The organism is Streptomyces crystallinus (assembly GCF_039521265.1).
Classification (GTDB): Bacteria; Actinomycetota; Actinomycetes; order Streptomycetales; family Streptomycetaceae; genus Streptomyces; species Streptomyces crystallinus.
The window spans coordinates 1-56,316 of sequence record NZ_BAAACA010000002.1 but is presented as its reverse complement, the minus strand read 5'-3'; the positions used below and the strand labels follow the sequence as shown (position 1 = coordinate 56,316).

Genomic DNA, 56,316 nt, shown 5'->3' with positions numbered 1-56,316 from the left:
CATCGAGGACCTCGGCGTCGAGCCCTCGCCGCAGCTCCAGCGGCTGCACCAGGCGATCCTCGCCGTCGACCCCCAGCTCGACGTCGTCGCGGGTCCGCGCCGCACCTCCACCTTCGATCTGTACGCGGCCTGATCCGAGCCGTGTGCAACCCCGGCGGCTCGCCGTGCCGCCGCCGTACGGCCATGCTCGAACAGCCCGTGCTCGTATCCATGCGAAGGGGGAGCAGATGTACGAGAACAGGGAAGACCGGGAAGATCACGAGCTTCGGCCGGGTGACCTCGTCGCCGTCGCTCCTCCGCTCCGGCTCGCCGGAGCGGAGGAGGACGACGTCGAGCTGAACATCATCCGGGGGATCGACTGATCCGCGCACCGGTCACTCGGCCCCGGCGAGCGGCTTCGCGCCCGTCGCGGCGCCCTGGCGCCGGGGCCTGGACCAGCCACGGGTGATCGGCCGCTCCACCAGTGCGTACAGCGCCCAGGCCGCGAGCACACTGACGGCGAACATCGCGCTCAGCAGTCCGACGGTCTCCGCGGTCGAGTAGAAGTCGTGGCCCAGCCACTTGCGGCCGTAGGTGAGCACGATGAAGTGGACGAGGTAGAAGGCGAACGATATCTCGCCGAGCCAGACCATCGTGCGGTTGCGGAAGGGACTGACCGTGCCCTTCACGTCCGCGGTCGCCGCCGCCGCGATCAGGAAGACGATCGGGACGATGGTCGTCGAGCGCTGCGAGTAGAGGAACGGCACGTGCGAGGCGAGCACATAGCCGCCCACGAGCAGCCCGGTCGACCAGAGCATGCCGATGTTCCACCAGCGGCCCTTGATCACCGCGAGCGCCACCAGCATGCCGAGCGCGAAGTCCACCATGCGCACCGGCGGCAGGAAGTACGCGAACCAGTACTGCGTCACGGTGGCGTGGGCGCCCAGCTGCTCGCCGCCGGGGAAGTACGGCTTGTCGGGGAAGACGGCGTACGTGATCGTGGGAGTGGCGATCACCAGCGCGACCAGGGCGCCGATCCAGTACTTGAGCCGCTCGACGGGAATGCGCCGGAACAGGGTGAGCAGCAGCGGGAAGCACGCGTAGAAGACGAGCTCGCACCCCAGCGACCAGCTCGGGGTGTTCACGCTGGAGAAGACGTCGAACTTCGGCACCCAGACCTGGACCATGAACAGGTTGGCGACGGCCGTGCGGGTGGGCGTGTAGGCGGAGGCGAACAGCACCATCGCCAGCACCCAGGTGATCACGTAGTTCGGGTAGATCTTCACGAACCGGCGGCGCCAGAACGCCCGGGTGGTGTCCGTCTCGCGCGCCGACCAGGTCAGCACGAAGCCGCTGAGGACGAAGAAGAACGTGACGCCGAGGGATCCCGCGTTCCTGGTGAGCTCGAACCAGTCGTGGGTCGTCTCGTTGTCCTTGAGCAGCCGCAGACCCGGGAACGGCAGTCCGCTGTGGTTGAGGAAGACCAGGAGCGCGGCCGGGAAGCGCAGTCCGGTCAGCGACGGCAGCCGACTGGTGGCGGGCCTCAACAGGCCGTCGCGGACGGGCACTTCCGGTGTGACGGCGGCGCCCGGCGCCGGACCGCCGATCGTGTTGCCGTGGGTCATGGCACACCTTCCTGGGACATGGGTGGTGGTCTGGGTTCGGTTCGTTCGACTGCTGTGCCGCCGACGGCCCGGCCACCCGCTCGCGGGGTGACCGGGCCGCCCGCCCGTACGGCTTGCGTGTGCCGGTCCTAGCGGTCCCACTCCCGGCTGCCGGCCAGCTGCTTGGTGGTGACGTTGAGGCGGCTGAACATGTTCGTCACACCGATCGTGAGGATCAGCGAGGCGACCTGCTCGGTGTCGAAGTGCTTGGTGACCTCGTTCCACACGTCGTCCGGCACCGGGTCCGCCTGGTCGGCCATCCGGGTGGCCGCCTCGGCGAGCGCCAGCGCGGCGCGCTCGGCCTCGGTGAAGAACGGGGCGTCCCGCCAGGCGGCCACGGCGAAGAGCTTCTCGTCGCTCTGGCCGGCCTCACGGGCCCGCTGGGCGTCACCGGAGACACAGAAGCTGTCGCCGTTGATCTGGCTCGCCCGCAGGTGCACCAGCCCGAGGATCAGCTCCGGCACTCCGCCCTTGCGGGAGGCGAAGTACAGCTCCTGGATCAGCCGGGCGGCCTCCGGGTTGAAAACGGCCGGGTTTTCCATGCGCGGCTCGTGCATCGCTGACTCCTTATAGTCCGGTCGGCTCGGTGGGAGGTTCGTCACTACAGTGAAGGAGGGCCCTTGAGATCAACTCGGGTCACGCTCGCTTTCCGGCCACATTTACGCCAACAAACATGGCCGGTACGCCTGTTGAGGGGCGCACCGGCCATGGGGTGGCTGGTTTCGGATCGTCGACACCACTGCAAATCGGACGATTGTGTTCGGGTGGCGACAGAGGGCCGTCAGGTCGCGGGGGCCGCCGCGGTCTTGGCCCGCCGGGGGCTGGACCAGCGCCTGGTGATCGGCCGCTCGGCCAGGGCGTACAGCGCCCACGAGGCCAGCACGCTCGCCGCCAGCATCAGCAGCACCAGACCCGCCGTCTCGGTCTTCGAGTACAGGTCGTGGCCGAGCAGCTTGCGGCCGTACGCGAGCACGATGAAGTGCAGCAGATAGAAGGCGAACGATATCTCGCCGAGCCAGACCATCGCGCGGTTGCGGAAGAGGGTGAACCGGCCCTCCGCGTCCGCGGTGGCCGCGGCCGCGATCAGCAGCACGACCGGGATGATCGTCATCGAGCGCTGGGCGTAGAGCAGGTCCACGTGCAGCGAGAGCCAGTAGGCGACCGCGAGGAGCAGACTCGACCACACCATGCCGATGTTCTTCCAGCGACCGCGCATCACCGCGTGGGCCAGCAGCATGCCGAGCGCGAAGTCGAGGAGCCGCACCGGCGGCAGGAAGTAGGAGAACCAGTGCTGCGTCACCGAGGCGCTGGAGGCCGACGCGGTGAGCTGGATGTGCGGGGTGTCCGGCAGCAGCTGGTAGCTGATCAGCGGCGTCAGGATGATCCCGGTGATCAGCGCGCCGATCCAGTACTTCAGCCGCTGCGGCTCGATGCGCAGGAACAGCCGGTGCAGCAGCGGGAACGACGCGTAGAAGATCAGCTCGCAGCCGAGCGACCAGCTGGGCGGGTCCACACTGAAGAGGTACTGGAAGTCGGGCACCCAGACCTGGACCATGAAGAGGTTGGCGAGGGCCACCCGGGTCGGCGTGAACGCGGAGGCGAACGTCAGCAGGGCCAGGCCCCAGGTGATCGCGTAGTTCGGGTAGATCTTCATGAACCGGCGGCGCCAGAACGCCCGGGCGGTGTCCTTGTCCCGTGCCGACCAGGTCAGCACGAAGCCGCTGAGCACGAAGAAGAACGCCACACCGAGCGAGCCGGCGTTCTCGGTCTTCTTGGAGAGGTCGATGGCCGCCTGGTCGTCCTCGAGGAGGCGCAGCGTGGGGATCGGCAGACCGACATGGCTGATGAAGACCAGGAGGGCGGCGGGAAAGCGCAGCCCGGTCAGCGAGGGGAGCCGGCTGAGGGCGGGGCGGGGCAGACCGTCCCGTGTCGATGCGTCACGTGACGTTCTGGTCGCGCCGTGCGTCATGGCAAACCTTCCTGGGGCATGGGGGTGTGTCCTCTCGCGGGGAGAGGAGGTGCTGGGGGCTGGGGAGCGGGCCGCCCGCCGTGCACGAGGGCAGGGCGGGCGAGGTGCGCCGGGCTCCCGGGCGGGCCGCCGGGACCGGGGTCCCGGCGGCCCCCGCGGTCACTCCGTCACGCCTGCCCCGAGGCCGCGCCGAACCAGCGCTCCAGGGCGCCTCGGAGCTCACCGCCGTCCGGCGACACCCAGGCGACGTGGCCGTCGGGCCGCAGGAGCAGCGCCTCGGGGTCGGCGTCCGCGGCGTGGTCGCCCGGCACCCACTGGCCCGTGACCACGTCGACCCGGTCCGACCAGCCCGCGGCGAGCCGGGCGGCCTCGGGGGACTCGCCGGTGGTGACGAGCACCCCCCGCGCGGCGTGCAGCAGTTCGGCGACCCGGACACGGCCGCCGTCGGCGAGCTTCAGCTCGCGGTCGGGCGAGAAGCGCAGCCCCAGCAGCGGGTGGCCGCTCGCGCCCATGTCGTACCGCACGTCGAGACCGCTGACCTGGCCGGCCAGATGGCGGGCGACGGCCGGGGACTCGACGAGCTCGCGCATCACCGCGCGCAGCGGCTCCATCTCGTCGCCGGTGAGGTAGAGGCGGGTCTGCGCGCGGGTGTTGCGCATCAGCTGCTCGCCGACCGGGTGCCGCTCGGACTCGAAGGTGTCGAGCAGTCCCTCCGGGGCGTGGCCCCGGACAGCGGCGGCGAGCTTCCAGCCGAGGTTGACGGCGTCCTGGACGCCGACGCTCATGCCCTGGGCACCGGCCGGCATATGGATGTGGGTGGCGTCGCCGGCGAGGAAGACGCGGCCCTTGCGGTACTGGGAGGCTTGGCGGGTGGTGTCGGTGAAGGCGCTGATCCAGCGGACCTCGGCGTGGTGCAGGGACTCCCCCGTCATCCGCTGCCAGGCGTCGGCGACGACCTCGAAGGTGAGCTGGCTCTTGTCCTCGTGCGGGCGCAGCTTCTCGTCGTGGATGACGATCCGGTCGACGCCGTTCTCCAGGTTGAAGGCCATCACCATGCCGCCGGGCACCTGCTCCCCGATGGGCCGCTGACGTACTCCGGCGCCGACCAGGTCGGCCATGTACATCCCGCGGGTGGCGTCCCAGCCGGGGAAGTCGATGCCCGCGGTCTTGCGGACGACCGAGCGCGCCCCGTCACAGCCCACCAGGTAGGCGGCCTCCTCCTCACCAGGGCCGTCGGGGCCCTCGAAGGTGACGACGACGCCGTCCCCGGTCTCCCGGAAACCCGTCACCTCGTGGTTGCGGTGGACGGTGACGCCGAGCTCACCGAGCCAGGTCTCCAGGATCTCCTCGGTACGGAACTGGGGGACGCCCCGGACGCTGAAGTGGTTGTCGTCCAGCTTGGAGAAGTCGATGCGCACCCCGCCGAAGTGGCCCTGGGCCCATTCGACGTCGCCGAACCGGGCGAGCAGTCCGCGCTGGTCGAAGACCTCGGCGGCGCGCCGGGTGAACCCCACGCCGCGCGACTCGCCGCTGGGCGCGGGCAGCCGGTCGTAGACCGCCACCTCCGCGCCGCCCAGGGCGAGTTCACCGGCGAGCATGAGCCCGACCGGGCCCGCGCCGACTATGATCACTCCTTTTGCCATGTTCGTCCTCCTCCGTTGTCAGGTCTTTTCAGGCGAAGAACTCCAGGAACGCCCGCAGGACGCGGTCGGGCGCCTCTTCCTGGAGGTAGTGCACGGTGTGGTCGAGCTTCACCACGCGTACGTCGGTCCCGAGCGCCGGCAGCGTGGCGCAGAACTGCGGGTAGCTGACCTCCGAGGCGAGGCCGAGAAGCGGCGCGGTGATCTTGGCGTATGTCTTGATGTCCGCGATGTCCTGGTGGAAGGCCTGGTACCAGCCGTTGGCCGCGCGGATGCCGTCCGGGGTGTCGTAGGTGCGCGCGTACACGTTCCGGTCGAATTCGCTGACCAGCGACTGGTCGGCCAGGGCGTGGGCGAAGAGATAGTCGATGAGGTCCCGGGACCGGCCGCGGAGCAGTTCCTCGGGCAGCCCGCGCACCTGGTTGAAGGCGTACCACCAGGTATTGAAGCCGGCGCCGGGGCGGGTGAGGAGCGGGAGCCGGTAGAAGCTCTCGTCCGGGTGCAGGGCGTCCAGCATCGCGACCCTGCGGGTGCTCTCGCCGTGGTTGGCGGCGAAGCTGAACGCCACCTTCGAGCCGATGTCGTGCCCCGCGACATCCACCTTGCGGTACCCCAGCGCGCGCACCAGCTCGTGGATGTCCCGGGCCATCGTCTTCTTGTCGTAGCCGCCCTGCGGCTTCTGAGAGGAACCCTGGCCGCGCAGATCGACGGCGATCACCCGGAAGTGGCGCGCGAGCGCCGGCATGATCTTGCGGTACGACCACCAGGTCTGCGGCCAGCCGGCGATGAGGACCAGCGGCGTTCCCGACCCGCCGGCCACATAGTGCAGCCGTACGCCGTTGACGTGCGCGTGGTGGCTGCGGAAACCGCCGGGCAGCGACCGGGCGAGCTCCGCGTCGCCCGGCACGCGGGGCTTGGGTGCCGCCGCGGCGGGCTCTGCCACGGCGACACCGCCTGCCATCGCGAGGGCGGCCGAACCGGCACCCAGGCCGATCATCTTTCTGCGGTCCAGCGACATGCTTCGTCCTACCTGTCCTACGTGTGCCTGCATGGGGGGAGGGATTGCGCCCGTGGGGGGATGGGGGTGTGGGGGCCGGGCGAGGGCCGTCAGCCGCGGAACGGACCCGCGTACTCCTCGGCCCACTCGGTGAAGGGCCGGGCCGGGTGGCCGGTCAGCTTCTCGACGTCACCGGTGAGCGGGACCGGGGAGGAGCTGGCGGCCCAGAGGTCGAGCAGCGCGTCCGCGATGTCGCCCGGCATGAAGTCGGGCTTGTTGGCGCGCCACACGGCCGGCGGGACCTCGGTGACCGGGATGGACCGGCCCGCGGCCGCCTCGATGGCGGCGATGTGCTGGGTGAAGGTGAGCGCCTCGGGGCCGGTGAGGTGGTACGAACGGCCGCGCAGCGCCGGGTCGGTGAGCACCGCGAGCGCGGCCTCGGCGACATCGCGCTCGTTGACCGGGTCGGCGTAGCTGTTCGGGTAGGGCAGGCCGACCGTGCCGCGCGCCTTGAGCTGCCAGGCCCACGGCAGGGCGTTGCTGGCGAGGGCGCCGCAGTTCAGCGGGGTGGAGGTGATCGAGGAGGCGGCCAGCGCCTGCTCGACCGCGAGGTGCGGGGCGGCGATCGGGTTGACGGCGGCGTCGGGGCGCAGCACCGCGTCGGCGGACATCACGACGACGTGCTCGACCCCGGCCTCCTCGGCCCGCTCGACGAACTCCCCGATCGCGGAGGCCTCGCAGTACAGGAAGACCGAGGTCACCCCGGCGAGCGCGGCCGGGAAGTCGGCCGGCTCGTCGAGCGCCAGCTTCACGGACTCGACGCCCTCGGGCAGCGCCAGCTTCTCGGGGCTGCGCGAGCCGGCGCGTACGGAGACGCCCCTGGCGGCCAGCAGCCGGACGAGGTGCGAGCCGACTTTGCCACTGCTGCCGGTGACGAGGACGGTCATGGTGTTTCCCTTTCGGACGGAACGTGGTGGGCGTACGGCCAGTTCGGACGGAACTCGGGGGCGTACGGCCAGGGCCTGTCCGGCGGGTAGGCGCCGGACAGGCCCTCGGCAGGGTGGCGGCTGGTGCTGCGCGGACAGCTTCTAACCGGCCACTTGAGCCGCGCCGAACCACCGCTCAAGCGCGTCACGGAGCTTGCCGCCGTCGGGCGAGGCCCATACGACATGGCCGTCGGGGCGCACGAGCACGGCCTCCGGGTCCTGGTCGGAGGCGGTGTCCGAGGGGACCCAGGCGCCGGCGACGACGTCGACGCGGTCCGCCCAGCCCTCGGCGAGCTCGGTGGCCTCGCCCGAGTCACCGGTCGTGATCAGGACACCGCGGCCGGCGTGCAGCAGCTCGGCGACCCGGACCTTTCCGCCGTCGGCGCGCTCGACCTCGCGGCCGGGGGCGAGACGCAGCCCGAGCAGCGGGTGACCGGTGCCGTCGGTGTCGACGTCGTACCGTACGTCCAGGCCGCTGACCAGGCCCGCGAGGTGGCGGGCGGCGTCCGGGATCTCCACCAGCTCGCGCAGCACGGCGCGCAGCGGCTCCATCTCCTCGCCGCTGAGGTAGATCAGCGACTGGGCGAGGGTGTTGCGCAGCAACTGCTGCCCGACCGGGTGCCGTTCGGTGTGGTAGGTGTCGAGCAGCCCCTCGGGGGCCTGGCCCTTGATGGCGGCGGCGAGCTTCCAGCCGAGGTTGACGGCGTCCTGGATGCCGACGCTGACGCCCTGGGCGCCGAGCGGCGCGTGGTCGTGGGCGGCGTCGCCGGCGAGGAAGACGCGGCCCTTGCGGTAGTCGGTGGCCTGGCCGGTGTAGTTGGTCAGGGCGCACATCCAGCGGGCGCTGGCGCCGTGGATGTCCTCGCCGGTCATGCGCTCCCAGGCGTCGGCGAGCTCGGAGAACTTCAGCTCGCCCTCGCCGTGGTGCGGGCGCACGCCCGGCTCGTGGATGACGATGCGGTCGACACCCGGCTCCAGGGTGACCGAGAGGATCATGCCGCCGCCCTCGATGCGCTGGCCGATCGGGCGCATCGGCAGTCCGGCGCCGACCACGTCGGCCAGGTACATCCCGCGGGTGGCGGGCTCGCCGGGGAAGTCGATGCCGGCCAGCCGGCGGATGGTGGAGCGGGCGCCGTCGGTGCCGACGAGGTACTGGGCCTCCTCCTCGCCCGGCCCGTCGGGGCCCTGGTACTCGACGACGACGCCGTCCTCGGTCTCCCGGTAGCCGGTGACCTCGAAGCCGCGGCGGACCGTGACGCCGAGCTCCTCGACCCAGGCGCCGAGGGTCGCCTCGGTGCGGGACTGGGCCAGGCCCATGATGCCGTAGTGGCTCTCGTCCAGCTGGTCGAAGTTGATACGGACCCCGCCGAAGTGGCCCTGCTTGCCCCAGCGGATGTCGCCGAGCTTGGTCAGCAGGCCCCGCTGGTCGAGGACTTCGGCCGTACGGCCGGTGAATCCGAGGCCGCGCGACTCACCGCTGGGAGCCGGAAGCTTGTCGTAGAGGGCGACCTCCACACCGGCGAGGCGGAGTTCTCCGGCGAGCATGAGTCCTACCGGACCGGCCCCGACAACAATTGCGCCCTGGGTCATGTGCGCACTCCTCGTGCAGATGGATGACATGGATCAGCCGATATGGCCGATGCTGGCAGCGCAGACCTGAGTACGACTCAAGTCATCCATTTGCGGCACGAGTTGGGGTGTACGACGGCACGGAATGCGAAAAGCGCGGCACCGCCGGATTCATGGTCCGGCGGTGCCGCGCTTCGGAGAGCGTGTGGTGAATTGCCCGGCGCGAATCAGGTATTGAGGTTCATCACCCGGTCGACGGCGAGGCCCCATTACCGGCCAATGGCGCCCCTCCGCCAGGTGTCGGAGGAGCGCCACGGCCTGCCCAGCCCTATGCGGCGAGCGGGCGGTTCACAGAGGTCACTTCACAGGGGTCGGTCCAGCGGTCACTTCTCGACGCCGGCGGCCTCGGGCGTGCCCGCGGTCTCCGGGTCGCCGGTGCCGTGGGCGTGCGCCGAGCTCATCGACTGGGCGCCCTTCGGCATGAAGAACAGCGCGACCAGCAGGGCGGAGAAGCAGAGGATCGCGGCGGCCAGGAAGGCGTGGTGGTTGGCCGTCGCCTGGACGTCGTGGATCTTGGCGGGGTTGCCACCGGTCTTGGCGAGCTTGTCCTCCAGGCCGTTGTACGCGATGGTCGCGATCACGGCGAGACCGAGGGCGCCACCGGCCTCCTGGCTGGTGTTGATGAGACCGGCGCCGACGCCCGCCTCCTCGTCCGGGATGCCGACGAAGGCGGCGATCTGCAGGGTCACGAAGACCATGCCGCAGCCGAGGCCGAGCAGGATGAACGCGGGGAGCAGGTCGACCAGGTACGAACCGTCGGCCGGGGCGCGCCACAGCAGGAGCAGACCGCTGGTGGTGAGGGTCAGACCGACGGCGAGCACCGGGCGGGCCGCCACCTTGGAGATGATGCCGGAGGCGGCACCGGCGCCGAAGGCCACCGAGACGGCGAGCGGCACATAGGCGAAGCCGGCCTTCATCGGGGAGTAGCCGAACGCCTGCTGCATGAAGAGGCTGGCGAAGAAGAACAGGGCGCCGAAGGTACCGAAGACGAGGATCGCGGAGAAGTTGGCGACCCGCATCGTCTTGAGGCGGAAGATGCGCAGCGGCATCATCGGGGCCTCGACCTTGGTCTCGATGACGAGGAAGGTGGTGAGCAGGACGGCGACGCCGATCAGGCTGCCGATGGTGCGGGCGGTGCCCCAGCCGACGTTGATGGCCTCACCGAGGGTGAAGATGAGGAGCAGCAGACCGGCGGTGAGGGTCGCGGCGCCCGCGAAGTCGAAGCGCTGACGCGGGGCGTCGGACTTGGACTCGGGGACCACGCGCGGGGCGAGCAGCGCCAGCACGATGCCGATCGGCACGTTGATCCAGAAGATCCACTCCCAGCCCGGGCCGTCGGCGAGGACGCCACCGAGGATGACACCGAGGATGGAGGCGATACCGGCGAGCGAACCCCAGACACCGAGGGCCTTGTTGCGCTCCGGGCCTTCGGGGAAGGTGTTGGTCAGGATCGAGAGCGCCGCGGGGGCGATCATCGCGGCGCCCAGGCCCTGGAAGCCGCGGGAGGTGATCAGCATGGCGGCGTTCTGCGCCAGACCCGAGGTGAGCGAGGCCAGGGCGAAGATGAGGAAGCCGCCCATGAGGAACTTGCGCCGGCCGAAGGTGTCGGCGAGCCGTCCGCCGAGCAGCAGGAAGCCGCCGAGCACGGTCGAGTAGGCGGTGACGATGTAGTTCAGACTGACATCGGACATGTCGAGGCCGTCCTGGATGGACGGCAGGGCGAGGTTCACGATCGACACGTCGATGAAGACCATGAACTGGCCCAGGCACACAAACGCCAGGATCGCACCGGGCTTGAAACCAGCCCCGGGTCCCGACCGCGCGAGTGAGTCGGCGGCAGCCATTACGAGACTCCTAAACTATGCAGAATCGAGTAGGTGAGAGCGCCCCCGGCGATGCCGGGTGGCTGCCGGACACAACCGCGGTCGGGTACGGAACGCCGCCCGAGAGTTCTGTTCCGGACGCGGGACGAACGTGTCAAAGGCTGCTCTCCATCGGGGGCTTGTGGTACGGGCGCGCCCCCCAACGAGGGCGACGGACGCTCCACCGGCGCTGCCCCCCTCGGCTCACCGGCCCGGACTCGTCCGTCACTGATATGACGGATCCCGCGCGAGGAATGTGACCGCCGGACGAAAAATAGTTTTAGAACGGCATCTGACCTGCGGCGATGCCATGTGAGACGTACGAAGGCCCGGGCCGCCGAAGCGGTCCCGGGCCGTCTGCCGCCCTCGTACACGCCCGCTCGGGCGCCGGTTCAGACCTCCAGCAGCACCAGATCGAGCGCGCCGAGGCGCGCCGGGTCGCCGATGACCTCGATCTCGGTGATCGCCGAGTCGGAGAAGCCGAAGCTCATCACGCGGAAGGTCGCCTTGCCGCGGTCGGCCACCACCCCCGGCGAGCCGTCCACCAGGGCGGGCTCGGCGGACTTGGCGAACTGGGCGAAGGTGAGCGCCTGCCGCGCCACGGTCGCCGCCCCGCGCAGCACGCTGGGGGCCTCGGCCGCGTCCGAGCGGGCCACCACGTCGGGGTCGAGCACGGCGACCAGGGCGTCGAAGTCACCGCCGCGGGCCGCGCTGAGGAACGCCTCGACGACCTGGCGCTGGCGGGTGAGGTCGGGTGTGGGCGGGGTGTTCACGCCCTGGACGCGGCGGCGGGCCCGGCTGGCCAGCTGCCGGGCGGCCGCGGGGCTGCGGTCCACGATGGGCGCGATCTCCTCGAAGGGCACCGCGAACATGTCGTGCAGCACGAACGCGAGGCGCTCGGCGGGGTCCAGCGTCTCCAGGACCACCAGCAGGGCCAGTCCCACCGAGTCGGCTAGCAGCGCCTGGTGCTCGGGGTCGGCGCCGTCCTCCGGGTCCAGGGCGGGCTCGGTGACCTGGGCCTCCAGCGGGTCCTCCCGGCGGGCCCGGCGCGAGCGCAGCATGTCCAGACAGACCCGGCCCACGATCGTGGTCAGCCAGCCGACGAGGTTCTCGATCTCGTCGGTGTCGGCGCGGCTGAGTCGCAGCCAGGCCTCCTGAACGGCGTCGTCGGCCTCGGTCAGCGAGCCGAGCATCCGGTAGGCCACCGCTCTCAGATGGCTCCGGTTCTCCTCGAATCGCTGCGCCAGCCACTCGCGCTCGTCCATCGGTCACATCCTTTTGGTTCGCGTTCCGTCAATCCCATGACGAACCGACCCCGGCAAATGTGACAGCCTCCGCCGCCGGTGGGCTCGTTCGCCGGTCCCTGCGGCCGGCCAACCGCCGCACACCGCCGGGGGCTTGGGGCCCCGGCGGTGTGCGACGCGTCACCAGGCCTGGCCGGCCTGCTGACGGGTGGAGGCGTTGAGGCGGTTGAACAGGTTGACCACGCCGATCTGGAGGACCAGGGCGGCCAGCTGCTGCTCGTCGTAGTACGTGGCGGCCTCGTTCCACACGGCGTCCGGCACCGCGTCCTCGCGGTCGGCGAGCCGGGTGACGTGCTCGGCGAGCGCCAGCGCCGCGCGCTCGGCGTCGCTGTAGAACGGCGTCTCGCGCCAGGCGCCGACCGAGAAGATGCGCTCCTCGGAGACGCCCGCCTTCTGCGCGGCCCTGGCCGAGGAGTCCAGACACGGGCCGCAGCCGTTGATCTGGCTGATGCGCAGGTGGACCAGTTCGAGGACGGCGTCCTCGACACCCGCCTTGCGGATCGACTTGATGAGGCCGCCGATGGCCGCCATCGAGTCGGGCAGCACCTGCGCGGGGTTCTTCATGCGGGGAGTGGACATCGTTATCTTCCTTGAGCGATGCGGGTGTGAGGAAACAACGGCGGTGTCACCAGGGCAGGGTGCCCTGGTCCTGAACGAAGGTGGCGGTGGGGCCGTCCGCGTCCAGGGTGGCGAGCTTCACGGCGATCGCCGCGCCCTGCTCGGCCGACTTGTAGCCCTCGCCCCCGGTGATGTCGGTGCGGCACCAGCCCGGGTCGACCGCGTTGACCTTGATCGGGGTGTCCCACAGCTCCTTGGCGTAGGACACGGTGATCATGTTGAGCGCGGTCTTCGAGGAGTTGTAGGGCAAGTTGTTCACGTGCCAGATCGGGTGGTCCTGGTCGAGCACGTTGGTGAGCGAGCCCATCTCGCTGGACTGGTTGACGATCCGCCCGGCCGGCGACTTGCGCAACAGGGGCAGGAACGCGTTGGTCACCGCGACCACGCCGAAGACATTGGTCTCGTAGATCGAGCGCATGGTCTCCAGCGAGGTGGCGCTGGGCTTGCCGTCCTCGTGCGAGACGGTGATACCGGCGTTGTTCACCAGGATGTCGAGCTTGCCGTAGGCCAAGTCGATATAGGTGGCGGCCTTCTTGATGCTCTCCGGGTCCGTCACATCGATCTGTACGAAGGGCTGACCGAGCTTCTCGGCGGCGGCTTTGCCGAGTTCCTCGTCGCGCGCGCCCACGATCGCGGTGATTCCCAGCTCACCGAGCTGACGCGCGATCTCGAAACCGATTCCTTTGTTGGCACCTGTGATGAGGGCGATGGTCTTCATGGGGGGAATCCTTACAGTCGAATCTTGAACTCCACTTGAATGCAAGTGGTTCGGATCAGGTCAGCCGGCCACGGCCTTGGGGTGCCGGAGCCGCGATCACGAATTCCCCCAGGACACTGCCGGTGATCTCGGGGGCCGAGTACATGGCCGGTCCAACCACTTGCGCACATATGCGAATACGACGAAATAGACGCGGCACAAGAGCAATTCACCGACCGGGTCAGCAAACCCTCCTGAGGGCATGGGAAGGCGGCCTCCCGCCGGAACAGGAGGCCTCTTCAAGGATCTTGACGATCACGCTCCGCTTCAAGGCACGGCCAGGCCGGGGCGGCGCGGTTTTCGGCCATGAACTACAGGAACAGCCCCTCCCAGGACAGGAACTGGCTGTTTCACGTCAGAGAAACGTCACAGACGTGTTAAATCCAGCCGCACGTGGCCTTGCTCACACTCGCCGTCCGCCGGTCCCCACGCACGTCCTCACACCGGCATCGGCTCGAAGTCCCAGTAGGGCCGCGCCCCGCTCCTCATGTACGCGCTCTGGCGGTGGTTCTCCCCGAGGGCGGACGTCAGCGTCGTCACCGCGTCCCGGAGCAGCTCGGCGGCCTGGGCCCGGCGGCCCAGCGCCCGCAGGTCCTGGGCCAGGCCCGCCTGGAGGTTGACCGCGAGGACGTGGGTCTGGCCGACCGAGGTGACCGCCCGCACCAGCGCGGAGCGGCCCAGCTCCGCCGCGCCCGGCAGATCGCCGTCGGCCGCCCGTGCCGAGGCGGTGTTCAGGGCGCAGCCCAGCGTCCAGGGGTGGACGTGGCCCAGCACCCGGGTGAAAGCCCGCAGATTGCGCTCGGCGAGCTCACGGGCGGCGCCGTGCTCCCCGCTCTCGCGCAGCACCAGGGCCACGTTGTCGTACGCGCCGATCGTGTACGGGTGGTCCGCGCCGAGCAGCTCCGCGTATCCCGCCGCCGCCGACGAGGCCAGCTCGTGTGCCTCGCCGTGCCGGCCCAGCTCTCTCAGCAGCATGGCGTAGTCGCAGGTGAACGCGGTCGCGTCGGCACGCCGCAGCATCGCCTCGCGGGCCTCGCACAGCAGTCCCCTGGCCCGCTCGGGCTCGCCGTCGCGGCGCAGGCACAGGGCGAGGTTGTGCTGGGCGGTGAGCGTCTGGGGGTGGTCGGCGCCCAGGATCTGGTGGTGCAGCCGGTGGTTGTACTCCTGGATGGTCAGCGCCTCCCCGTACCGGCCCATCAGCCGCAGCATCTGGGCCTTGTAGAGCCCGGCCTGGAGGGTGAGGTGGTCCTTGCCGCCCAGGACCGAGATGCACTCCTCCAGGACCTCCTCGTGGCGCGAGAGGGACTTGGCGTAGTGGCCCTGGAGGGCGAGGGTGACCGCCAGGTTGTGGCGGATCGCGAGCAGCCGGGGCACCTTCCAGTCGCCGAGCAGGGCCGCGGTCTCCCCCGCCGCCTCCTCGAACAGGGCGCGCGCCTCGGCGTACTTGCCCAGCACCATCAGCGTGCCGCCCAGGCCGTTCTTGGCGCGGACCACCTCGATGCCGCCGCGGCCCTCGGCCATCAGCCGCCGCAGGGTGCCGCGCCCCAGCTCCTCGGCGCGCCCGTACTCGCCCAACTGGCGCAGCATGTGCGCGAGTTGGTGGGTGGCGACCAGGACGAGGCCGTCGGTGGGGCCGGACAGCGGCCGCCAGGACTCCACGGCGAGGCCGCTGAGCCGGCGCCCCTCGCGGAACTCGCCGCGCACCCGCAGGTACTCGATGCAGTTCAGGACCAGGCGGCGCACGTCCGGGTCGGTGGAGGTGAGCGCGCCGGACGGCTCCAGGTGCGGGATGAGCTCGGCGTAGCGCGGCCAGTTGTGGGAGCCCGCCGGGTCGCGCGGGTCGGCGGCGACCAGCACCCGGCAGGCGGTGGCGGTGGCCCGCTCGTGCTCCTGCTCGGGCAGGCTGCCGCGGACGAAGCGGTGCAGCAGCCGGTGGATGCGCAGCGAGCCGACGGTACGGGTGCCCAGCCGACCGGGGTCGTCGTACTCCAGCGGCGTCGAGGTCACCCGGGAGAGCGTGCGCAGCGCCGAGTTCCAGCTGCTGGGGTCGGTGACCAGGGCGGCGAGGTGCTGGGGGAGGTCGCTGACGCGGGCGTTCTGGAGCAGCTTCAGCGGTACGGCGTCCGGCGAGAAGTGGGCGAGCAGCTTGAGCAGCTCCCAGGCCTCGGCGGAGGTCTCGTTGAGGCTGTTGAGGGTCCGGGACCAGGCGGCCTGGAAGCTCGCCGGGTACTCGCGGGACGGGCTGGTGGAGACGGTGTGCGGGTCGCCCTGGCTGATCCCGCGCACATAGTCGGCGATCGAGGCGGCCGGGTTGTTGGCGATCCAGGTGGCGGTCTGGTCGAGCAGCAGCGGGAGGTCCTGGACGGCCTCGGCGAGCCGGTCGGCCTCCTGCTCGCCCAGGCGCTCGGCGCGGCGCCGCGCGAAGGCGACGCTCTCCTCGCGGTCGAACGGCGGCAGCTGCACCAGCTGGGCGCTCAGGCCCGGCCAGTCCGGCGAGTTCGCGGTGACCAGGACGTGCCCGGGGCCCTCCGGGACCAGCTCGCCGATCGCCTCCGGGCTCTCCGCGCCGTCGAAGACCACCAGCCAGCGGCGGCCGGTCGCCTCCAGGGCGCCGCGCACGGCCGTGATGACCTCGCCGAGCCGGCTGCCCTGGGGCAGGCCGAGGGCCGGAGCGAGCGCCGCGAAGCCCTCGCGGGCGCTGGCCTTGGCGGCGGCGCCGACCCACCAGACGATGTCGTACTCCCCCGCGAACCGGTGGACGTACTCCATCGCGGCCTGGGTCTTGCCGACACCGCTCAGCCCGTGCACCACCACCCGGCCGCCCTCCTCGCCGGAGGCGGCGAGGATGTCGTGGACGCGCTCGAAGGTGTCCTCGCGGCCGGTGAACTGGCGGTTGCGGCGCGGCGCGTTCCAGATCCCGGGCCGGTCGTCGGGGAAGCGGATGGGCCGCTCCAGGACGACCGCGCCGGGGCGCCCGGCGGGCCCGGCGCACTCCAGGACCCGGCGGCGCGCCTCCTCGGGGCCGACCCCGCGCAGCCCGATGGGGCGCAGGGTGGCCGCGGCGGGCGGCAGCGGTTTGGCGGTGACGCTGACGGCGGCCACCCGGTCGCGGTGCTGCGGCAGGGTGTCGCGCAGCAGCCGGGCCCAGCCCTGGTACTTCTCCGAGTCGAAGCGCAGATACCAGTCGTCCAGGACCACCAGGATGTGGCCGGGTGGCTCCAGCAGGTCGGCGAGGGCCGAGTCGGCGGGCTTGAGGTGCAGCGGGTCCCACCTTATGAGCACGGCGGGGTGGCCCGCCCGCTCCAGCTGCTGCCCGATCCAGTCGGCCCAGGCCTGGCTCTGCCCGGCGAAGAGCACGGTGACACGGGGCGACTCCTCGGCCGGCTCGGGCAGCGTGGGCTCCACGGCGCCCTCGTGGTCGGACATGCGGCGGACTCCCTCGGCTCGGGCCGGAATCTGCTGGATGTGCGCGCACTTTCAATTGTGCGTCACCCAGGTGTACTTGAGCAGAAGTTGACGGTCACGGGCCTCCTCGCCCGAGCCGGTCGGCACTCTCCATGCGGGCCGCGACATGCCGGATGAGGCGCTCCAGGTCGGCGCAGTACACACTGGGGTGGAGGAATCCGCTGTACGGGGCGTACCGGTGGGCGTAGTTGCCGCCTCCGCACACCTCGCGCACCGGGCAGACCGCGCAGTCCGGCGCGAGCCCGGCCGCGCCCAACTGCCGGGCGGCGAGGCCCGGATGGCGCAGCGCCCGGTCGAAGGAGTGCCGGAAGACGTCGAGCCCGGTGGCGGAGGCGCCCTCGTACGCCGAGCGCAGCGCACCCGTCTGCTCGATGGCGCCGTCCGTCTCCACCACCACGGCCACCATCGGGGAGAGCCCCACCGACTCGACCGAGCCCGGGACGCCCAGGAGCAGCGCGACGATCTCCTGGAAGAGCCGCACCCCGGTCCGCATCCGGTCGTCGTCCCACCACAGGTCGAAGACCCGCACCAGCCAGTCCCCGTACGGAGTGGGGCGGGCGCGTCGGCCCGGCACCGGCGCGGAGGCGATCCCGGGCGGCGGCGCGGCCCAGTTGGCGTGCGGAAGCAGCAGGTCGATGCCGGGCGGGCCGAGGGCGAGCAGCGAGCGGTAGACGTCCTCGGGGTCGGCGGCCAGGTCGACCGTGCACAGGATGCCCGCGTACGCGGCGGGGCGCCGGGCGAGCAGCCGGGCGGCCGCGGCGACGGCGGGCCAGGAGGAGCGGCCCCGGCGGTCGGTGCGGCGGGTGTTGAGCCGGGCCGCGCCGCCGTCCAGGCTCAGCCCGACCCGGACCCGGGCGGCGGCGAGCCGGTCGAGGGTGCGCGGGGTGAGCAGGGTGCCGTTGGTCTGCACGGTCGCGGTGACCTCGCAGCCGCCGGGCACCACGCCCCGCACGGCCTCGCGCACGGCCCGGCGCACCTCCGCCGCGTACGCGAGGACCGGGCCGGGTCCGCCCAGCAGCGGCTCGCCGCCGTGCAGGTCGACGCGGAGCGAGGTCAGCCGGTGGGCGGCGGCGTGCTCGGCGATGCGCCGGGCGGTGCGGCGCACGGTCGCCTCGGGGACCCGGGACGGGCGCTCGCGCCAGCTCGCGTCCTGGCCGCGGTAGATGTAGCAGTAGTCGCAGGCGAGGTTGCACCGGCTGTGCACCTTCAGGACGAACTGCCGCAGCGGTACCGGGCGCACGGCGTCCGGGTCGAGTTCGCGGTGCGGCCAGCGGGGCTCCTCGGCGGTGGTCATGGCGGGTCCCCGGGCCCGGCGCCGCCGGGGCGGGCCGAGGGCGTGTCCGCGAAGTACGCGCCCACCGCGGGCGCGTCGCTGAAGTACGCCCCGGCGCGCTGCTCGCCGCCGGGGCGCCCGCGCAGGTCGGCGAGGACCGCGGCCAGCACGGGGTGGCCGCACTCGTGCGGGGCGCGGGCCGCCAGGGGGCGCAGCACCGGCAGCGCCGCGGGGTCCGGCAGCGCCCTTCCCCCCTCGGTCGCGGTCGCCGTCACGACGCTCCCAGCTCGCCGTCGAGCCGGGCGGTCTCCGCCCGGCTCAGGGCCTCCGCCTCGTCGCGGGCCGCTCCCGCCGGGGCGGCCGAAAGGACGCGCAGTACCTCAAGGTGCTCCTCCCGTGCTCGGGCCGGGCCCGCCGTCCGCTCCAGCAGCAGCGCCCGGGCCTGGCGCGCCCTGGCCTCGGTCAGCGGCTCCCCGGCCGCCCTGCTCTCCTCGGCGGCCCGCAGCGCGTGGTCGGCCGCCTCGCCGAGCCGGGCCGGCGAGCCGGTCCGCTCGGACAGCAGCCGCAGCACCTCGGCGCGCAGCAGCCAGATCCGGGCGAGGACCGTACTGCGGTCGGTGGCCCGGGCGGCGGCGCCCAGGATCCAGTGGGCCTCGTGCAGATCGGCGAGGACCTCCTCGGCGTGGAAGCGCCGGACGTGCGCGGCGCCCAGGAGATAGCGCCTGCGGGCGAGTTCGGGGTCGGACTCGGAGGTCTCGTCCAGCGCCCGGCGCAGCGCGCGCACCGCGCCACGGGCGTCCTCCAGGGAGCCCTTGGCCCGGGCGCGGGCGGTGAGCGCGTCGCCGAGCTCGGTGAAGGCGGCGGCGCGGCGCGCGTCGTCCTGGTCCATCAGCTCCAGCGCCTCCGACCAGGCCACCACCGCCGAGTCGAGGTGGGTGCGGCTGCGGGTCGACTCGTACCGCTCGCGCAGCACCCGGGCCATCCGCAGCAGACAGACGGCCTGCGCCTCGCGGTCGGGGCCCGCGTAGCGGCGGGCCTGGTCCAGGGCCTGCAGGACGGTGAGCCGGGTGGCGTCGTCGGACTCGGCCTGGGAGAGCTCCACGGCGTCGGCGACGTCCAGCCAGGCCCGGCTGACCTCGGCGTCGGTCACCGAGCCCGGCGCCAGCGTCTCGAACCCGGCGTAGAGGTCCTTGGCCGCGCGGTCGGCGTAGGCGCGGGCGGTGAGCCGGTCCTCCTCGCCGGGCCCGGCGGCCGCGTGGCGGCCGAGGGCGAGCAGCAGCGCGCCGCGCAGCAGCAGTACGTCGGCGGTGCGGGCCTCCCTGAGGAGCGCGTCGGTCACCTGGACCGCGCTGTCCAGGCACCCGGCCGCCCACTTCGGCTCCAGCTCCGCCAGCCGCCGCAGCACCCGCACCCGGGCCAGCGAGGCGGCCCGCCAGTCGGCGCGCTGGGCGGCGGAGGCCGGGGGGATCCCGCCGACCAGGGCGAGGCTGCTGTGGGCGCGGTTGAGCAGGTACAGGGCGACCTCGTGGGGTGAGCGCGGCTCCGGGCGGCGCGCTTCGGTCTCGGCGTCCGGTACGGCGCTGGGTGCCTCCGGGGCCGCGGGCAGCCGCCAGGCCTCGCCCGGCCGTCCCGGCGGCCCCTGCGGCTCGGTCAGCGCCCGCAGCCACCACGCCTCGTCCGCGCCCGCCCGGCCCGACTCGGCCTCGTCCGCCATCGCCTCCAGGATCCGGGCCAGGGTCAGATGGGCGCGCCGCTCGTGCGGCAGCGCGCTCTCCACGGCGGACAGCGCCTCGCCCAGGTCCTCGCCGAGCCGGCGCAGCTCCCAGCGCAGCAGCAGCGCCTGCGCCAACTCACCGTACAGATAAGCCCGTTCGGCGGCGCGCTCCTCGCCGCGCACGGCGGCGGACAGCAGCTGGACGCCCATGTCGAGGTCGCGGACCGTGCCGTACGAGCGGAACCGGTCGAGGCAGTCGTGGGCCCGCTCGGACAGCTCGCGCGGGCCCGCGCCGTCGGCGCCGCCCGGCCGGACGAACTGGTCGGGGCGGCCGAAGCGCCGCAGCACCTGCGCCGAGACCCGGGCGAAGACCCGCAGCCGGGAGTCGTCCGAGGGGCCCGCGGCCGTGCTGCCCCCGGGGTCGACCGACCCGGCGAGGACGGCGGCGGCGAGCGCGGGGAAGTTGCGCACGGTCCGCCCGTAGCGCCGCTCCACGTACTCCGAGCAGTGCTTGAGGACGAGCAGCGCGTTCCCGGCGCCGAGGTGTTCGAGCAGCTCCTCGCGCACCCCGTCCAGGAAGACATAGCCGGGCAGGCCCTCCCCGCCGCCGCTCTCCGCCCCGCCGGCCCGCAGCAGCCCGCTGAGCAGCACCTCGGCCAGCACCTCGGGCCCGCTGTCGACCAGCATCGCCCGCTGCACCAGCTGCATCACGGGCAGCACCAGCGGCGCCGCCGACAGACAGGCGGCGAGCTGGGCCGCGTCGGGCGAGGCGGTGTCGCGGAACGCGGCGACCCGCTCGGCGGGCGGCAGCGCCTGCTCGGCGCGGGCGCTGCCGGTGGCCGGGGCGTGGTCGGCGCGGACCCGGCCGACCGCCGCCTCCATGGTCTGCTCGGTGGAGCCGCTCACCAGCCGCGCCCAGGCGCCGAACGAGGACTGGCGCAGCGCGAGCACCGGCACCGGGATGCCCCGGGCCTCCCGCCCCCGCTCGGGCCTGCGCGGCTGGAACTCCAGGCGTCCGGCCGGGCCCTCGCGGCGCCGCAGCACCCCCTGTCGGGTGGGCAGATGGGTGGAGCGCCACATCCGCTGGGGCAGCGGCTGGACCACGGCCAGCGGCGCGGTGCGCGCCCAGCCGTACAGCAGCCGTTGCAGCTGCCCGCTGCGCCACATGGGGCCCGCGCAGTCGCTGAGCAGCAGGGTCAGCTGCCGCCCGGCCGGGTCCCAGAACTGGGACGGGTCGACGAGGTGCCCGCCGGGGGCGGCCCTGGTGCCCACCCGCGGCCCGCCGTCCTCGCCCTCGTGCAGATAGTGCAGCTGCACCTCGCGGAAGGCCCCGGCCCGCTCGCAGACCTGGCGCAGCTCGTCGAGGGTCTGCTCCCACACCACGGTCGAGGAGGAGACGTCCATCAGCAGGGCGAGCCGGGCCTGGCGGCGGCGGTCGGGCCGCAGCACCGGCAGGATCAGCCCGGTGTCCGCCGCCCGGTCGGCGGTGGCCTGCTCGTCGAGGCGGCGGCCGGTGCTGCGGGCGGGCGGGCGGTAGTGCTGGAGGGGGCGTAACGCCCGTTGCAGGGCGAGCGGTTCGGGCAGGGTGGCGGCGACCGGGGCCGCCACCCGGACCCCGTCCGGGGCGCCCGGCGCGCCCGTCCCGTCGCCGCCCGGGCCGTGCCCGGCGCCGGGTCCCGGGGTGAAGAGATCGGCCCGGCCCTCGTACGTACGGACCGGATGGCCGCCGTGGCCGGGCCGGCCGGGGTCGGGCTCGGCCGGGAGCGGGGGCACGCCCTCCACCGGGTCCGGCGGTTTGACGCCGGGGCCGCCGGCCACGGGCGGCACCGCCTCGGGGACCTGCGGCCGGGGCCGGGCGAGCGGACCCGCGAAGTCCGCCAGCCACAGCGCGTCCGCCAGCTCCTGGGCGGTCGGCTGGATCTCCGCCTCCCGAAGGCGCGCCACCAGGGCCGTGAGCGTGGAGCTCACGGCGCTGTCGGCGGGGCGCGGGCCCCGGGCTGCGGTCATCGGGGTCACCGCTGCCTGGTGTCCAGCGGCCGCAGCAGGAGCTCGGCTATCTCCTCGCGCCGCTCCGGCCCCTCCTCGCTCATCTGCTGGGTGAGGAAGATGGCGTTCAGGAGCTGGTCGGTGGGGCGCAGTTCGCCGTCGCCGTCGTCGCGGGTGAAGCGGGCGAGGAGATCGACGTTGCGCTCGTCGGCGCCGGGCCCGAAGTGGGCTTGGACGAACGCCGCGAGGCGCTCCTCGCGCGGCGGCTCCAGGTGCAGATGGATACAGCGGCGCAGCAGCGGCGCCGGGAAGTCGCGTTCCCCGTTGCTGGTCAGGACGGTGACCGGGAAGGCCTGGCAGCGGATCCGGCCGTTCGGCACCGCGACCCGCCGGCCGTCGTCGGTGAGCACCTCCACCACGTCGCGCCCCGGCCGGTCGGCGATGCGCTCCAGCTCGGGGAGCGGGAACTCGCCCTCTTCCAGCACGTTCAGCAGGTCGTTGGGCAGGTCGATGTCGCTCTTGTCGAGCTCGTCGATGAGCAGCACCCGCGGTCGCGCGGCGGGCAGCAGCGCGGTGCCGAGGGGGCCGAGGCGGATATAGCGGCCGATGTCGTCGGCCTGGCCGTCGGCGAGCTGTGCGTCGTGCAGCCGCCCGATGGCGTCGTAGGTGTAGAGCCCGTCCTTGAGCTCGGTGCGGCTGATGATGGGCCACTGCAGGACCCGGCCGAGGCCCAGTTCGTACGCGATCGAGTGCGCCAGCGTCGACTTGCCGGAGCCGGGCTCGCCGGTGATCAGCAGCGGGCGGCGCAGATACAGCGCGGCGTTGATCAGCTGGAGGGTCTCGGCGTCGTGCGCGGAGAGCTCGGAGACGCGGTCGCCGAGCCGGCGCCTGGAGGCGATGTCGATGTCCGGGACGGTGTACGGGCGCGGCTCGCCGCCGAAGGTGCGCCAGCGCGGCGGCGGGGGCAGCGCACGGATCCGCTCCGGATCCGGTGCCCCGAAGCCTCGGTAGATCAGCCAGTCGTCCATCGCTCGCTCCTCGTCGACGGTCGGCGGGGCACTGTTCGGCCACGTCGCGAGACGCGGTTCGGTCGGATCGCTGCGAGTCGAGGTCCAGTCGGAAGGTACCCACTTGGCGGCCGTCGAAATGCCTTTTCGGGACCGGACCCGGGCGAGTCGACGCACGGGCGGTCACAGCGGCGCTTGTCCGGGCGCACGGCGGCGCACGGCGTGCCCGCGCGGGGCGGCCGCGTCACGGCGCGTCCAGCCGCTGGAGGTCCGGCAGCGGCCGTCCCGGGTCGTCGTAGAGCATCGCCACACCCTCCGCCCAGTGCTGGGCATCCTTGGAATCGCTGATCTCCTCCCTGATACGGCGCAGCCGGTCCGGGAGTTCAGTGGGGTCCTTGGCCTGGCCGAGCAGATCGGCGGCCCCGGCGCGCAGCGCGGCGCAGAAGTCGTGGCAGCCCTGCTCGGGGTGGCCGTCGGTGTGCCACAGCGCCACGCCGTGCCCGGCGTCCAGGGCCATCCGCATGGCCGCGCCGCCCACCCCGCGCCCGGCGGGCCGGCACAGCACCGGCACCTCGCCCGGCGCCAGTTCGGTGAAGTGCCGCAGCCGGGGCGCCTTCCCCGGCAGCGGCACCGGCACCGCGGCCAGCTCCTCGGCGGCCAGCAGCCCCTCCCAGCGCTCGCGCCAGTCGGGGTCGGGCTCGCCGCGCCGGTCGAGGTCGCGCAGCACCACCCGGCGCTGCACCCCGAGGTAGGGCGGCCGGTAGAGCCGGCCCATCTCGGTGAGCTGCCAGCGGTGCACGGCGGTGTCGAAGTGGTCGGCGGGCAGGGCGACTTCGAGGGGCGCGGGGCACTCGTCGGTGTCGACGCTCTGGAACGCGGTGACCAGCGGCCGGCGCAGCCGCCGGATCAGCTCTCCGGCGGCCACCCCGTCGCCGCGGCACTCCTCGGCCACGGGCCGCGAGCCCTCCCGGTCGCCGTCGTGCACCCGGATGCGCCAGTAGAACCGGTCGGGCGCGTCGGAGAGCGGCTCCAGCTCGACGGTGACGACCGGCCCGACGCGCTCGGCCGTCGGATACGGCAGTACGGTCAGGACCTCCTCGGGCGCGCCGGGCCCCAGCACCGGCAGCAGCCCGTCCGGCAGCCGCGCCTCGGTGACCACGGTGTGCACCACCGGCGGGATCCCGCGCAGCCGCTCGCCCACCCAGGCGGCCAGCTGCGCCGGGTCGCCGCCGCGCCCGCGCTCGTACTCCACGACGAGCTTGAGGTAGTGCAGGAAGGCGATGGCGGGCATCGGGCGGTGGGCCTCGTAGAGCAGTCCATGGCCGTCGCGCCAGGTGCGCGGGTCGGGCAGGCTGGCGGGCGGGGCGATCCCGCCGCGCGCCTTGCGGGCCAGCTTGGCGACCGGCGGCACCCCGCCCGGCCCGGGCACGGCGGCGAGCAGGTTGAGGGCGGCGCGCCGGTCGTACGGGCTCCACTGCTCGGGCGTGTGGTGCAGTCCGGCGGCGGGCAGCTGCTGCTGGCGGTCGACCCAGGTGTTGTAGCCGCTGAGCCGGGGCTCGCCGCCGTGCCACCGGTCGTGCTCGGCGAGCACCGTGCGGTAGAGGTCGCCGAAGCGGCGCAGCACCGGCAGCGCGATGGCCCGGCCGCCGCCGCGCTCGATCTGGCGCGACTTCATCACGGCGACCACGGCGCCGGTCCGCGGGTCGACGACCGGCCCGCCGGAGACGCCCTTGGGGATCTCGGTGATGTCGAACCGGAGCCCGTGGCTGCCGTCGTACGTACGGATGTCGACGGTGCTGTGCCAGCTCAGCGGGCCCGCATCGGGCCGGAAGCCGTAGACGACGGCGCCGCCGACGCCCACCGGCTCGGCGCAGTCGGTGAGCCAGACGCACTCGTGCTCCACGTCGTCGTCGAGCAGGCGCACCAGCGCCAGGTCCTGTTCGACCGGGATCTCGCCGCGCGGGTCCTCGTCGACCAGCCAGCCGGCGAGCCGGGCGGGCAGCGGGTCGCCGCCGAGGCGTTCGCTGCCGACGTGGAAGATCCGCTCGCGGTCCCGGGCCAGATGCGGGCGCAGCACATGCGCGCAGGTCAGCACCCAGCCGGGGGCGACGAAGAAGCCGCTGCCCCACATCTCGCCGCCGCCGTCCGGGAGCAGGTGGACGGTGGCCGCGCGCGCCAGATCGTCGATGAAGAGGTCATGGACGGGCTCAGGCATCGGGCGCGCCACCGGGGGCCGGGGGCACCAGCGGCGGGGCGGGCGGCGGCGGGGGCACCGGCGGGGCGGGCTGGTCCTCCAGCCGCCAGACCAGGGTGACCTGGATGGACGTCTTGGCCTCGCCGTCGGCGAGGATGGCGACGGCCGCCCCGGCCTTGACGGCCAGCTCGACGCCGAAGCTGATGGTCGCCTCGTCGGGCCGGACCGCGGCGGCCGCGTCGAGGACGGACCGCCCGACCCCGACGATCAGCTCGCCGAGCCGCTCCACCTTGGCGACGGCGTTCTCGATCACACCGACGTCGTCGTCGTCCGCCGCGTACCCCCCTGCGGTGGACACCCGGGCGAGCACGACCGCCCCGCCCGGCAGCTCGATCTCCCGTACCTGCGCCATGGCCGCCCCCTCAACCAGTCGCACGTTCCCCTGACTTGAGATGACGAGGGTAATCGGCCGGACGGTTGCAGGGGACCCCTTCAGAGCGCCGGATACCCTGGAGGGGAACATCCCCGCACGTTCAGGAGCACGTTGTGTACTTCACCGACCGCGGCATCGAGGAGCTGGCGAAGCGGCGCGGCGAGGAGGAGGTCACCTTCGAGTGGCTCGCCGACCAGCTGCGTACGTTCGTCGACCTCAACCCGGACTTCGAGGTCCCGGTCGAGCGCCTCGCCACGTGGCTGGCCCGCCTCGACGACGAGGACGAGGACGAGTAGGGATCCGGGCCGGAACCCCGGTATCCCCTGGGGGCCCCGCTCTCCTTGACTTACGCGACCCGCGATATATCGTGTCTAGCAGTAGACGCGATATGTTGCGTGTGACCGCCCAGGGAGGGCAGAGCCATGGCCGAGTCGACGTGGACCGTTCCGGAGCCGCGCACCCTCACCTTCGACACCCCGCCGACCGCGCTCAACGTGCGGATCGTCAACGGAACGGTGAACGTCGTGGGAGCCGAGGAAGGCTCCGCGCGCCTGGAGGTGTCCGCCCTCGACGGGCCGCCGCTGATCGTCACCCAGGACGGTCCGACGCTCACCGTCGCCTATGAGGACCTGCCCTGGAAGGGCTTCCTGAAGTGGTTCGACCGCAAGGGCTGGCGGCGCAGCGCGGTCGTCTCGCTCACGGTGCCGTCCGGCTGCGCGGTCGAGGTCGGCGTGGTGGGCGCGGCCGCCGTGGTCTCCGGGATCCACGGGCGCACCGACGTCCGCGGCGTCACCGGCGACACCACGCTGGTGGGCCTGTCCGGCTCCGTCCGCGCCGAGACCGTCTCCGGGAACGTGGAGGCCCAGGCCGTCACCGGCGACCTCCGCTTCCAGTCGGTCTCCGGCGATCTGACGGTGATCGAGGGCGCGGCCGCCTCCGTGAAGGCCGAGTCGGTCAGCGGCGACATGGTGCTGGACCTCGACCCCTCGGGCAAACCCGCCGACGTCCGGCTGACCACGGTGTCCGGCGAGATCGCCATCCGTCTGGAGCACCCGGCCGCGGACGCCACGGTCGAGGCGAACACCACCAGCGGCGCGGTCTCCAACGCCTTCGACGACCTGCGGGTCAGCGGGCAGTGGGGCGCGAAGAGGATCACCGGGACGCTCGGCGCGGGCACCGGCACGCTGCGCGCCACCACCGTCTCGGGTGCGATCGCGCTGCTGCCGCGCCCCGCGCCGCACGACGCGGCGGGCCCGGCCGCCGCTCCGACCGGGAAGGTGCTCTGAGATGCCTCCCGTCTTCGCCCACGGCCGTCTGCGCCTCTACCTCCTCAAGCTGCTCGACGAGGCCCCGCGCCACGGGTACGAGGTGATCCGCCTCCTGGAGGAGCGCTTCCAGGGGCTGTACGCGCCGAGCGCCGGGACGGTCTACCCGCGGCTGGCCAAGCTGGAGGCGGAGGGCCTGGTCACCCACACCAGCGAGGGCGGCCGCAAGGTGTACTCGATCACCGACGCGGGCCGCGCCGAACTGGCGGGCCGCAGCGGCGAGTTGGCCGACCTGGAGCTGGAGATCCGCGAGTCGGTCTCCGAGCTCGCCGCCGAGATCCGGGCGGACGTCCGGGGCGCGGCGGGCGACCTGCGCGACGACGTGCGCCGCCAGGCGCGTGAGGCGCGTGAGGCCCGGACCTCCGGCCCGGCCGAGGGCGAGTCCTGGCTCCAGGCCAAGGAGGAGTTCAAGCGGGCCAAGCAGGAGTGGAAGGAGCAGGCGCGCCGCGCGAAGGACGAGTCGCGCCGCGCCCGCGAGGACGCCCAGCAGGCGCGCCGCCAGGCCAAGGAGGCCCAGGAGAAGGCGCGCGAGCAGGTGCAGCGGGTGGCGGAGCAGGTGCAGGACCACTTCGCGCGGGGCGACTGGCCCACGGGCGTACGGGAGGGTCTGGCGGAGATCACCAGGGAGCTCGGCCGCTTCGGCCGCCCGCCGGCCCGGGAGCCGGCCCCGGCCGCCGCCCCGGCCCGGCCCGCGCCCCCGGTCTGGGCCGACGACCCGGCGACGGGCAACCCGGCCCGCGACCTGGACCGGCTCCTGGACCGCTTCCGCGACGACATCCGCGACGCGGCCCGCGACCACGGCGTGACGGAGTCCCAACTCCGCGACACCCGCCTCCACTTGTCCACGGCGGCAGCCCACATCGGAGCGATCCTCCGGGGCACGGCGTAACGGGCCCGGCCTTCGTCTGCGGCTGAGTGGCCGGTTGCTCGCGCAGTTCCCCGCGCCCCTAGGCACTTAGGGGCGCGGGGAACTGCGCGAGAAGAGGCCACCGGCCCGCAGACGAACACCGGGCCGAAGAGGGGCGCGGGGAACTGCGCGACCAGCCACCCACGGTCCGCAGACGACCGGGGGCCCGGGGGCGCAGCCCCGGGAGGGGGCACACTGGGGTGCGTGATCGATTTTCTCGCCGCACCGGAACCCGCACCCCTCCCCACCCACTGGCACGCCGGCTGGCCCTCCCCCAAGCACGACCCCGCCCCCGAGATCCAGATCCACCCGTACACCGAACACACCCTGCTCCTGCGGCAGAACATGTCCGTGCACTTCGAGGCGCCCTTCCTCTTCCTCCTCTTCGGCAACGAGCGCGCCCTGCTCCTGGACACCGGGGCCAGCCCCGACCCGGCCCACCTCCCGCTGCGCGCCACCGTCGACGCCCTGGTCGACGACTGGCTGAGCCGCCACCCCCGTACCGGGTACGAGCTGGTCGTCGCCCACACCCACGGCCACGGCGACCACATCGCCGCCGACGCGCAGTTCGCGGACCGGCCGCACACCACCGTCGTCCCGCCCGGACTCGACGACGTCATCGGCCACTTCGGCTTCACCGACTGGCCGCGCCGCAACGCCGAGCTCGACCTCGGCGGCCGGGTGCTCGACCTGGTGCCGGGCCCCGGCCACCACCCGGCGGCCGTGGTCTTCTACGACCGGCACACCGGTCTCCTGCTGACCGGCGACTCGCTGTACCCGGGCAGGCTGTACGTGGACGACGCCGCCGCGTACGCCGAGACCGCCGACCGGCTGATCGACTTCTGCGCCGACCGGCCCGTCAGCCACGTCCTCGGCTGCCACATCGAGATGACCACCACCCCGGACGAGGACTACCCGCGCGGCACCACCCACCAGCCCGACGAACCGCCGCTCCAACTCACCGCCGAGCATCTGCACACCCTGCGCCGCGCGCTCGCGGAGACGAACGGCCGCCCGGGCGCGCACCCGTACGGCGACTTCATCCTCGTACACCGGGGCTAGGGCGTGCGCGGCGCGACCGTCACGGTCACCGTCGCGCCCGCCCCCGCCCGGACGTCGACGCCCCGCACCCGGCCGCCCGTCACCTCGATCCGCCACCGCCGCGCCTCGCCCGGCAGCGAGAGCCGGGTGCTGCCGCCGTCGGCGACGTACCCGAGACGGTACGTACGCGTCACCGGGTCGTACGCCTGTGTGCGCACCCGGCCCGCGACCGCGCGCGCGTACGGCGTGGCCATCAGCGCCTTGTTGCCGCGCAGCTCCCCGCCCGCGTCGGCCGCGCAGTAGCCGCCGCCGTAGCACCACACATAGCCCGCCCAGCCGGAGGTGTAGCGCGCCAGCGAGGCCAGGGCGTCGGTGTAGAAGCGCCCCATGTGCGGGAGTTCGTTGTTGAGCGGCCCCCACTCGCCGACCACCACGGGCACCCGGTGCTTCTTCGGGTACGCGGTCACGGCGGCCTCGTACGCCTCGATCCAGCCCGCCGAGGGGTCGTAGTCCGCGCCCGCCTCCATCGCGGTGTTGTAGAAGTGCGGCGCGTACACCGCCTTGGGGTCCTTGATCCTGCCGAGGCCCGTCGGCACGCCCTCGCCCACCGCCGGGGTGGGCTCCACGAAGACCCAGTGCCGCCGGTCGGCCGCGCGCACGGCCCGCGCGAGGCGGTTGTACATCGGCGTCAGCTGCTCGGCCTCGATCCGGCGCGCGGCCGTCGGCGCGTCCTCGCCCTCCCTGAACTCGCCCATCGGCTCGTTGATCAGGTCGTACCCGAAGACCGCCGGATGGTGCGCGAACCGCGCGGCGAGCACCCGCCACATGTCCGCCTGGGCCCGGCGCAGGTCCGCGTCCCCGTACAGATGGGTGAACGCGCGCTGCACGGCGGGCTCGTAGTACTCGGAGAACCAGTCGTCCGGGTGCGGGGTGAACGCCAGCCCGTCCGTCCGGGTCGCCCACGCGGGGATGCCCCGGTGGCCGAACGCGGGGCCGAAGACGTCCTGGTGGGCGTCGATGAGCACCTGGACGTCATAGCGGTGCGCCCAGTCGAGGATCCGCTCGATCCTACGGAGGTACGCCCGGCTGTACCGGCCCCGCTCCGGCTCCAGGTCGTCCCAGAAGACCAGCAGCCGCGCGAAGCCGAAGCCGTGCGCCCGCAGGTCGCGGAAGGTGCGCTCGGTGATCGCGGAGAGCGCCCGGTCGCCCCGGTGCGCCTTGTCCTCGACGTTCCAGCCGCGGAGGGTGAGGGTGCGCCCCCGGTCGTCGGTGAGCCGGGGGATGCCGTCCGCCTCCCGGGCGTGGGCGGCGGGCGCCAGGGAGCCGGCGGCGAGGGCCGCACAACACCCCACCGTCACCAGGACCTTGTTCGTACGTGTACGCAAGGGACACCTCCGGCACGTCGTCGGGTGAGCGTGCCGGAGATCAGATCAGGGATTCTGACGAACCATCAAGAGGTCGTCAGCACGATCTTCCCGAAGACGTCGCCGGACTCGATCCTCTCGAAGCCCTCGCGCGCGCGGTCGAGCGGCAGCACCTCGTCGATGACCGGACGTACGCCGGTCGCCGCGCAGAACGCGAGCAGGTCCTCCAGCTCCTCCTTGGTGCCCATGGTCGAGCCGACCACCTTCAGCTCCAGGAAGAAGATCCGGGTCAGCTCGGCGTGGGCGGGCCGGTCGCCGCTGGTGGCGCCCGAGATGACCAGCGTGCCGCCGGGCTTGAGCGACTTGACGGAGTGCGACCAGGTGGCGGCGCCGACGGTCTCGATCACGGCGTCCACCCGCTCCGGCAGCCGCGCGCCGGACTCGTACGCCTCCAGCGCGCCCAGCTCGACCGCCCGCTTGCGCTTGGCCTCGTCGCGGCTGGTGGCGAAGACGCGGAGCCCGGCGGCTCTGGCGAGCACGATGGCGGCGGTCGCGACCCCGCCTCCCGCGCCCTGCACGAGGACCGAATCACCGGGCCGCACACCCGCGTTGGTGAAGAGCATCCGGTACGCGGTGAGCCAAGCGGTCGGCAGACAGGCGGCCTCGGCGAAGCTGAGCTCCTTGGGCTTGGGCAGCACGTTCCAGGTCGGCACGGCGACCTGCTCGGCGAAGGTGCCCTGGTACTTCTCGGTGAGGATGGAACGGCCCTCGCGCGGCCCCACGCCGTGGCCGCTCTGGCCGATCACGGAGTGCAGCACGACCTCGTTGCCGTCCTGGTCGACCCCGGCCGCGTCGCAGCCCAGGATCATCGGCAGCTTGTCCTCCCCGAGCCCGACCCCGCGCAGCGACCACAGGTCGTGGTGGTTGAGCGAGGCCGCCCGTACGTCGATGAGGGACCAGCCCGGGCGTACCTCGGGGGCGGGCCGCTCCCCCAACTCCAGACCGGAGAGCGGCTGGTCACGGTCGATGCGTGCGGCATAGGCGGCGAACATGGCCCTGACGATAGGCGCGCCCGCCCCCACCCCGGAACCACCCCCGAGTGTGACGCGCCGCACGACGCCCTGGGCGAACGATCCGGGTTACAACCCCCACATCCCCCAAGGGGCGCGGCCCCACGCACGGCCCGCAGGTCCGAACGGGACGGAGGGCGCAGCCCGACTTCAAGGGGCGCGGGGAACTGCGCGCCCAGCCACGACGCACCCGCAGACCCGAAACGGGACGGAGGGCGCAGCCCGACCCAAAGGGGCGCGGGGAACTGCGCGACCAGCCACGCACGGTCCGCACCCGCGAAGGCATCCGCAGGACCGGGGCAGGGGGCGGGGGGTGCGCAGCCCGGCGGACCGGGGGCGCCGCTGCGCCCACCCGTGCCGCCCCTAGCGGCACGACTGCCCGCAGCGGCGGGGGGGGGGAGGCATCGCGCGGCGGCCCGCAGCGGCGGGGGGCACGCGGCAGCCCGCAGCGAGCGGTGGCGGGGAACGGCAGGGCAGCGGGGAAGGGCGGCGCAGCGGCCACAGCGAACAGCGCAGGGACGGCGCGACAGCCCGCAGGCGGGGCAGGGAAGCGCGGCGCAGCGGCCCGACAGGCGGCAGGGCAGGGGCGGTGCGACAGTCGGGAGGGCGAGCAGCGCAGGAGCGCCGTGACAGCCCACATGCGGGGCAGGGACGAGGCGGCGGCCCGGCAGGGCAGGGGCGGCGGCCCGGCAGCAGGGGCGGGGGCCCGGCGGCGGCCCGCAGGCCCGGCAGGGCCGGGACCGGGCGGCGGGCCGCAGGACCGGCGGCCGGAAACGGTCCCGGCGGCCGCCCCCTCAGACGGAGGTGGCCGCCGGGGCCGGCGCGTCAGCGCCGGGCCACGCCCTCCGCCCGCGCCGCCGCCGCGACCGCCGCCGTCACGGCGGGAGCGACCCGCTCGTCGAACGGGGACGGGATCACGTAATCGGCCGCCAGATCCGCGCCGACCACGTCGGCCAGCGCGTTCGCCGCCGCGATCTTCATCCCCTCGGTGATCCGGGAGGCCCGGACCTGGAGGGCGCCCGCGAAGATGCCCGGGAACGCCAGCACGTTGTTGATCTGGTTCGGGTAGTCCGAACGGCCCGTGGCGACCACCGACGCGTACTTGTGCGCGATGTCCGGGTGGACCTCCGGGTTCGGGTTGGCCATGGCGAACACGAACGCGCCGGGCGCCATCGAGGCCACCGCCGCCTCCGGCACCGTACCGCCGGAGACGCCGATGAAGACGTCCGCGCCGGCCAGCGCGGTCTCCAGGGAGCCGGACAGACCCGCCTTGTTCGTGATCGAGGCCAGCTCGCGCTTGACGTCGGTCAGATCCGTACGGTCCCGGCTGACGATGCCCTTGCGGTCCGCGACCGCCACGTCGCCCAGGCCCGCCTCCAGGAGGAACTTGGCGATGGCCACACCGGCCGCGCCGGCGCCCGAGATCACGCCCCGCAGCTCGCCGAGCGTCCGCCCGGTGAGCTTCGCCGCGTTGCGCAGCGCCGCGAGGGTGACCACCGCGGTGCCGTGCTGGTCGTCGTGGAAGACCGGAATGTCCAGGGCCTCCTGGAGCCGCCGCTCGATCTCGAAGCAGCGCGGCGCCGAGATGTCCTCCAGGTTCACTCCGCCGAAGGACGGCGCCAGACGCACGACCGTCTCGATGATCTCGTCCGTGTCGGTGGTCGCGAGCGCGATGGGCACCGCGTCGACCCCGCCGAACTGCTTGAAGAGGATGGCCTTGCCCTCCATCACGGGGAGGGACGCCTCGGGGCCGATGTCACCCAGCCCGAGCACGGCCGTGCCGTCCGTGACGACGGCGACGACCTGGGACTTCCAGGTGTAGTCGTGGACCAGTTCCGGGTTCTCCGCGATCGCGGTGCACACCTTCGCCACGCCCGGCGTGTAGGCCAGGGACAGGTCGTCCCGGTCCCGGATGGGCACGGTGGCCTGCACGGCCATCTTGCCGCCCCGGTGCAGGGCGAAGGCCGGATCGAAGGGCTCCTCCGAGGAACCCTGGTCGGTACTGCTGTCGCTGCGAGGATTGACGATCTCCGCTGCCATTTTGATTTGACCCCTTAAGTCTTCATCAGTTGAGGGTGGCCACTCCTTGTTGAGGAGGGGTGGGTGGGCACCACGCACGTTCCCCGCGGAAGCGGTTGGCCCGCCCCGCAGGGAGGAGGTACGTACGCGCGGGCGCGCCGCACAACGCGCCCTGAGCCCCGGATGAGGGGTGTAAGGATCCTTCTTACCGGACGGAGGGGTGCGCCGAGTAGTCCATTTCGACTGCGGAACGCCGTGGTGACACGACTCATAGCGGCATGTCTGGACAAGTGAGCTATGCGGCATGAAACGCGTCCACAACGCGAGATGAACCGCAGATTTTCCGGCCGGTCCAGAGGAAACCCGCACAAGGTCCGGCCTTGGTGTACCGGCCCGTTGGGGTTGGGGGGTGACCCGTTATCCGATTTTGACATGCGCGCCCCCCTGATTCCGCAGGTCCGAATGGCAAGATGCCGACACAACACGGTCGTGTCGCCCAACGGCGGGCACCACGGCCCACTGTTCACTCACTGGCCACTCCCTCACCCGCCGGAGGAACCCGACCATGACCGCAAGCACCACCCGTCGTACGACCGCCGCCTCGTCCCGGATTGCCGCGGTCGGCGCGATCGCGGTCGCCGGCGCCCTGCTGCTCACCGGCTGCGGAGACCAGACGAAGAGCAAGGACAACGGGGGCTCCAGCTCGGCCGCCACCAGCAAGGCCCCGCTCTTCTCCAAGCTGCCCAAGGCGATCCAGGACAAGGGCGTCATCAAGGTCGGCTCGGACATCGCGTACGCCCCGGTCGAGTTCAAGGACAAGGACGGCAAGACCGCCGGTATCGACCCGGACCTCGCCGACGCCCTGGGCAAGCAGCTGGGCGTGAAGTTCCAGTTCGAGAACGGCACCTTCGACACCCTGGTCACCGGTCTGCGCGCCAAGCGGTACGACATGGCCATGTCGGCCATGACGGACACCAAGGACCGCCAGAACGGCGTGGACTCGGACACCAAGAAGAAGGTCGGCGAGGGCGCCGACTTCGTGGACTACTTCACCGCCGGTGTGTCGATCTACACTGCGAAGGGCAAGGACCAGGGCATCAAGACCTGGGACGACCTCTGTGGCAAGAAGATCGTGGTCCAGCGCGGCACGGTCTCCGAGGACCTCGCCAAGAAGCAGTCCGAGAAGTGCGGCGACAAGGGCAAGATCTCGATCGAGGCCTTCGACACGGACCAGCAGGCCCAGACCCGGCTGCGCTCCGGCGGCGCCGACGCCGGCTCCTCGGACTTCCCGGTCGCCGCGTACGCGGTGAAGACCTCGGGCGGCGGCAAGGACTTCCAGATCGTCGGCGAGCAGGTCGAGGCGGCCCCGTACGGCATCGCCGTCTCCAAGGAGAACACCCAGCTGCGCGACGCCCTCAAGGAGGCGCTCGACGCGATCATCAAGAGCGGTGACTACGACAAGGTCATCGCGAAGTGGGGCGTCGAGGCCGGCGCCGTGAAGGAAGCCAAGATCAACGGCGGCGTCTGAACCTCCCCGCTCCAGGCGCGCTCCGCCCCGTCCCCGGGCGGAGGGCCTGAAGGCTTCTGAAAGGCAACACCCGTGACTGTTGACGTCAACAAGACGGAGCCGGCGGACACCCCGCCCCCCGCCGCTCCGGAGAGCATCAAAGCGATCCCGGTCCGCCACTACGGCCGGTACGTCTCCGCCGTGATCGCGATCGCCCTGCTCGCCGCGATCATCTACGCGTTCAGCCAGGGCAAGATCAACTGGGGAGCCATCCCCGACTACTTCTTCGACGACCGCATCCTCGACGGCGTCGGCCAGACCCTGCTGCTGACCGTGCTGTCCATGGCGATCGGCATCGTGGGCGGCATCCTGCTCGCCGTGATGCGCCTGTCGAAGAACCCGGTGACCTCGTCGATCGCCTGGTTCTACATCTGGTTCTTCCGGGGCACCCCGGTCCTGGTCCAGCTGATGGTCTGGTTCAACCTGGGCCTGGTCTTCGAGTACATCAACCTCGGACCGATCTACAAGGACTACTGGTCCTCGTTCATGACGCCACTGCTCACGGCGCTGCTCGGGCTCGGGCTCAACGAGGCCGCGTACATGGCGGAGATCTGCCGCGCCGGTCTGCTCGCGGTCGACGAGGGCCAGACCGAGGCCGCCCACGCGCTGGGCATGAGCCACGGCAAGACCCTGCGCCGGATCGTGATCCCGCAGGCGATGCGCGTGATCGTGCCGCCGACGGGCAACGAGGTCATCAACATGCTGAAGACCACCTCGCTGGTCTCGGCGGTGCAGTTCTACGAGCTGCTGCGCCAGGCCCAGGACATCGGCCAGACCTCCGGCGCCTCGGTCGAGATGCTGTTCCTGGCCGCCACCTGGTACCTGATCCTGACCACGGTCTTCTCGATCGGCCAGTACTACCTGGAGCGCTACTACGCCCGCGGCTCCACCCGCGCGCTCCCGCCCACCCCGTTCCAGCGGATCAAGGCCAATGTGGCCTCGTTCCGTCGCACCCCGAAGGCGGTGACCCGATGACCGCCATGGTGAAGTCCGAAGGCGTGCACAAGTCCTACGGCGCCGTCGAGGTCCTCAAGGGCATCGACCTGGAGGTGGCCGAGGGCGAGGTGTTCTGTCTGATCGGCCCCTCCGGCTCCGGCAAGTCGACCTTCCTGCGGTGCATCAACCACCTGGAGAAGATCAACGGCGGCCGGCTGTACGTGGACGGCGAGCTCGTCGGCTACCGCCAGAAGGGCGACAAGCTCTACGAGCTGAAGGACAGCGAGGTCGCGCTCAAGCGCCGTGACATCGGCATGGTCTTCCAGCGCTTCAACCTGTTCCCGCACATGACGGCGCTGGAGAACGTCATGGAGGCGCCGATCCAGGTCAGGGGCGAGAGCAAGGCCGTGGTCCGCGAGCGGGCGGAGAAGCTGCTCGACCGGGTCGGCCTGGCCGACAAGGCGCGCAACTACCCCTCGCAGCTCTCCGGCGGCCAGCAGCAGCGTGTGGCGATCGCCCGCGCGCTGGCCATGGAGCCCAAGCTGATGCTCTTCGACGAGCCGACCTCCGCGCTCGACCCGGAGCTGGTCGGCGACGTGCTGGACGTCATGCGGGGCCTGGCCGAGGACGGCATGACCATGATCGTGGTGACCCACGAGATGGGCTTCGCCCGCGAGGTCGGCGACTCGCTGGTGTTCATGGACGGCGGTGTGGTGGTCGAGTCGGGCCACCCGCGCGATGTGCTGACCAACCCGCAGCACGACCGGACGAAGTCGTTCCTGTCGAAGGTGCTGTAGGCGCCGAAGGCGCTGCGGGCGCGGACGCGCCGTGAGTGCGGAACGGGGCGGTAGGGGCCGAGCGGGCCCCTACCGCCCCTTTCCGCTCTTTGGGTCCGTTTCGCCAGTGGCCGACTTCGTACCCGCCGAACAGTTCCACGTAATACCCTCGAAGCGCGCCCAGCCGTTACTGACCGCCGTAAGGATTACACGTGGAACTGGCCTATTACTCGGACTACGCCGTGCGCCTGGTCAACACCGAGGAGCCGGCCCGTAACAAGGACTCCCTGACGACGGTCGAGGTGATCCGGGAGCTGTTCACCTCGGATTCGACCACGGCCCGCCGCGCCACCGAGGCCGACGTGCCCCGGCTGCGGGCGGTGCGGGCAAGGCTGCGCGCGGTGTTCGAGGCGGCCGACGCGGGCGAGGAGGTACGGGCGGTGGACCTGCTCAACTCGCTGCTCCTGGAGTTCCCGGTCAGCCCGCAGATCTCCGGGCACGACCACCGGGACGAGGACGGCAGCCCGCTGTGGCACATGCACCTCGCGGACCACACCTCGAACGCGACAGCGGGCTACGCGGCGCTCGCGTCCATGGGCCTGGCCTTCCATCTGACCGAGTACGGGGTGGACCGGCTCGGCCTGTGCGAGGCAGCGCCGTGCCGCAACGCCTACCTCGACACCTCCACCAACCGCTCCCGGCGCTACTGCTCGGACCGGTGCGCCACCCGGGCGAACGTGGCGGCCTACCGGGCGCGCAAGCGCCTGGAGACCGACCGGTCCGCGAACACCGGCCGCAGCGCCGAGAGCGCCCAGGACAGCACCACGCCGACCGAGCGCTGACGCCCGCGGGTCAGCGGCCGGTAGCGGCCGCGCACCCGCCCGAGCACCAGCTCGCACGGCACGCTCCCGAAGGCCCGGCTGTCCACGACCTCGTCGTCGGGGTTGTCGCCGAGCACCCACCAGCCGCCCTCGCGCAGCTCGATCAGCCGCTTGACGATGAGCAGATCCTGCTGGAGCGGATGCCGCAGCACCGCGATGTCGCCCGCCCGCAGCTCGCTCCCGTAGTGCACCAGCAGCTGATCGCCGTGGAGCAGCGTCGGCACCATGGAGGTGCCAGTCACCTCCGCGATCCCCAACGGCACCCTCGGCTCCCGCCCCTGATCCGTCATCCGCCACCCACCTCCCGGTACCCGGTGCACTCCCACGGTACGTTCCGCCACGAGTCCCATGGTGACCCTGGACTTTTGTCCTAAGCCCCCGGGGGCACTCGCGAAAACGGGCCTTCCACCGAGTAATGTCCCACCTGAGAAGACGATCACGAGGAAGGACAGCTCAATGCTTTCCCGCCTGTTTGCCCCCAAGGTGAAGGTCAGCGCCCACTGCGACCTCCCCTGCGGCGTGTACGACCCGGCCCAGGCCCGTATCGAGGCCGAGTCGGTCAAGGCCGTGCAGGAGAAGTTCCAGGCCAACGAGGACCCGCACTTCCGTGCGCGTGCCGTGGTCATCAAGGAGCAGCGCGCCGAGCTCGCCAAGCACCACGTCTCGGTGCTCTGGAGCGACTACTTCAAGCCCCCGCACTTCGAGAAGTACCCCCAGCTGCACCAGCTGGTCAACGACACCCTGAAGGCCCTCTCGGCCGCCAAGGCGTCGACGGACCCGAAGACGGGCGAGAAGGCGCTGGAGCTCATCGCCGAGATCGACCGCATCTTCTGGGAGACGAAGAAGGCGTAACGCCTCCTTCGCCGCTCCGGCGAAAGCGGTACACGACAGCACCCGGCATCCGCGCGGAGCCGGGTGCTGTCGGCGTGTGCGGGCCGCTGTGGACCGTCGATTTCCGGCCTGGTGTCCCGCCCTCCCGGAACATGATCCTCCGGGATAGGTTCGGAGCATGGCACCTCTCGCACCCCCCTACACCCGGCTCCTGGTGGAGCGTTACGAGCCGACCTTCCGCTTCTACGCGGCCGTGCTGCCCAAGCTGAGCGGCTGCTCGCTGGCGCGCGGCACCGAGGCGTCGGGGTACGCCAGCTGGGACGACTGCGAGGGGCGGACCACGTTCGCGCTCTTCGCGCGGGCCGCGATGGCCGCCGCCGTCGGTGACGAGAACGTGCCGGTCGGGGCCTCCCTCGTCATCCGGGTGGACGGGCCCGAGGCACTGGACGCCGGGGTGGAGCTCTGTACGTCCGCCGGCGCCACCGTGGTCGCCCCGGCGCAGGACCGGCCGCAGTGGGGGCCGACGATGCGGGCCGCGCATCTGCACGACCCGGACGGCAATCTGGTGGAGCTCCAGACGTACTGAGACGGCCCGGGGCCCGTCCGTGGACGGGCCCCGGGGGGAGCGGTCGGTCGGGTCAGATGCTTTCGAGCACGGACGGCTGGAGATGGGCGCCGTACGGGAGTTGGCGGCGGATGTCGTCCAGGACCGATCCGAAGTCGAGCTCCGCGCGCCCCGAGGCGTACACCGCTCCCCCGAGGTGCAGCGCGAGCCCCAGGTCGGGCTCGGGCGGCTTGAGGGAGAGCAGACAGCTCAGGGTGGCCTGGTGGAGGGCGCCGTCGGCGGAGGCGACCGGTACCGGCATGTCCCATTCCAGGACGAAGTCGCGCAGGGAGCCGCCGTCGAGCACGAACGAGCCCTCCGTCGGTATGCCCGGTACCGGGCCGAGCGAGTCGAACCCGGCTCCGGCGAAGTCGACTCCCCTGATGCGGGTGTGCAGTTGGGTCCCGTCGGCGGTGATCGTCAGCGCTTCGGATCCATGGCGGTCTCGGTACCAGCCCGCCCAGGACTGTGTGGTCATGGGCGGGAGATTAGCGGCGCAAGCTGCCGTTCGTCACAGGGCGTGACCGAAATGGGAGTTAGCGCTTCCTTGTGTAAGTGGTGACGACTGTACCGTTTTCGAAGGAACGGCTGCCCGTCGGCAGGAACGCCCGGGGGCCGAACTCCGCCCGGAACAAGGGGATTCCGGCGCCCGCGACAACCGGGTAGCTCTTGATGACGAGCTCGTCGATCTCGTCGATGAGCTGCCCGGCGAGGTCGGCGCCGCCGCAGAGGTAGATGTCCAGGCCCTCCTCGCGCTTGAGCTCGCGCACGAACGCCACCGGGTCATCGGAGACGATCTCGACGGCCGGGTCGGGGGACGCGTCGAGGCTGCGCGAGAAGACGATCTGGCGCAGATGGGCGTAGGGGCTGGTGATGCCCTCCTTGAGGGCGGGGTCGTACGTCCCCCTGCCCATCACCACCGTGTCGTAGCGCCGGTTGGGCACCTCGTCGACGCCCAGGACCCGGCGGGCGGCGGTCGGCAGCGTGTCGGCGAATTCGCCGGCCAGGAAGCCGACGAACTCCTCGCTCAGCGGATAGAAGTCGTACGTCCCGTCCGGAGCGGCGATGAAACCGTCGATGGTGAGGGCGATGTAGTACGAGAGCTTGCGCAAGCTGGCCTCTTCCGGCTCGGGTGCGTGGTCGGCGATGAACCACTTCGAGTAAAGTACTTTGGGTGTAGTGGTTGCGCAAGGCCCTTGGGTCGGGCACGTCGGAAAGAGGAGTCGTGATGGTCAGGAACCCGGAACGCAGGACCGCTCTCGTGGACGCGGCGATCGAGGTGCTGGCGCGCGAGGGCGCGCGAGGGCTGACCTTTCGCGCCGTCGACACGGAGGCCGGGGTGCCGCCCGGCACCGCCTCCAACTACTTCACCAGCAGGGACGACCTGTTCACCCAGGCGGGGCGGCACATCCACGTACGGATGACACCGGATCCGGCCGAGGTGAGCGAGGCGATGCGGCCCGGGCCCTCGCGGGAGCTGGTCGGCTCGCTGATGCACTGGCTGCTGCGGCGGATCGTCAAGGAGCGCACCGGCTACCTCGCCATGCTGGAGCTGCGCCTGGAGGCCACCCGCAGGCCGGAGCTGCGGGAGGCGCTGACCGAGGCCGTCCGGGGCGATCTGGAGGCGAACATCGCCTTCCACCTGGAGGCCGGGCTGCCGGGGGACGCGGACACGGTACGGCTGCTCTACTTCGCCATGACCGGCCTGCTGGTCGAACACCTCACCCTGCCGGACGTGCTCGGCCCGGACCAGACGGACCGCCTGGTGGAAATGATCGTGGCCAGGGTGGTGGCCCCTTGAGGGGCGCGGGGAACTGCGCGACCAGCCACAGGCGGTCCGCAGCCGAACGCGAAGGCCGAATGAACTGTCCTGCGAGCGCTCAAGCTCCCGGTTCGCGCCACATCGGGTACATCAGCGGCCCGTCCGGCAGCCGCAGCGGCTCACCGAGGTGCACGAAGCCCAGCCGTTCGTACAGCACGGAGCTGCGCGCGCTGCTCGCCTCCAGATAGGCCGGCAGGCCTTCCCGGTCGCAGCGCTCCAGGACGGGCGCCATCAGCGCGGCCCCCGCGCCCTGGCCCTGGCGGTCCGGGGCGACCGCTATCAGCAGCAGATAGGTGTGGGCGCGGCCGTGCGGATGGACGGACCCGGTGAGCCGGCCGATCAGCTCCACCCGCTCGTTCGCCGGGTCGACGGCGGCCCGCAGCTGCGCAGGGCCGTCCTCCTCGCCCTCCTCCGGCTCGGCGGGGACATCGATCCACAGGGCCGTCGCCGTGCCGTCCCCGGTGAGGTCGACATGGCCCTCGGCGAGCGAGATCTCCAGGAAGGCGCGCATCAGATGGCGGTGCGTCGCGCGCCGGTGCGCCGGGTCCGGGAAGACCCAGCTGCTCACCGGGTCGTCCTGGAACGCCTCGTCGAGCAGGGCCACCACCGCCTCGACGGCCTTCTCGTCGCCCGGCTCCACCCGCCGTATGTCCGTGCCCGGTTCCGTGCTCATACAGACCGCCCCTGTTCGCATTCCGGTCATCCTCAACTGATCGGAACGATCCTAGAGTTGGCTCTCCCCGAGTCAGGGCGCGAGGGGTCCCGGAGGCAGCCCCGGGGCCCCTCGGCCCGCCCCCCGACGCTCCGGCCCCCCTCGGGCCGTCCTCAGCTGGAGCGCCGGGTCACGAACTCCGCCAGGGCCAGCAGGTCGCCCGCCGCCGCGAGGTCCGGGACCGCCCGGGACAGCTCGCCCACCGCCCGCGCCATCCGGTCGGCCGCGTGGATCTGCGCCCAGTCGCGGCCCCCCGCCCGGTCCACCGCCCCCGCCGCCCGCCGCACCGCGGCCGCCCCCATCGGGCCCCGGTACAGCTCGGCGAGTTCGGCCGCCGCCGGGGTGCCCGACGTCAGGGCGGCCACCACCGGCAGCGACTTCTTGTGCGAGGCGAGATCGGCCCCGGCGGGCTTGCCGGTGCGGCCGGGGTCGCCCCAGATGCCGATCAGATCGTCGATGAGCTGGAAGGCGAGGCCGGCCTCGCGGCCGAACGCGTCGAGCGCGCCCACCTCCTCGGGCCCGGCCCCCGCGTACAGCGCGCCCAGCGAGCAGGCGCAGCCGAGCAGCGCCCCGGTCTTGGCCATCGCCATGTCCAGGCACTCCTCCAGGGAGACCTCCTGGGGGCCGCGCTGCTCGAAGGCGCAGTCGGCCTGCTGTCCGGCGCAGAGCTCGATCACACAGGAGGCGAGCCGGGCGGAGGCGGCCGGGGCCGCCGGGTGGCCGTCCTCGGCGAGCAGCCGCAGCGCCAGCGCGAGCAGCGCGTCCCCGACGATGATCGCGTCCGGGGTGCCGAACACGGTCCAGGCGGTGGGCCGGTGGCGCCGGGTGGCGTCCTCGTCGATCACGTCGTCGTGGAGCAGGGTGAAGTTGTGGACGAGCTCGACGGCGGCCGCCGCCCGCAGCGCGTGCTCGGGGTCGCCGCCCAGCGCCGCGGTGGCGGCGAGGACGAGCGCGGGCCGGATCGCCTTGCCCGCCTGTCCGGCGGCCGGGGTGCCGTCCGCGTGCTCCCACCCGAAGTGGTACATCGCGACCCGCCGTATCGAGCCGGGCAGCGCCTCCACGGTGGCCCGCAGCCGCGGGTTCACCGCCACCCGGGCCCGCTCCAGCAGGTCCGCGGCCTCGCGCCCCTCGACGGCTTCCCCCATGACCAACTCGACATTCCTCTCGCCGTGTCCGCTCCGCGCAGTTCCCGGTGCCGTGGCCGCCGCGCGCTCTCACGCGCCGTCTGGGGTGGGGTTCTTCCGGACGGGCGGCCGGGGGACCTCCCCGACCACCGGCCACCCGCCCGGGGCCTGAAGGGTCAGCGCCAGCGGCTGACTTCCACGTTCTCCAGGACGCCGAGGGCGTCCGGGACGAGGATCGCGGCGGAGTAGTAGGCGGTGACCAGGTAGGAGATGATCGCCTGCTCGTCGATGCCCATGAACCGGACCGACAGACTCGGCTCGATCTCGTCGGGGATGCCGCTCTGCCGCAGCCCGATCACACCCTGCTCGTCCTCACCCGTACGCATACAGATGATCGACGTCGTACGGGCGTCGCTGACCGGGATCTTGTTGCAGGGGAAGATCGGCACTCCGCGCCAGGTCGGGATGCGGTTGCCGTCGACGTCGATGCTCTCGGGGACCAGGCCGCGCTTGTTGCACTCGCGGCCGAAGGCGGCGATGGCGCGCGGGTGGGCGAGGAAGAGCTTGCTGCCACGGCGGCGGGAGAGGAGTTCGTCCATGTCGTCGGGGCTGGGCACGCCGTCGTGGGGCTGGAGGCGCTGGCCGTAGTCGCAGTTGGCGAGCAACCCGAACTCGCGGTTGTTGACGAGCTCGTCCTCCTGGCGCTCGCGCAGCGCCTCCACGGTGAGCCGCAACTGCTGCTCGGTCTGGTTCATCGGGTGGTTGTAGAGGTCCGAGACCCGGCTGTGGACCTTCAACACCGTCTGCGCGACGGAGAGTTCGTACTGACGCGGCGCACTCTCGTAGTCCACATACGTGTGCGGGATCACCGACTCGCCGACATGGCCGGCCGACAGGTCGATGGCCGCCTCGCCGTACTTGTTCGTACGCTGCTCCGGAAGCGCGGCATAGGCGGAGAGATGGTCGCCCAGCGATGTGGCGCGCTCGGCGAGGTTGAGGACGTCCGCGCGGCTCAGCGCGAGGACCGTGCAGGCGGTGACGGCGCGCGCGGTGGCGTCCCAGGTCGCGTCGTCGGAGACGAGGGCCTGCTCGCCCAGGTGGGCGCCGTCGGCGAGGACACCGAGGACCGCCTCGTCGCCGTAGGGGCCGGTGCCGACCTGCTCGACGCGGCCGTGGGCCAGCAGATAGACGGTGTCCACCGGGTCGCCCCGGGTGGCCAGCACTTCTCCGGCGGCGAACTCGCGCTGGTCGCAGCGGTTGGCCAGCTCCTCCAGCGCCGTCTCGTCCTCGAAGCCGCGCAGCGGGGGCAGCTCCCCCAGCTCGGCGGGGATGACCGCGACCCGGTCGCCGGTCTGCACGAAGGTGATCTTCCCGTCACCCACCGAGTAGCTCAGTCGCCGGTTGACCCGGTACGTACCGCCCTGCACCTGCACCCACGGCAGCATCCGCAGCAGCCACCGGGAGGTGATCTCCTGCATCTGGGGGACGGACTTGGTGGTGGTCGCCAGATTCCGCGCGGCGGCGGTGCCAAGACTCTGCTGCGCGCGGTTTTCGGGCCCTGCCTCGACTGACATGTGTTTCCCTCTCGATCTTCCGATCATGAGCTGACCTGCGCGAGAAGCCTTCCAGTACGGACCGTGCCCACGCCATTACACAAATGAGTGGGACTAGAACCCGCTACGGCGGGGCATGTTGCGCATTCCCTCGGGGAGACCCTCACCGTTCCGGACACGCATCGGCACGGCCTGTGCCGGTTGCCCACGGCGCCCTCATGCGGCCGACGAGCTTCACGGACCTGGCGCTTCGTGTCCTGGCGCGTCCGGCCGCCGCCGACGAGAGCGGCCGGAAGACCTCCCCGTCCACGGCGCACGAGGTGGCCGAGACCTTGCGGGTGCCCTGTACGCACACCGCTGCCCTGTACGCACACCATGAGATGAGATTTCCAGTAAAGACCCCTTCATGCGTTCTGTCCGGATCGGCTCGCACGCCGCCCGAACAGATCGCCCCAATACGGAACTTCCGGTAGAAGCGGTACGGCACATCCGCCACAACCGCACCAGGCGCCCCAGAGCGGGGCGCCGTTCTCCGAAGGAGTCGGCCATGGCCCCACCCATGTCCGCTGACCAGTTGCTCTCCGTACTGCGCACCGAGGGCCTCCGGGTCGTCGAGGTCGACGGCTGGCGCACCCACAACCGGGCCGGACACGGCGCCTGGGGGCCGCTCAACGGGGTGATGGTCCACCACACCGTCACCCAGGGTTCCCAGTCCACCGTTCGCATCTGCTACGACGGCTACGAGAGCCTGCCCGGCCCGCTCTGCCACGGCGTGATCACCAAGGACGGCACCGTCCACCTGGTGGGCAACGGCCGCGCCAACCACGCCGACGCGGGCGACGGCGACGTGCTGCGCGCGGTGATCGCCGAGAAACGGCTGCCGCCGTGTGTGAAGGCGGACACCGACGGCAACGCCCGCTTCTACGGGTTCGAGTGCGAGAACCTCGGCGACGGCGAGGACCCCTGGCCACCGGCCCAGCTCCTGGCGATCGAGAAGGCCGCGGCGGCGATCTGCCGGCACTACGGCTGGAGCGAGCGCTCGGTGATCGGCCACCGGGAGTGGCAGCCCGGCAAGGTCGACCCGAGGGGCTTCGGCATGGTCTGGCTGCGGGAGCGGGTCCAGGAGCGCCTGAAGTGAGGGCGCCGGTCACAATGGACAGGTGACCGAAGAAGCGCTCGACCCGACCACCGCCTTGCGGCCGCGCATCCCTTCACCCCTGCAACCGGTCGAGGACGAGCGCTTCACCCGCCACGGCGTCCGCCTCCTGCTGAAGCGCGACGATCTGATCCACCCGGCGCTGCCCGGCAACAAGTGGCGCAAGCTCGTGCTGAACCTGCGCGAGGCGGCCGGGCGGCCGGTGCTGACCTTCGGCGGCGCCTACTCCAACCATCTGCGCGCCACGGCCGCCGCGGGCCGCCTCCTCGGCTTCCCCACCATCGGCGTGGTCCGCGGCGACGAGCTCGCCGACCGGCCGCTGAACCCCTCGCTCGCCCGGTGCGCGGCGGACGGCATGCGGCTGTGCTTCGTGGACCGCACGACCTATCGCCGCAAGGCCGAGCCGGAGGTGCTGGCCGCGCTGCGCGAGCGCTTCGGCCCGTCCGCGTACGTCGTCCCGGAGGGCGGCAGCAACTCCCTTGCCGTACGCGGCTGTACGGAGCTGGGGCGCGAGCTGCACGGCCTCGCCGACGTCGTGGCGGTCGCCTGCGGGACCGGCGGCACCCTCGCCGGGCTCGCCGCCGGACTCGCCCCGGACCAGCGCGCGCTCGGCTTCCCGGTGCTGCGCGGCGGCTTCCTCGCGCGCGAGATACGGCGGTCGCAGCACGAGGCGTTCGGCGCGCCCGGGGACAACTGGTCCCTGGACGAGCGCTTCCACGGCGGCGGCTATGCCCGTACCACCCCCGAACTCGACGCGTTCGCCGACGACTTCGAGTCCCGCCACGGCCTGCCCGTGGAGCGCGTCTACGTCGCCAAGATGCTGTACGGGCTGCTGACCCTGACCGAGGAGGGCGCGTTCCCCGCGGGGACGTCGGTCGCGGCCGTGATCACCGGGCAGCCGCTGCGGCCGTAGGTTCCTCTGCGGGCCGGCGGCCCCGGACCCTCGCTCAGGACTCGCTCTCGCGGTACGCCGCCGCCTCCTCCAGGTCGAGCCGGCGCAGCAGCGTCCGCAGCATCTCGTCGTCGATCCGGCGCGCGTCCCGCAGCCGGACGAACACCTCGCGCTCGGCGCCGATCATCTCCCGCGACAGCCTGCGGTAGGTGGCGTCGGCGGACTCGCCGGTCACCGCGTTCACCCCGCCCAGACGCTCCCAAGGGGAGTTGCGGCGCCGCTCCAGGACCGTGCGCAGCCGGTCCGCCAGCGGCGGCGGCAGCGCGTTGGCCTCGTCCGCCAGGAGCTCCTCCAGACGCCGCTCGGCGGCCAGCGAGGCCTCGCTCTGGGCCTGCGCCTCGGCCAGCGTCTCGGCCCGCGCGTCGCGCCCGGGCAGCTTCAGCGCCCGGATCAGCGGCGGCAGGGTGAGCCCCTGCACCACCAGCGTGGCGATGACCGTGGTGAAGGTCAGGAAGAGCACCAGGTTGCGGGCCGGGAAGGGGCTCCCGTCGTGCATGGTCAGCGGGATCGAGAAGGCGATGGCGAGCGAGACGACCCCGCGCATCCCGGCCCAGCCCACGATCACCGGCGCGGTCCAGGTGGTGTCCGGCTCGCGGGTGCGGATCCGCTCCGAGAGCGCCCTGGGCAGATAGGTCGCCGGGAAGACCCAGACGAACCGCATCGCGACGACCGCGGCGAACACCCCGGTCGCGTACAGCGCCGCCTCCGCCACCCGGTACTCGCCGAGTCCCTTCAGGACCACCGGGAGCTGGAGCCCGATCAGGGCGAACACCGACGACTCCAGGACGAAGGCGACCATCTTCCAGACCGCCGCCTCCTGGAGCCGGGTCGCGAAGTCCACCTGCCAGGAGCGGTGGCCCAGGTAGAGCGCGACGACCACCACCGCGAGCACCCCGGACGCCCCGACCTGCTCGGCCGCCGCGTACGCCACGAACGGGATGAGCAGCGACAGGGTGTTCTGGAGCAGCGCCTCGGTCAGATGGGTGCGCAGCCAGTGGATCGGCACCATCAGGACGAGCCCGATCCCGATCCCGCCGAGCGAGGCGAGGGCGAACTCGCCGATCCCGCCCGCCCAGGTCGCCCCCTCCCCCACCGCGGCCGCGAGCGCCACTTTGTACGCGGTGATGGCGGTCGCGTCGTTCACCAGCGACTCGCCCTGGAGGATGGTGGTGATCCGGCTCGGCAGGCCGAGGCGCCGGGCGATCGCGGTGGCCGCGACCGCGTCCGGCGGCGCCACCACCGCGCCGAGCACCAGCGCGGCGGTGAGCGGCAGATCGGGCACCACCAGATAGGCGAGCCAGCCGACGGCCACGGTCGCGAAGAGCACATAGCCGACCGAGAGCAGCGCCACCGGCCGCAGATTGGCCCGCAGATCGAGGTACGAGCTGTCGACGGCGGCCGTGTACAGCAGCGGCGGGAGCAGCAGGGGCAGCACGGTGTGCGGGTCGAGCGTGTAGTCCGGCACGCCCGGCACATAGGCGGCGGCGAGCCCCGCCGCGACCAGCAGCAGCGGGGCCGGCACCGGGGTGCGGCGGGCGGCTCCGGCCACCACCGCGCTCCCCGCGACCAGTGCCACCAGCGGCAACGCGTCCATCCCAGCCACCTCACAACCCGACCGTCGTAACCTGGCAATCATGAGCGAGTGCCCGCATGTTGCCGAACTGCCGCGCCCCGAGCCCGCCCCGCGCACGCACACCTGCCCGCGGTGCGAGGCGGCCGGGACCCATCACGTACAGCTACGGCTCTGTCTGGTCTGCGGCCATGTGGGCTGCTGCGACTCCTCGCCGATGCGGCACGCGACCGCCCACCACCTGGAGACCGGCCACGCGGTGATGCGCACCCTGGAGGAGGGCGAGGACTGGCGCTGGTGTTTTGTGGACAACGCACTGGTGTGACGCGGGAGGTCAGGAGGATCCGGACGGTTCGCGGGCCCCGGGCCTGGGTACGTCAACCCGGCGTCGGTTCACAGCAATTGGGCACCGCACACCTCTAGCCACTGTCCGTGCTCATATGCTTACCATGAGTGACACCTGCCGGGAGGGGTCCCGGCGACACGGCACCATGGATCGCGATAGCGTCGCCCCCCGAGCACCACGATCGCGTGGACGACGCACGATCACCGCATTTCGTACCGCATGGCCCCGGAGGCGTCCCCTCCGCCGGGGCCCGAGAGAGCTTGTGCCACCTTGGAGGTGAGGGTGTCCCAGATCGCAGGCGAGCCCGGGAACCAGGACTTCGTGGAAGTCCGGCTGCCGGCCGCGGGTGCCTACCTGTCGGTGCTGCGTACGGCCACGGCCGGTCTCGCGGCACGTTTGGACTTCACCCTCGACGAGATCGAGGATCTGCGTATCGCGGTCGACGAGGCCTGCGCGATCCTGCTCCAGCAGGCCGTTCCCGGCTCCGTACTGAGCTGTGTCTTCCGTCTCGTCGACGACTCCCTGGAGGTCACGGTCTCGGCCCCGACCACGGACGGCCGGGCGCCCGAGCGCGACACCTTCGCCTGGACGGTGCTCTCCGCGCTCGCCGGCAAGGTCGACTCCTCGGTCGCCGACGACCGCACGGTCTCCATCAGCCTGTACAAACAGCGCGGCGCGGGACCCGGACCGGCGTGAGCGGGGACGGTCCGGTGCGGGACGACAGGCGCATCCCCGAATCGCATCCGGAGATGCCGCGCTCCGTCGGTATCCCGGAGCAGCAGGCCCGGCCGCACCCGGTGGACGGACTTGACGGCCTTCAGGCCGTGGCGGAGCAGACGCGGCAGGCAGAGCGGGCGGCCCACATGAGCGAGCACATCGAGCACACGCAGCACCAGCACGATCCGCAGGACCGCAGCGGGGCGCGGGCGATGTTCATCGAGCTGCGCAAACTCCCGGACGGCTCGCCGGAGAAGGCCGAGCTGCGCAACAAGCTGGTCCGGATGCACCTCCCGCTGGTGGAGCATCTGGCCCGGCGCTTCCGCAACCGCGGCGAGCCGCTGGACGACCTGACCCAGGTCGCCACCATCGGCCTGATCAAGTCGGTCGACCGGTTCGACCCGGAGCGCGGGGTCGAGTTCTCGACGTACGCGACCCCGACGGTGGTCGGCGAGATCAAGCGGCACTTCCGCGACAAGGGGTGGGCGGTCCGGGTGCCGCGCCGCCTCCAGGAGCTGCGCCTGGCCCTCACCACGGCCACCGCCGAGCTCTCCCAGCAGCACGGCCGCTCGCCCACGGTGCACGAGCTGGCGGAGCGCCTGGGCATCTCCGAGGAGGAGGTCCTGGAGGGGCTGGAGTCGGCCAACGCCTACTCGACGCTCTCCCTGGACGTCCCGGACACCGACGACGAGTCGCCGGCGGTCGCGGACACCCTGGGCGCGGAGGACGAGGCGCTGGAGGGCGTCGAGTACCGGGAGTCGCTCAAACCGCTCCTGGAGGACCTGCCGCCGCGCGAGAAGCGGATCCTGCTGCTGCGCTTCTTCGGGAACATGACCCAGTCGCAGATCGCGCAGGAGGTCGGCATCTCGCAGATGCACGTCTCCCGGCTGCTGGCCAGGACCCTGGCGCAGCTGCGGGAGAAGCTGCTGGTGGAGGAGTAGGGCACTCCCCTCCGAGGGCACTCCCGCCCGAGGGCGCTCCCGTCCGCCCCGGCGCGCGCGTCCGGCCGCGAGCCGCTGACGCCACGCGCCCCGGCGGACTACGGCGTCCGCGTGCCGCCCGCGCCCCGCACCCCGAGCGCCTCCGCCGTCGCCGGGTTGACCAGCATCACCAGGCCGGTCACCGCGAGCGCCGCCATCGCGATCCCCACCGGGATCGCCGGCCCGTTCGACGTCAGGAACATCCAGGCGACCGGCAGTGCCAGGATCTGGGTGATCAGCGCGGGCCCGCGGCTCCAGCGGCGGCGCAGCAGCAGCCCGCGCGCCGCCACCAACGGGATGATCCCGAGGACGATCAGCGTCACACCGCCGGTCTCGGCCTGGCGCGGCTGGTCCGGCTTGCCCATCAGGCCCATCACCAGCATGAAGATGCCGCCGGCGACCAGGGCCAGGCCCTCGACCGCGGCGATCGCGGCGGCGGCGGTCAGCCGGCCGGGGCGCGGCCCCTCGGGGGCGGTGGCGCCGGTCTCGCTGTCAGGGTGCTGCTCAGTACTCACCCCAGCAGGGTAGCCCTCGCCGCAGGCCCGTCCCCCGGGCCCCGGGAGGCGCGGGACGGCCGGGAGGCAGGGGGCTGGACTGTGCCCGGTACCGCCCGGTAGGTACTCTGGCGACCATGCGTGCACTTCTCGTGGTCAACCCGGCGGCTACCACCACCAGTGCCCGCACCCGTGATGTCCTCATCCACGCGCTGGCCAGCGAGATGAAGCTGGAGGCCGTGACGACGGAGTACCGGGGGCACGCCCGCGACCTCGGGCGGCGGGCGGCGGAGAGCAGCGACATCGACCTGGTCGTGGCGCTCGGCGGCGACGGCACGGTCAACGAGGTCGTCAACGGACTGCTGCACAACGGCCCCGACCCGGAGAACCTGCCGAGCTTCGCGGTGGTCCCCGGCGGCTCCACCAATGTCTTCGCGCGCGCGGTGGGCCTGCCCAACGAGCCCGTCGAGGCGACCGGGATACTCCTGGACGCGATGCGCGAGGGCCGTGGCCGCACGGTGAGCCTGGGCCTCGCGGCCGGCACGCCGGGCACCGAGGACGAGGGCGTCCCGGACCGCTGGTTCACCTTCTGCGCCGGGCTCGGCTTCGACGCCGGGGTCGTCGGCCGCGTCGAACAGCAGCGCGAGCGCGGCAGACGCTCCACCCACAGCCTCTACCTCCGCCAGGTGGCCCGCCAGTTCTTCGCGGAGCGACACCGCCGGCACGGGACGATCACCCTGGAGCGGCCCGGCCAGGACCCGGTCGAGGACCTGGTGATGTCGATAGTCTGCAACACCTCCCCGTGGACCTACCTGGGCAATCGCCCGGTGTACGCGACCCCGGAGGCGTCGTTCGAGACCGCGCTCGACGTGCTCTCGCTCTCCAGACTCTCGACCTCGTCGGCGGCCCGCTACGCCACCCAGCTGCTGACCTCGACCCCCGAGAAGGGTCCACACGGCAAGCACGCGCTTTCACTCCATGACCTCACGGACTTCACCTTGCATTCCAAGGCCCCGCTGCCCTTCCAGATGGACGGCGACCACCTGGGTCTGCGGACGAGCGTGACGTTCACAGGCGTACGCCGTGCACTGCGTGTGATTGTGTGAGTGGAAGGGCCGAAAGTCCTTTAACTCGAACGTTTGGGCTGGGCCCCACCCCATAGAAGTACGACTGTGACCCAGTCGACACCGAGGAATCAAAAAAAACTTCTCGGAAGGGGTTGTATCCGCCGCCGAGGTTTGCGAATCTCTACATGGCGATCGGGACGGCCCGCAACACCGGCCTCCCTGAGAGCCAGAACCCCTCCTAAATTCGGACCACAACCAGTCCAACTGGAAGTCGGCCCTTCCCTTGCGGGGGGATTCGTGAAAGCGTTCACATTCACAAGCAACCGCACGTAATACCAAGAGAGGTAGCAGCCATGGACTGGCGTCACAACGCCGTTTGTCGTGAGGAAGACCCCGAGCTGTTCTTCCCCATCGGCAACACCGGTCCTGCGCTGCTGCAGATCGAGGAAGCCAAGGCCGTCTGCCGCCGCTGCCCCGTCATGGAGCAGTGCCTGCAGTGGGCGCTCGAGTCCGGCCAGGACTCCGGCGTCTGGGGTGGCCTCAGCGAGGACGAGCGCCGCGCGATGAAGCGCCGTGCCGCTCGCAACCGGGCGCGCAACGCGACCGCCTGATTCCCCCCTCTGCCTAGGCCCGCGCGGCGCGTACAGAGAGTACGCACTCACCGCCCCCCGAGCCGCAGCGCGCAGCAGTAACCCACAGCATTCGAGCCCCGGACCGTTCGCGGTCCGGGGCTCGCTGCTGTTCGCGGGCCGTCCGCGCTACTTGTCGGCCCGCACCGGTACGTCGAGCACCACCTGGGTGCCCCGCTCCGGCGCCGCCACCATGTCGAAGGAGCCGCCGAGCTCGCCCTCGACCAGGGTGCGGACGATCTGGAGGCCGAGGTTCCCGGCCTTCTGCGGGTCGAAGCCCTCCGGCAGCCCCCGGCCGTCGTCGCGCACGGTGATCAGCAGCCGGGCGTCCTCGCGGGTCCCGCCGCGCACCGCCGAGACGTCGACCGTGCCCTGCTCCCCCTGGGCGAAGGCGTGCTCCAGGGCGTTCTGGAGGATCTCGGTCAGCACCATCGCGAGCGGCGTGGCGACCTCCGCGTCCAGGATGCCGAACCGTCCCGTACGGCGGCAGCCGACCTTGCCCGGGGAGATCTCCGCCACCATCGCCAGCACCCGGTCGGCGATCTCGTCGAACTCGACGCGCTCGTCCAGGTTCTGGGAGAGCGTCTCGTGCACGATCGCGATCGAGCCGACCCGGCGGACCGCCTCGTTCAGCGCCTCGCGCCCCTGCTCGGAGTCGATCCGGCGGGCCTGGAGGCGCAGCAGGGCCGCGACCGTCTGGAGGTTGTTCTTCACCCGGTGGTGGATCTCCCGAATGGTGGCGTCCTTGGTGATCAACTCGCGCTCGCGGCGGCGCAGTTCGGTCACGTCCCGCAGCAGCACCAGCGAACCGATCCGGGTGCCCTTGGGCTTGAGCGGGATGGCGCGCAGCTGGATGACCCCGCCGCTGCCCTCGACCTCCGTCTCGCGCGGCGCGTAGCCGCTGGCCAGCTTGGCGATGGCCTCGTCCACCGGGCCGCGCGAGGGCGCGAGTTGGGCGGTGAGCTCGCCGAGGTGCTGGCCGACCAGGTCGGAGGCGAGGCCGAGCCGGTGGTACGCGGAGAGGGCGTTCGGCGAGGCGTACTGGACGATGCCGTCCGCGTCCAGCCGGATCAGCCCGTCGCCGGCGCGCGGCGAGGCGTCCATGTCGACCTGCTGCCCGGGGAAGGGGAAGGACCCGGCGGCGATCATCTGGGCCAGGTCGGAGGCGGACTGGAGGTAGGTGAGCTCAAGCCGCGAGGGTGTACGGACGGTGAGCAGATTGGTGTTGCGCGCGATGACGCCGAGGACGCGGCCCTCTCTGCGTACGGGGATGGACTCGACCCGCACCGGGACCTCCTCGCGCCACTCCGGGTCGCCCTCGCGCACGATCCGGCCCTCGTCGAGCGCGGCGTCGAGCAGCGGACGGCGGCCGCGCGGGACGAGGTGGCCGACCATGTCGTCCTGGTAGGAGGTGGGCCCGGTGTTGGGCCGCATCTGCGCGACGGAGACGTACCGGGTGCCGTCCAGGGTGGGCACCCACAGCACGAGGTCGGCGAAGGAGAGGTCGGAGAGCAGCTGCCACTCCGAGACCAGCAGATGGAGCCACTCCAGGTCGGATTCACTGAGAGCGGTGTGCTGACGTACGAGGTCGTTCATGGAGGGCACGTCAGCGAGGGTACCCGCGCGGGCTACGGCGCCGGGGCGGGACCCTCGGCCCGTCCGGCACCGCAGCCCGGAACTGCCGGCCGACGGGTGTGCGGTGCCCCTCGGCCTTACGGGAGGTGCTCGGCGCTGTCAGGGCAGAGAGCGCCGCGTACCTCTGTCCGGCCTCCTGTGCGGGGAGGCCGGAGGCCTGCTCGGGCCATTGTGGACTAGACCATTCCTCGCTGTCCATCCGTTTGACGGCCCTGCTCCAGGCGGGTACGAGCCTGCCATGCGCGGGGCGCCACGCCTAGGGCCTGTCCGATGGGTCCGGTCGGCACGCGGGGGTCTGGCACGCCCTCCCCCAAGGCCTTAAGGGCCAGGGGGGACCCCCGGCGGCGTTGTCGTCGGTTGCCGACTCCCCCAAGCTCTCGGCTCCGCTCGAGCAGGGAGGGGCCCCCACGCGTCGACGCCCTCCTCCGCCTTGCAGCTGCACGCACCAAACCCCCGCTCACCAGCACCGAAAAGACCCCCGGGACCGAAGCCGACCGGACCCATCGGACAGGCCCTAGCCTCGTCCACCCTTCGGCCCCCGGGCCCGGGGTCAGCGGGTCTCGGTCACCTTCGCCAGGGCGCGCGGGGCGTCGGGGTCCTGGCCCCGGGCGATGGTCACCTCGTACGCGAGGAGTTGCAGCGGCAGGATCTCCAGGACCGGCTGGAGCTCCTCGGGAACGCCCTCGACCGGCAGCACGAACCCCGCCGAGGCCGCGTCCACCTGCGGCTTGGGGCCGACGACGAAGAGGTCGGCGCCCCGGCCGCGCAGCCGGTCGAGCACCGGCTGGAGCGCCTGGCCGCCGCGGCCGTCGGTGACCACCGCGATCACCGGCGAGATGTTGTCGACCATGGCGAGCGGGCCGTGCAGCAGATCGGCGCCGGAGTAGGAGAGGGCGGGGATGTAGCTGGTCTCCATCAGCTTCAGGGCGGCTTCCTTGGCCGTGGGGTAGCCGTAGCCCCGCGAGGTGATGACCATGCGCTCGGCGAACCGGTAGCGGGCGGCCAGCGCGCGCACCTCGTCCTGGCGCGCCAGGATCCGGTCCGCGAGCTCGGGCAGCGCCCCGGCCGCCGAGACGTCGCCGTCGCGCAGCCCCTCGACGAAGAGGTAGAGCGCCAGCAGCGAGGCGGTGTACGTCTTGGTCGCGGGCAGCGCCTTCTCCGGCCCGGCCAGGATGTCGATGTGGTGCTCGGAGACGGCCGCGAGCGGTGAGTCGGCGTTGTTGGTGACGGCCAGCGTGATCGCGCCCGCCGACCGGGCGGCCCGGGTGGAGTCGACGAGGTCGGGCGAGCCGCCGGACTGGCTGACGGTGATGACGAGGACGTCACGGAGGTCGGGCCGGGCGCCGTACGCCGTGGTGGTGGACATCGAGGTGAGCCCGCACGGCATCCCCAGCCGGATCTCCAGCAGGTACTTGGCGTACAGGGCCGCGTTGTCGGAGGTGCCACGGGCGGTCAGCAGGACGAAGCGGGGCCGCCGGGCGGCGATCGCGGCGGCCACCTCGCGGATGCGGGGCGCGCCGCGGTCGAGGAGGCGGCGCAGTACGGCGGGCTGCTCGGCCATCTCGCCGTGCATGATCCGGCCGGGCTGCTCGCGGTGGGCCGGCGAGGTCGGGGACGACATACGGAATGCCTCCAGAGGGCGGTCTCTGTACGCGTTGCCGAAACCCCTCCAGTCGACCATGGCAGAAGGCGGGACCGCCAGCGGGACGGGCCCCTGCTCTGTTAGATTGGTCTATACCACCCTTGTCGGTGTCCAGGTTCCCTACGTCTCCAGATCGGCAGGCCCACGTGGAAGTTGTCATCGTCCCGGACGCCAAGGCGGGCGGCGAGCTCATCGCGGAGTCCATCGCGGCACTGTGGCGCCGCAAGCCCGACGCCCTGCTCGGCGTGGCCACCGGCTCCACCCCGCTGCCCATCTACGACGCGCTGACGGCGAAGGTCGCGGCGGGTGCGGTGGATGTCTCGCGGGCGCGGGTGTGCCAGCTCGACGAGTACGTCGGGCTGCCGAGCGGGCACCCCGAGTCCTATCGCGCGACCGTGATCCGCCAGGTCGTGGAGCCGCTCGGGCTCGGGCCCGACTCGTTCATCGGGCCGGACGGCTCGGCGGCGGACGTCCAGGCGGCGTGCGACGCGTACGACCGGGCGCTGGTGGCGGCCGGGGGCGTGGACCTCCAGATCCTGGGGATCGGCACGGACGGGCACATCGGCTTCAACGAGCCGTGCTCCTCGCTGGCGTCGCGGACCCGGATCAAGACGCTCACGGAGCAGACGCGGGTGGACAACGCGCGCTTCTTCGAGGACGACATCGAGCAGGTGCCGCACCATGTGATCACCCAGGGGATCGGGACGATCCTGGAGGCCCGGCATCTGGTGCTGCTGGCCACGGGTGAGGGGAAGGCGGAGGCGGTGGCCCAGACCGTGGAGGGGCCGGTCGCGTCCGTGGTGCCCGCGTCGACGCTTCAGCTGCATCCGCATGCGACGGTGGTGGTGGATGAGGCGGCTGCGTCGAAGCTCAAGCTGGCGGAGTACTTTCGGCACACGTACGCGAACAAGCCGGCGTGGCAGGGGCTGTAGCTGCCCCGGGTAGTCGCCCCCACCCCGCCCCTTCCCTAAACCCTCCGGGGGTGAGTGGGGAGGGGCGGAGTAGTTTTCCCGGGGCTGCGCCCCCGGGCCCCGCTCTCGTCTGCGGACCGGTGGCCGCTTCTCGCGCAGTTCCCCGCGCCCCTAACTACCTAGGGGCGCGGGGAACTGCGCGATCAGC

At 72.2% G+C, this 56,316-nt stretch carries 52 protein-coding genes (1 of these 52 only partly in view); 21 read left to right on the top strand and 31 right to left on the bottom strand.

Annotated features, from left to right (window positions below; translation table 11 throughout):
* Both ABD236_RS01515 and ABD236_RS01510 read left to right on the top strand, forming a co-directional pair.
* Positions 1–133 carry the end of an AfsR/SARP family transcriptional regulator gene (locus tag ABD236_RS01515; protein ID WP_344068912.1) on the top strand. It extends 689 nt beyond the left edge of the window, so the window shows 133 of its 822 coding nt (coding positions 690–822); its start codon lies beyond the left edge, outside the window; it ends in the stop codon at positions 131–133.
* Positions 134–227: 94 nt separating this feature from the next.
* Positions 228–362, top strand: a complete 135-nt coding sequence (locus ABD236_RS01510; protein WP_257583886.1) for a hypothetical protein — start codon at positions 228–230, stop codon at positions 360–362.
* Positions 363–374: 12 nt separating this feature from the next.
* Here the strand turns inward: ABD236_RS01510 and ABD236_RS01505 are convergent, their stop codons facing one another.
* The 18 genes from ABD236_RS01505 to ABD236_RS01420 form a co-directional block, all read right to left on the bottom strand.
* The gene (locus tag ABD236_RS01505; RefSeq protein ID WP_344068907.1) at positions 375–1,604 is read right to left on the bottom strand and encodes an acyltransferase family protein; all 1,230 of its coding nucleotides are present in this window, start codon (positions 1,602–1,604) and stop codon (positions 375–377) included.
* A 128-nt stretch (positions 1,605–1,732) separates the two neighbouring features.
* The gene (locus ABD236_RS01500) at positions 1,733–2,200 is read right to left on the bottom strand and encodes a carboxymuconolactone decarboxylase family protein (protein ID WP_344068904.1); all 468 of its coding nucleotides are present in this window, start codon (positions 2,198–2,200) and stop codon (positions 1,733–1,735) included.
* Between the two features lie 224 nt (positions 2,201–2,424).
* The gene (locus ABD236_RS01495; RefSeq protein ID WP_344068901.1) at positions 2,425–3,612 is read right to left on the bottom strand and encodes an acyltransferase family protein; all 1,188 of its coding nucleotides are present in this window, start codon (positions 3,610–3,612) and stop codon (positions 2,425–2,427) included.
* 167 nt (positions 3,613–3,779) lie between these two features.
* Positions 3,780–5,255, bottom strand: a complete 1,476-nt coding sequence (locus ABD236_RS01490; protein WP_344068898.1) for an FAD-dependent monooxygenase — start codon at positions 5,253–5,255, stop codon at positions 3,780–3,782.
* A 28-nt stretch (positions 5,256–5,283) separates the two neighbouring features.
* A complete protein-coding gene (locus ABD236_RS01485) occupies positions 5,284–6,270 on the bottom strand; it encodes an alpha/beta fold hydrolase (RefSeq protein ID WP_344068895.1) in 987 nt (328 codons plus the stop codon).
* 89 nt (positions 6,271–6,359) lie between these two features.
* Positions 6,360–7,196: an NAD(P)H-binding protein gene (locus ABD236_RS01480; RefSeq protein ID WP_344068893.1), complete on the bottom strand. Its 837-nt coding sequence runs from the start codon at positions 7,194–7,196 to the stop codon at positions 6,360–6,362.
* A 141-nt stretch (positions 7,197–7,337) separates the two neighbouring features.
* Positions 7,338–8,825 carry an FAD-dependent monooxygenase gene (locus tag ABD236_RS01475; RefSeq protein ID WP_344068890.1) on the bottom strand — a complete coding sequence of 496 codons (1,488 nt, stop codon included), beginning with the start codon at positions 8,823–8,825 and terminating at the stop codon, positions 7,338–7,340.
* Between the two features lie 362 nt (positions 8,826–9,187).
* On the bottom strand, positions 9,188–10,708 hold the full coding sequence (locus ABD236_RS01470) for an MFS transporter (protein WP_344068887.1): 1,521 nt from the start codon (positions 10,706–10,708) through the stop codon (positions 9,188–9,190).
* Between the two features lie 410 nt (positions 10,709–11,118).
* Positions 11,119–11,991: a sigma-70 family RNA polymerase sigma factor gene (locus ABD236_RS01465; protein WP_344068884.1), complete on the bottom strand. Its 873-nt coding sequence runs from the start codon at positions 11,989–11,991 to the stop codon at positions 11,119–11,121.
* A 159-nt stretch (positions 11,992–12,150) separates the two neighbouring features.
* Positions 12,151–12,609: a carboxymuconolactone decarboxylase family protein gene (locus tag ABD236_RS01460; protein ID WP_344068881.1), complete on the bottom strand. Its 459-nt coding sequence runs from the start codon at positions 12,607–12,609 to the stop codon at positions 12,151–12,153.
* Positions 12,610–12,655: 46 nt separating this feature from the next.
* Positions 12,656–13,366: an SDR family oxidoreductase gene (locus tag ABD236_RS01455; protein WP_344068878.1), complete on the bottom strand. Its 711-nt coding sequence runs from the start codon at positions 13,364–13,366 to the stop codon at positions 12,656–12,658.
* A gap of 477 nt (positions 13,367–13,843) precedes the next feature.
* A complete protein-coding gene (fxsT, locus tag ABD236_RS01450) occupies positions 13,844–16,831 on the bottom strand; it encodes an FxSxx-COOH system tetratricopeptide repeat protein (RefSeq protein WP_344068875.1) in 2,988 nt (995 codons plus the stop codon).
* A gap of 94 nt (positions 16,832–16,925) precedes the next feature.
* The gene (locus tag ABD236_RS01445) at positions 16,926–18,164 is read right to left on the bottom strand and encodes an FxsB family cyclophane-forming radical SAM/SPASM peptide maturase (protein ID WP_344068872.1); all 1,239 of its coding nucleotides are present in this window, start codon (positions 18,162–18,164) and stop codon (positions 16,926–16,928) included.
* Entirely contained in the window at positions 18,161–18,418 is a 258-nt protein-coding gene (locus ABD236_RS01440; protein WP_344068869.1) for a hypothetical protein, read from the bottom strand. The genes ABD236_RS01445 and ABD236_RS01440 overlap by 4 nt, the downstream gene beginning before the upstream one ends.
* Complete coding sequence (locus tag ABD236_RS01435) at positions 18,415–21,864, bottom strand: SAV_2336 N-terminal domain-related protein (protein ID WP_344068867.1); 3,450 nt, start codon at positions 21,862–21,864, stop codon at positions 18,415–18,417. The genes ABD236_RS01440 and ABD236_RS01435 overlap by 4 nt, the downstream gene beginning before the upstream one ends.
* A 5-nt stretch (positions 21,865–21,869) precedes the next feature.
* Positions 21,870–22,871, bottom strand: coding sequence for an AAA family ATPase (locus ABD236_RS01430; protein WP_344068864.1), 1,002 nt, complete (start codon positions 22,869–22,871; stop codon positions 21,870–21,872).
* Positions 22,872–23,094: 223 nt separating this feature from the next.
* Positions 23,095–25,065: a VMAP-C domain-containing protein gene (locus tag ABD236_RS01425; RefSeq protein ID WP_344068861.1), complete on the bottom strand. Its 1,971-nt coding sequence runs from the start codon at positions 25,063–25,065 to the stop codon at positions 23,095–23,097.
* The gene (locus ABD236_RS01420) at positions 25,058–25,456 is read right to left on the bottom strand and encodes a CU044_2847 family protein (RefSeq protein WP_344068858.1); all 399 of its coding nucleotides are present in this window, start codon (positions 25,454–25,456) and stop codon (positions 25,058–25,060) included. The genes ABD236_RS01425 and ABD236_RS01420 overlap by 8 nt, the downstream gene beginning before the upstream one ends.
* Before the next feature lie 134 nt (positions 25,457–25,590).
* Here ABD236_RS01420 and ABD236_RS01415 point away from each other — a divergent pair, with 134 nt between their 5' ends.
* The 4 genes from ABD236_RS01415 (at position 25,591) to ABD236_RS01400 (ending at position 28,771) form a co-directional block, all read left to right on the top strand.
* A complete protein-coding gene (locus tag ABD236_RS01415; protein ID WP_101390066.1) occupies positions 25,591–25,773 on the top strand; it encodes a DUF6104 family protein in 183 nt (60 codons plus the stop codon).
* 126 nt (positions 25,774–25,899) lie between these two features.
* A complete protein-coding gene (locus ABD236_RS01410; RefSeq protein ID WP_344068853.1) occupies positions 25,900–26,763 on the top strand; it encodes a DUF4097 family beta strand repeat-containing protein in 864 nt (287 codons plus the stop codon).
* Between the two features lies 1 nt (position 26,764).
* Positions 26,765–27,691 (top strand): PadR family transcriptional regulator, encoded by a 927-nt coding sequence (locus ABD236_RS01405; RefSeq protein ID WP_344068851.1) that lies wholly within the window; start codon positions 26,765–26,767, stop codon positions 27,689–27,691.
* Between the two features lie 222 nt (positions 27,692–27,913).
* Entirely contained in the window at positions 27,914–28,771 is an 858-nt protein-coding gene (locus ABD236_RS01400) for an MBL fold metallo-hydrolase (RefSeq protein WP_344068848.1), read from the top strand.
* Here ABD236_RS01400 and ABD236_RS01395 read toward each other — a convergent pair.
* From ABD236_RS01395 to ABD236_RS01385, 3 genes are all read right to left on the bottom strand, one after another.
* A complete protein-coding gene (locus ABD236_RS01395; protein WP_344068846.1) occupies positions 28,768–30,135 on the bottom strand; it encodes a cellulase family glycosylhydrolase in 1,368 nt (455 codons plus the stop codon). The genes ABD236_RS01400 and ABD236_RS01395 overlap by 4 nt on opposite strands.
* Before the next feature lie 65 nt (positions 30,136–30,200).
* Entirely contained in the window at positions 30,201–31,166 is a 966-nt protein-coding gene (locus ABD236_RS01390) for a zinc-binding dehydrogenase (RefSeq protein ID WP_344068840.1), read from the bottom strand.
* An 843-nt stretch (positions 31,167–32,009) separates the two neighbouring features.
* Positions 32,010–33,224 (bottom strand): NAD(P)-dependent malic enzyme, encoded by a 1,215-nt coding sequence (locus ABD236_RS01385; RefSeq protein ID WP_344068837.1) that lies wholly within the window; start codon positions 33,222–33,224, stop codon positions 32,010–32,012.
* Between the two features lie 544 nt (positions 33,225–33,768).
* Between ABD236_RS01385 and ABD236_RS01380 the strand changes: the two genes are divergently transcribed.
* The 4 genes from ABD236_RS01380 (at position 33,769) to ABD236_RS01365 (ending at position 37,324) form a co-directional block, all read left to right on the top strand.
* Positions 33,769–34,731 (top strand): ABC transporter substrate-binding protein, encoded by a 963-nt coding sequence (locus tag ABD236_RS01380; RefSeq protein WP_344068834.1) that lies wholly within the window; start codon positions 33,769–33,771, stop codon positions 34,729–34,731.
* Positions 34,732–34,803: 72 nt separating this feature from the next.
* Positions 34,804–35,745, top strand: a complete 942-nt coding sequence (locus ABD236_RS01375) for an amino acid ABC transporter permease (protein ID WP_344068831.1) — start codon at positions 34,804–34,806, stop codon at positions 35,743–35,745.
* Entirely contained in the window at positions 35,742–36,503 is a 762-nt protein-coding gene (locus ABD236_RS01370; protein WP_344068828.1) for an amino acid ABC transporter ATP-binding protein, read from the top strand. The genes ABD236_RS01375 and ABD236_RS01370 overlap by 4 nt, the downstream gene beginning before the upstream one ends.
* A 191-nt stretch (positions 36,504–36,694) precedes the next feature.
* Positions 36,695–37,324, top strand: a complete 630-nt coding sequence (locus ABD236_RS01365) for a CGNR zinc finger domain-containing protein (protein ID WP_344068825.1) — start codon at positions 36,695–36,697, stop codon at positions 37,322–37,324.
* Here ABD236_RS01365 and sodX read toward each other — a convergent pair.
* Entirely contained in the window at positions 37,228–37,653 is a 426-nt protein-coding gene (sodX, locus tag ABD236_RS01360) for a nickel-type superoxide dismutase maturation protease (protein ID WP_344068822.1), read from the bottom strand. The two genes, ABD236_RS01365 and sodX, sit on opposite strands and share 97 nt — an antisense overlap.
* Before the next feature lie 166 nt (positions 37,654–37,819).
* On the opposite strand from sodX, the gene sodN reads away from it, so the two are divergent.
* Both sodN and ABD236_RS01350 read left to right on the top strand, forming a co-directional pair.
* Positions 37,820–38,215, top strand: coding sequence for a superoxide dismutase, Ni (sodN, locus tag ABD236_RS01355; protein ID WP_067163856.1), 396 nt, complete (start codon positions 37,820–37,822; stop codon positions 38,213–38,215).
* Between the two features lie 157 nt (positions 38,216–38,372).
* The gene (locus ABD236_RS01350) at positions 38,373–38,780 is read left to right on the top strand and encodes a VOC family protein (protein WP_344068817.1); all 408 of its coding nucleotides are present in this window, start codon (positions 38,373–38,375) and stop codon (positions 38,778–38,780) included.
* Positions 38,781–38,832: 52 nt separating this feature from the next.
* Here ABD236_RS01350 and ABD236_RS01345 read toward each other — a convergent pair whose 3' ends face one another.
* Both ABD236_RS01345 and ABD236_RS01340 read right to left on the bottom strand, forming a co-directional pair.
* A complete protein-coding gene (locus ABD236_RS01345; protein ID WP_344068814.1) occupies positions 38,833–39,276 on the bottom strand; it encodes a DUF6304 family protein in 444 nt (147 codons plus the stop codon).
* Positions 39,277–39,334: 58 nt separating this feature from the next.
* Positions 39,335–39,910 (bottom strand): dihydrofolate reductase family protein, encoded by a 576-nt coding sequence (locus ABD236_RS01340; protein WP_344068811.1) that lies wholly within the window; start codon positions 39,908–39,910, stop codon positions 39,335–39,337.
* 116 nt (positions 39,911–40,026) lie between these two features.
* Between ABD236_RS01340 and ABD236_RS01335 the strand changes: the two genes are divergently transcribed.
* Positions 40,027–40,599 (top strand): TetR/AcrR family transcriptional regulator, encoded by a 573-nt coding sequence (locus ABD236_RS01335; protein WP_344068808.1) that lies wholly within the window; start codon positions 40,027–40,029, stop codon positions 40,597–40,599.
* Positions 40,600–40,678: 79 nt separating this feature from the next.
* Here ABD236_RS01335 and ABD236_RS01330 read toward each other — a convergent pair whose 3' ends face one another.
* The 3 genes from ABD236_RS01330 to ABD236_RS01320 all read right to left on the bottom strand — a co-directional run bounded on the left by ABD236_RS01330 (position 40,679) and on the right by ABD236_RS01320 (position 44,030).
* Positions 40,679–41,293, bottom strand: a complete 615-nt coding sequence (locus ABD236_RS01330; protein WP_344068805.1) for a GNAT family N-acetyltransferase — start codon at positions 41,291–41,293, stop codon at positions 40,679–40,681.
* 152 nt (positions 41,294–41,445) lie between these two features.
* The gene (locus tag ABD236_RS01325; RefSeq protein WP_344068802.1) at positions 41,446–42,477 is read right to left on the bottom strand and encodes a family 2 encapsulin nanocompartment cargo protein polyprenyl transferase; all 1,032 of its coding nucleotides are present in this window, start codon (positions 42,475–42,477) and stop codon (positions 41,446–41,448) included.
* A gap of 155 nt (positions 42,478–42,632) precedes the next feature.
* The gene (locus tag ABD236_RS01320) at positions 42,633–44,030 is read right to left on the bottom strand and encodes a family 2B encapsulin nanocompartment shell protein (protein WP_344068799.1); all 1,398 of its coding nucleotides are present in this window, start codon (positions 44,028–44,030) and stop codon (positions 42,633–42,635) included.
* 526 nt (positions 44,031–44,556) lie between these two features.
* Between ABD236_RS01320 and ABD236_RS01315 the strand changes: the two genes are divergently transcribed.
* A complete protein-coding gene (locus ABD236_RS01315; RefSeq protein WP_344068796.1) occupies positions 44,557–45,147 on the top strand; it encodes a peptidoglycan recognition protein family protein in 591 nt (196 codons plus the stop codon).
* A 22-nt stretch (positions 45,148–45,169) separates the two neighbouring features.
* Complete coding sequence (locus ABD236_RS01310; protein WP_344068793.1) at positions 45,170–46,078, top strand: 1-aminocyclopropane-1-carboxylate deaminase/D-cysteine desulfhydrase; 909 nt, start codon at positions 45,170–45,172, stop codon at positions 46,076–46,078.
* A gap of 34 nt (positions 46,079–46,112) precedes the next feature.
* On the opposite strand, the gene ABD236_RS01305 is transcribed toward ABD236_RS01310, so the two are convergent.
* On the bottom strand, positions 46,113–47,711 hold the full coding sequence (locus tag ABD236_RS01305; RefSeq protein WP_344068791.1) for a Na+/H+ antiporter: 1,599 nt from the start codon (positions 47,709–47,711) through the stop codon (positions 46,113–46,115).
* Between the two features lie 40 nt (positions 47,712–47,751).
* Between ABD236_RS01305 and ABD236_RS01300 the strand changes: the two genes are divergently transcribed.
* From ABD236_RS01300 to ABD236_RS01290, 3 genes are all read left to right on the top strand, one after another.
* Positions 47,752–48,012, top strand: coding sequence for a UBP-type zinc finger domain-containing protein (locus ABD236_RS01300; protein WP_344068788.1), 261 nt, complete (start codon positions 47,752–47,754; stop codon positions 48,010–48,012).
* Between the two features lie 303 nt (positions 48,013–48,315).
* Positions 48,316–48,729: an ATP-binding protein gene (locus ABD236_RS01295; protein ID WP_067163834.1), complete on the top strand. Its 414-nt coding sequence runs from the start codon at positions 48,316–48,318 to the stop codon at positions 48,727–48,729.
* Between the two features lie 53 nt (positions 48,730–48,782).
* Positions 48,783–49,691: an RNA polymerase sigma factor SigF gene (locus ABD236_RS01290; RefSeq protein ID WP_344068781.1), complete on the top strand. Its 909-nt coding sequence runs from the start codon at positions 48,783–48,785 to the stop codon at positions 49,689–49,691.
* A gap of 98 nt (positions 49,692–49,789) precedes the next feature.
* On the opposite strand, the gene ABD236_RS01285 is transcribed toward ABD236_RS01290, so the two are convergent.
* The gene (locus tag ABD236_RS01285) at positions 49,790–50,245 is read right to left on the bottom strand and encodes a hypothetical protein (protein WP_344068778.1); all 456 of its coding nucleotides are present in this window, start codon (positions 50,243–50,245) and stop codon (positions 49,790–49,792) included.
* Between the two features lie 116 nt (positions 50,246–50,361).
* Here ABD236_RS01285 and ABD236_RS01280 point away from each other — a divergent pair, with 116 nt between their 5' ends.
* Both ABD236_RS01280 and ABD236_RS01275 read left to right on the top strand, forming a co-directional pair.
* Positions 50,362–51,330 (top strand): diacylglycerol/lipid kinase family protein, encoded by a 969-nt coding sequence (locus ABD236_RS01280; protein WP_344068775.1) that lies wholly within the window; start codon positions 50,362–50,364, stop codon positions 51,328–51,330.
* Positions 51,331–51,644: 314 nt separating this feature from the next.
* On the top strand, positions 51,645–51,902 hold the full coding sequence (locus tag ABD236_RS01275) for a WhiB family transcriptional regulator (protein WP_004937597.1): 258 nt from the start codon (positions 51,645–51,647) through the stop codon (positions 51,900–51,902).
* 147 nt (positions 51,903–52,049) lie between these two features.
* Here the strand turns inward: ABD236_RS01275 and ABD236_RS01270 are convergent, their stop codons facing one another.
* Together ABD236_RS01270 and ABD236_RS01265 are read right to left on the bottom strand one after the other, a co-directional pair.
* Positions 52,050–53,516 carry a sensor histidine kinase gene (locus ABD236_RS01270; protein WP_344068934.1) on the bottom strand — a complete coding sequence of 489 codons (1,467 nt, stop codon included), beginning with the start codon at positions 53,514–53,516 and terminating at the stop codon, positions 52,050–52,052.
* A 589-nt stretch (positions 53,517–54,105) separates the two neighbouring features.
* Positions 54,106–55,176, bottom strand: a complete 1,071-nt coding sequence (locus ABD236_RS01265) for an SIS domain-containing protein (RefSeq protein ID WP_344068772.1) — start codon at positions 55,174–55,176, stop codon at positions 54,106–54,108.
* A gap of 167 nt (positions 55,177–55,343) precedes the next feature.
* On the opposite strand from ABD236_RS01265, the gene nagB reads away from it, so the two are divergent.
* Entirely contained in the window at positions 55,344–56,129 is a 786-nt protein-coding gene (gene nagB, locus ABD236_RS01260) for a glucosamine-6-phosphate deaminase (protein WP_344068769.1), read from the top strand.
* The last annotated feature ends 187 nt before the right edge of the window (positions 56,130–56,316 follow it).

Coding starts and splice junctions, on each gene's coding strand:
- ABD236_RS01275 (WP_004937597.1), top strand. CDS start 51,645: ATGGACTGGCGTCACAACGCCGTTTGTCGTGAGGAAGACCCCGAGCTG.
- ABD236_RS01305 (WP_344068791.1), bottom strand. CDS start 47,711: ATGGACGCGTTGCCGCTGGTGGCACTGGTCGCGGGGAGCGCGGTGGTG.
- ABD236_RS01480 (WP_344068893.1), bottom strand. CDS start 7,196: ATGACCGTCCTCGTCACCGGCAGCAGTGGCAAAGTCGGCTCGCACCTC.
- ABD236_RS01300 (WP_344068788.1), top strand. CDS start 47,752: ATGAGCGAGTGCCCGCATGTTGCCGAACTGCCGCGCCCCGAGCCCGCC.
- ABD236_RS01485 (WP_344068895.1), bottom strand. CDS start 6,270: ATGTCGCTGGACCGCAGAAAGATGATCGGCCTGGGTGCCGGTTCGGCC.
- ABD236_RS01350 (WP_344068817.1), top strand. CDS start 38,373: ATGGCACCTCTCGCACCCCCCTACACCCGGCTCCTGGTGGAGCGTTAC.
- fxsT (WP_344068875.1), bottom strand. CDS start 16,831: ATGTCCGACCACGAGGGCGCCGTGGAGCCCACGCTGCCCGAGCCGGCC.
- ABD236_RS01320 (WP_344068799.1), bottom strand. CDS start 44,030: ATGTCAGTCGAGGCAGGGCCCGAAAACCGCGCGCAGCAGAGTCTTGGC.
- ABD236_RS01290 (WP_344068781.1), top strand. CDS start 48,783: ATGCCGCGCTCCGTCGGTATCCCGGAGCAGCAGGCCCGGCCGCACCCG.
- ABD236_RS01345 (WP_344068814.1), bottom strand. CDS start 39,276: ATGACCACACAGTCCTGGGCGGGCTGGTACCGAGACCGCCATGGATCC.
- ABD236_RS01280 (WP_344068775.1), top strand. CDS start 50,362: ATGCGTGCACTTCTCGTGGTCAACCCGGCGGCTACCACCACCAGTGCC.
- ABD236_RS01505 (WP_344068907.1), bottom strand. CDS start 1,604: ATGACCCACGGCAACACGATCGGCGGTCCGGCGCCGGGCGCCGCCGTC.
- ABD236_RS01335 (WP_344068808.1), top strand. CDS start 40,027: ATGGTCAGGAACCCGGAACGCAGGACCGCTCTCGTGGACGCGGCGATC.
- ABD236_RS01430 (WP_344068864.1), bottom strand. CDS start 22,871: ATGGACGACTGGCTGATCTACCGAGGCTTCGGGGCACCGGATCCGGAG.
- ABD236_RS01500 (WP_344068904.1), bottom strand. CDS start 2,200: ATGCACGAGCCGCGCATGGAAAACCCGGCCGTTTTCAACCCGGAGGCC.
- ABD236_RS01325 (WP_344068802.1), bottom strand. CDS start 42,477: ATGGGGGAAGCCGTCGAGGGGCGCGAGGCCGCGGACCTGCTGGAGCGG.
- ABD236_RS01370 (WP_344068828.1), top strand. CDS start 35,742: ATGACCGCCATGGTGAAGTCCGAAGGCGTGCACAAGTCCTACGGCGCC.
- sodX (WP_344068822.1), bottom strand. CDS start 37,653: ATGACGGATCAGGGGCGGGAGCCGAGGGTGCCGTTGGGGATCGCGGAG.
- ABD236_RS01385 (WP_344068837.1), bottom strand. CDS start 33,224: ATGGCAGCGGAGATCGTCAATCCTCGCAGCGACAGCAGTACCGACCAG.
- sodN (WP_067163856.1), top strand. CDS start 37,820: ATGCTTTCCCGCCTGTTTGCCCCCAAGGTGAAGGTCAGCGCCCACTGC.
- ABD236_RS01425 (WP_344068861.1), bottom strand. CDS start 25,065: ATGCCTGAGCCCGTCCATGACCTCTTCATCGACGATCTGGCGCGCGCG.
- ABD236_RS01465 (WP_344068884.1), bottom strand. CDS start 11,991: ATGGACGAGCGCGAGTGGCTGGCGCAGCGATTCGAGGAGAACCGGAGC.
- ABD236_RS01265 (WP_344068772.1), bottom strand. CDS start 55,176: ATGTCGTCCCCGACCTCGCCGGCCCACCGCGAGCAGCCCGGCCGGATC.
- ABD236_RS01435 (WP_344068867.1), bottom strand. CDS start 21,864: ATGACCGCAGCCCGGGGCCCGCGCCCCGCCGACAGCGCCGTGAGCTCC.
- ABD236_RS01445 (WP_344068872.1), bottom strand. CDS start 18,164: ATGACCACCGCCGAGGAGCCCCGCTGGCCGCACCGCGAACTCGACCCG.
- ABD236_RS01410 (WP_344068853.1), top strand. CDS start 25,900: ATGGCCGAGTCGACGTGGACCGTTCCGGAGCCGCGCACCCTCACCTTC.
- ABD236_RS01380 (WP_344068834.1), top strand. CDS start 33,769: ATGACCGCAAGCACCACCCGTCGTACGACCGCCGCCTCGTCCCGGATT.
- ABD236_RS01330 (WP_344068805.1), bottom strand. CDS start 41,293: ATGAGCACGGAACCGGGCACGGACATACGGCGGGTGGAGCCGGGCGAC.
- ABD236_RS01270 (WP_344068934.1), bottom strand. CDS start 53,516: ATGAACGACCTCGTACGTCAGCACACCGCTCTCAGTGAATCCGACCTG.
- ABD236_RS01455 (WP_344068878.1), bottom strand. CDS start 13,366: ATGAAGACCATCGCCCTCATCACAGGTGCCAACAAAGGAATCGGTTTC.
- ABD236_RS01490 (WP_344068898.1), bottom strand. CDS start 5,255: ATGGCAAAAGGAGTGATCATAGTCGGCGCGGGCCCGGTCGGGCTCATG.
- ABD236_RS01405 (WP_344068851.1), top strand. CDS start 26,765: ATGCCTCCCGTCTTCGCCCACGGCCGTCTGCGCCTCTACCTCCTCAAG.
- ABD236_RS01420 (WP_344068858.1), bottom strand. CDS start 25,456: ATGGCGCAGGTACGGGAGATCGAGCTGCCGGGCGGGGCGGTCGTGCTC.
- ABD236_RS01315 (WP_344068796.1), top strand. CDS start 44,557: ATGGCCCCACCCATGTCCGCTGACCAGTTGCTCTCCGTACTGCGCACC.
- ABD236_RS01475 (WP_344068890.1), bottom strand. CDS start 8,825: ATGACCCAGGGCGCAATTGTTGTCGGGGCCGGTCCGGTAGGACTCATG.
- ABD236_RS01510 (WP_257583886.1), top strand. CDS start 228: ATGTACGAGAACAGGGAAGACCGGGAAGATCACGAGCTTCGGCCGGGT.
- ABD236_RS01495 (WP_344068901.1), bottom strand. CDS start 3,612: ATGACGCACGGCGCGACCAGAACGTCACGTGACGCATCGACACGGGAC.
- ABD236_RS01390 (WP_344068840.1), bottom strand. CDS start 31,166: ATGTTCGCCGCCTATGCCGCACGCATCGACCGTGACCAGCCGCTCTCC.
- ABD236_RS01470 (WP_344068887.1), bottom strand. CDS start 10,708: ATGGCTGCCGCCGACTCACTCGCGCGGTCGGGACCCGGGGCTGGTTTC.
- ABD236_RS01460 (WP_344068881.1), bottom strand. CDS start 12,609: ATGTCCACTCCCCGCATGAAGAACCCCGCGCAGGTGCTGCCCGACTCG.